A 57,671-nucleotide genomic window follows, 5' to 3' on the forward strand; every position below is an offset into this window, starting at 1 on the left:
CACCGCGTCGGGGCCGACCTCGGCGAACCTGGCTACACCCAGATCCGCCATTGCCGCAACAGCATCCGCGAAACGGACCGTGTCCCGGACCTGACCCACCCAGTACGCCGAGTCCGACATCTCCTCCGTGACGCGCGCACCGGTCACCGTCGACACCAACGCGATACTCGGGCGACCGAACGTCAAACCCTCGATCACCGAAGCGAACTCGGCCAGCATCGGCTCCATCAGAGCCGAATGGAACGCATGCGAAACCCGCAATCGGTGTGTGCGCCAACCACGCTCGGTGCACCTCGCGACTACCGCGAGCACATCGTCTTCGATACCGGACAGCACCACCGACGAAGGACCATTCACCGCCGCGATCGACACCCCATCGACACCGGCCAGCAGCGGCATCACGTCCGGCTCGGAAGCACCGACAGCGACCATCGCACCACCGGCAGGCAACGCCTGCATCAACCGACCACGCGCAGCCACCAACACACAGGCATCCGACAGCGACAACACACCCGCCACATGCGCGGCAGCGATCTCACCGATCGAATGCCCGGCCACGACATCGGCCCGTACGCCCCAGGATTCGAGCAGCCGGAACAACGCCACCTCGAACGCGAACAGACCCGCCTGCGCGAACACCGTCCGATCGACCAGCTCATCGTCCGCCAACGCATCGCTCAGCGAAACTGACTGTTCCAGCAGCGGATCCAACTCGGCGACAATCGCATCGAAATGCTCGGCGAACACCGGATACGCCGCACGCAACTCGGCGGCCATACCGGCCCACTGCGCACCCTGACCCGAGAACACCACACCCGTCGAACCCGCGACCACGCGACCGGTCACCACACCCGGCATCGTTTCGCCGCGACCGATCGCCTGGATTCCGGCCCGCAGGGCGTCGGACTCGGGCGAGAACGCCACAGCCCGATGCTCGAACAGGACCCGCGAGGTGGCGAGCGAGAAGCCGATATCGATCGGATCGTGGTCGCCGACATGCGAGGCCAGCCGCCGGGCCTGATCGGCCAGTGCCTCGCTGGTCCGCGCCGAGACCACCCACGGCAATACCCCACCCGCCGGAAGGGTTTTGACCACCGGAGCCGGGTCCGTCGCGGGCGCCTGTTCGACGATCAGGTGAGCGTTCGTGCCACTGAGGCCGAACGACGACACACCCGCACGACGCGGCCGATCCACCTCCGGCCACGCCACCGGTTCGGTCAGCAGCCGGATATCGCCTTCGGACCAATCGACTTTCGTGCTCGGTCGATCGACGTGCAGCGTCTTGGGCAGCATGCCGTGGCGCATCGCCATGATCATCTTGATGACACCGCCGACACCGGCAGCGGCTTGCGCGTGACCGATATTGGACTTCAACGATCCGAGCCACAACGGCCGATCCGCGGCACGATCTTGGCCATAGGTGGCCAGCAGGGCTTGGGCTTCGATCGGATCGCCCAAGGTCGTACCCGTGCCGTGGGCTTCCACCACGTCCACCTCGGTCGGTGCCACACCGGCATTGGCCAACGCCTGACGGATCACCCGCCGCTGCGACGGACCATTCGGCGCGGAGAAGCCATTCGACGCACCATCCTGATTCACCGCCGAACCAGCGATCACCGCAAGCACGTCATGACCATTGCGACGCGCATCGGACAACCGCTCCAACACCAACATCCCGGCACCCTCGGACCAGCCGACGCCATCGGCCGTGTCGGAGAAGGACTTACACCGGCCATCCGGCGACAAACCCCGCTGCCGACTGAACTCCACCAGCATCTCCGGGGTCGACATCACCGCCACACCACCGGCCAACGCCAGATCACACTCACCCGACCGCAGCGACTGCGCCGCCAGATGCATGGCCACCAGCGAGGACGAACACGCCGTATCGACCGACACCGCAGGACCTTCCAGGCCCAGCGTGTAGGCGATGCGACCGGAGACCAGACTGCCGGCGACGCTGTTGCCGGTACCGGCGCCCAGTGCGTAGTCGTGGTACATCACACCGGTGAACACACCGGTCGAACTGCCGCGCAGCACCGCCGGATCCACACCGGCCCGCTCCAGCGCCTCCCACGAGATCTCCAACAACATCCGCTGCTGCGGATCCATCACCAAGGCCTCGTTGGGACTGATCCCGAAGAAGTCCGCATCGAAATCGGCCGCGGAGTACAGGAATCCACCCTGCCGGGTGTAGGTCTTGCCCGCCTTGCCGGGTTCCGGATCGTAGATGCCCTCGATATCCCAGCCACGATCCGCGGGCAGCTCACCCGTGGTGTCCACGCCCTCGGCGACCAGAGTCCACAGATCTTCGGGCGAGGCGACGCCACCGGGGTAGCGACAGCTCATCGCCACCACCGCGATCGGATCGTCACCGGCCACCCTACTGGCGGTGACCGCGACATCCTGGCTCGTGCCGGAGAGTTGGGAATCGATGAACTCGGCGACGACCTGCGGGTTGGGGTAGTCGAAGACCAGCGTCGCCGGCAGTTGCAGACCCGTCGCGGCGTTCAGCTTGTTGCGGAACTCGACCGCACTCAACGAATCGAAACCGAGCTGCTGGAAAGCCTGCTGCGGCTCAACAGCATCCACCGACGCATGCCCCAGGGTTTCGGCGGCCACCGATCGGACCAGGTCGAGCAGAGCGCGCGCACGGTCGGTGTCCGACAAGCCGGCCAGCTTTCGGGCGAAAGCCTGACCCGCTGCACCTCGGTTGGCACGGCGCACTGGGACCGGCACGAGCGCGCGGACCAGGGCCGGGATCAGCTCGCCCCGCGTCCGGAGCACCGCCCGATCGACCCGCAGCGCCACCAACTGAGCCGTATCGGTCGCGATCGCGGCATCGAACAGCGCCAGACCCTCGGCCTCGGAAATCGGCGGGAAGCCCTGGCGGCGCAGCAGATCGAATTCGGCCTCGGACAGCTCGAAACCGAGCCCGGTCGATCGTGCCCACAGCCCGTAGTCGATGGCGGTCGCGGGCAATCCCAGGCTGTGACGATGCGCGGCAAGAGCATCGAGGAAGACGTTCGCCGCGGCGTAGTTCGCTTGACCAGCGGCCAGCACCAGCCCACCCGCGGACGACAGCAGCACGAACAACGACAGCGAGGCATCACGAGTCAACTCGTGCAGATGCCACGCCGCATCGACCTTGGGCCCGAACACATAATCGACCCGCTCAGCCGTAATCGACTCAACCAAACCGTTGTCCGCAGTTCCCGCCGCGTGCACCACACCCACCAGCGGATGCTCAACCGAAATACCATCCAACAACGCCGCCAGCGCAGACCGATCCGACACATCACACGCGACAACGCTCACCTGCGCGCCCAACTCGGTCAGCTCCGCAGCCAGCTCCGCAGCACCCGGAGCATCCGGTCCACGCCGAGACGTCAAAAGCACATGACGCACACCATGTTCGACCACCAGATGCCGAGCGATCACCGCACCCAGACCACCCGTACCACCGGTCACCAACACCGTGCCCGGCTCGGACAAACGAAGGTTCGAACCGGGCGCGTGACGACTCAAGCGCGGTACGAGCAGGGTCGCACCGCGCAGCGCAGCCTCGGGTTCCAGCGCAGCGGTCGCGGCCACAGCGGCGACAGCGAGCGCGTCACGATCCTCATCCTGATCCAGATCGAGCAGCTGGAATCGGCCCGGATGTTCGGCCTGCGCGGCACGCAGCAGACCCCACACCGGCGCCTGACCCAGATCCACCTGCTCCGAATCGGCAACCGCCACCGCACGCCTGGTCAGCACCACCAAACGCGAACCAGCGAAACGCGGTTCGGCCAGCCAGCCGCGCAGAGTGTCGAGCACAATGACCGCGATCCTCCGAGCGGCCGCCGGCGGAGCATCGTCGTGGCCGGGGATCTCCCACAGCACGATCTCCGGAACAACCGAATCCTCAGCCGGGTCCAACTCCGTGATCAGTGCCGCGAGATCACCATTCAGTACCGCCACCCGGCCCGGCTCGACGCTCGCCGGCGAAGGCGCGGCAGCGACCCATTCCACGCCGAAGAGGGCATCATCCACCCGGTCCGCCTGTAGGCGATCGGCCGACACCGGCCGAGAAACCAAGGCCCCCACCGACATCACCGGCCGACCCTGCTCGTCGGCCAGCTGGAGCGCGAACCGGGTGCCCTCGACCACGATGCGAACCCGCACCGCGCTCGCGCCGGCCGCGTGCAGCACCACCCGGTTCCAGCTGAACGGCAGCGCCGGGAAGCCCTCGACACCGCCACGCATACCGTGCACGATCCCGGCGTGCAGCGCCGCGTCGAACAGTGCCGGGTGGATGCCGAATCCCCTGCCGTCCTGTGGATCCGGCAGCGCGACCTCGGCGAACAACTCGTCACCGCGCCGCCACGCCGCCTGCAGCCCCTGGAAGAACGGGCCGTAGCCGTACCCGATATCGAGCAGCTCGTCGTAGGCACCATCGATGTCCAGCGGCTGTGCACCGGCCGGCGGCCACGCGGCGAGATCGAAATCGGCCACCACCTCATCCGGCGAGAGCACACCTTCGGCGTGCAGCAACCACGGCCCGTCGGCGGTCTGCCGCGAATGCACACTCAACCGCCTGCGACCGGCCTCGTCTGCCGCGGTCACCACGACCTGTACCGAGACACCGCCCTCGGCCGGCATGGTCAACGGAGCCTGTAGGACCAGCTCGTCCACCACGGCGCAACCGAGCACACCGCCGACGTAACTCGCCAGCTCGACGAATCCGGTGCCCGGCAGCAATACGGTACCGAGCACGCTGTGGTCGGCCAGCCACTCGACCGAGTCCACGGTCCACCGGCCGGTGAAACTCACACCGCCCGAATCCGGATGCGGCACCACCGCACCCAGCAGCGGATGCTCCACCAGATCCAGCCCGAATGAGCCGGCCCCGCCGAGTTCGGCCGCCAGCCACGACATGGCCAGCGCTTCCTTGGGATCCAGCCAGAAACGCTGATGTTGGAAGGCATAGGTCGGCAGGTCGATGCGCTGACCGCCGGCATGAAGACCGGCCCAGTCCACCGCGGCGCCGGCCACGAACAACCCCGCCACCCCGCCCAAGACCGCGGACGCATCGGCACGGTCACGACGCGCCAACGCCACCACGACGGCAGTCTCGTCATCGAGAGTTTGGGCGACCATGGGGCTCAGGACCGCGTCGGGGCCGACCTCGGCGAACCGGGACACACCCAGATCCGCCATCGCCGCAACAGCATCCGCGAACCGCACCGTGTCCCGGACCTGACCCACCCAATACGCCGGATCGGCCATCTCATCCGTGACGCGCGCACCGGTCACCGTCGACACCAACGGAATGCTCGGGCGGCCCAAGGCCAAACCCGCTATCGCCGAGCCGAACTCGGCCAGCATCGGCTCCATAAACGCCGAATGGAAAGCATGCGAAACCCGCAACCGGTGCGTGCGCCAACCACGCTCGGAGCACACCTCGACAACAGCGGCAACCGCGTCCTCGACACCGGACAACACCACCGACGAAGGACCATTCACCGCCGCGATCGACACCTCGCCGGACAGCAACGGCGTCACGTCCGCCTCCGAGGCTCCCACAGCGACCATCGCACCGCCGGCAGGCAACGCCTGCATCAACCGGCCACGCGCGGCCACCAGCACACACGCATCCTCTACGGACATCACCCCGGCCACATGCGCGGCGGCGATCTCACCGATCGAGTGCCCGGCCACCACATCCGTTCGTACGCCCCACGATTCGAGCAGCCGGAACAACGCCACCTCGAACGCGAACAACCCCGCCTGCGCGTACACAGTCCGATCTACCAGCTCATCGTCCGCCAACGCCGTGCTCAGCGAAACCGACTGCCCCAGCAGCGGATCCAGCTGCGCGACGATCGCGTCGAAAGCGGCGGCGAACACCGGATATGCCGCACGCAGTTCGGCGGCCATACCGGCCCACTGCGCACCCTGACCCGAGAACACCAGCCCCGTCGAACCCGGCACCACCCGGCCCGACACCACACCAGAAGTGGCTTCGGCGCGGCCCAACGCCCGCATACCCGCCAGCAGCCCATCACGATCCTCGGCCACAACGACCGCACGATGATCGAACACCGCACGCGTGGACGCCAACGAGAAACCGACATCCACCGGATCGTGTTCGCCCACATGCGATGCCAAACGGTCCGCCTGCGCGGCCAGCGCCTCGCTGCCGCGCGCCGAGACCACCCACGGCAGCAACCCACCCGCCGGCACGGTCTCGGGCACCGGAGCCTGGTCCACCGCCGGTTCGGCCACCGGGGCCTGTTCGATGATGACGTGCGCATTCGTGCCGCTGATACCGAACGACGACACACCCGCACGACGCGGCCGATCCACCTCCGGCCACGCCATCGGTTCGGTTAGCAACCGGACATGACCCTCGGACCAATCCACCTTCGTAGACGGCTGATCCACATGCAGGGTCTGCGGCAACAGCCCATGCCGCATCGCCATGACCATCTTGATCACACCACCCACACCAGCCGCCGCCTGAGCATGACCGATGTTGGACTTCAACGACCCGAGCCACAAAGGCCGATCCGCAGCACGCTCTTGCCCATAGGTGGCCAGCAACGCCTGGGCTTCGATCGGATCACCCAGCGTCGTGCCCGTGCCGTGAGCTTCCACCACATCGACATCGACCGGCGACACCCCCGCATTCGCCAACGCCTGACGAATCACCCGCCGCTGCGACGGACCATTCGGCGCGGTCAAACCATTCGACGCCCCATCCTGATTCACCGCCGAACCGGTCAACACCGCAAGTACCCGATGACCATTGCGCTGGGCGTCGGACAACCGCTCCAACACCAACATTCCTGCGCCCTCGGACCACCCGACACCATCGGCCGCATCCGCGAAGGACTTACACCGACCATCCGGCGACAAACCCCGCTGCCGACTGAATTCCACCAACGTCTCCGGAGTCGCCATCACCGCAACACCACCGGCCAACGCCAGATCACATTCACCCGACCGCAGCGAGGCCGCGGCCGAATGCATGGCAACCAACGACGACGAACACGCCGTATCCACCGTGACCGACGGCCCCTCCAGACCGAACACATACGAAACCCGCCCCGAGGCAATAGATCCCGTATTCGCGTTGGCCGGATAGTCGTGATACATCATGCCGACCCACACACCGGTCCGACTGCCCCGCAACGAACCCGGATCCACACCGGCCCGCTCGAACGCCTCCCACGAAGTCTCCAACAGCAGGAACTGCTGCGGATCCATCAACGCGGCCTCATTCGGGCTGATATTGAAGAACGCCGGATCGAACTCACCTGCGGCATGCAGAAAACCGCCCTCACGCGTATACGCGGAGTTCGGCGTCTCACCGGTCGGGTCGTAGAGCCGTTCGGTGTCCCAGCCGCGATTCGCCGGGAACTCCGAGGTCGCGTCGGTCCCCGCGGAAACCAGGTTCCACAGCTCCTCCGGCGAGCCAACCCCACCCGGATACCGGCATGCCATACCCACGATCGCAATCGGCTCACGAAGCGACGACTCGAGCTTGCGGTTGCGGGCACGCAACCGCTCGGTCTCCTTGAGCGAGACACGGAGGGCCTGAGCCAGCTTCTGAGTGTTGTCATCGGGCTTGGTCATCGATAGGTCCTTCAGTCTTCGGAGGAGTTGTTGTAGGCCAGGTCGATCAAGCCGTCGATATCGAGCTCGTCGATCGACTCATCCGTGACGGTCTGATCGCTGTCGTCCTGGCTGTCCTGCCCGTTCGCGAGCTTCATGAGGGCCTCCAGCAGGCCCGCGTCGCGCAGACGGGCGAGCGGGATCGTCTGGAGGGCGTTGCGAATGCTGTTCTCCGACAGCTCCGTTGCCGGTTCCGCGTCCCGATGGCCGCCGAACTGGCCGGCCAGATATTCGGCCAGCGCCTGCGGTGACGGATAGTCGAATACCGCGGTCGCCGGCAACCGCAGACCTGTCGCGGTCGCGAGAGCATTGCGGAATTCGACAGCGGAGATCGAATCGAAGCCCAGCTCGCTGAAGGGCCGGTCGGGTGCGATCACATTCGCATTCCGATGACCCAGAGTCGTCGCGACCTGACCACGCACGATCTCCAGCAGCACGTCGACGCGCTCGCTGTCCGGAGTGCTCGCCAACCGCGCCCGCAGCGCCGCCGACGCACCCGAGGCCGCCTTCCGGCGCTGCGGGACCAGCCCGGAAAGCAGTACGGGCACTGCGGATCCCGCGCCACGCATGGCATCGAGGTCCAAGCGGGCCAGTACGGGGGCCGCGGTGTCCAGCCCGGTCGCCGCATCGAACAGCGCCAGGCCCTGCTCCGGCGACAGCGGCAGCATGCCCGACCGGGACATCCGGCGTCGCTCGGTATCGCCGAGCTCCGCCGCCATACCGCCGTCCATACTCCACAGACCCCAGGCCAGCGAGGCGCCGGGGAGCCCGGTTGCCCTGCGGTGCGCCGCCAGTGCGTCCAGGCAGGCGTTGGCCGCGGCGTAGTTGCCCTGACCGGCATTGCCGAATGCACCTGCCGCCGAACTGAACACGACGAACGCCCGCAACGGCAGATCGGCGGTCAGCTCGTGCAGATGCAGGGCCGCATCGACCTTCGGCCCGAACACCGCATCCATGCGGGCCGGAGTCAGCGAAGCGATGGCACCGTCATCGAGCACACCGGCCATGTGGAACACACCGGTCAACGGGTGGTCGGCCGGCACGCCGGCCAGCACCCGGGCCAGCGCGGCACGATCGGCGACGTCACACGCGGCGAACTCGACCTCGGCACCGAGCTGGCGCAGCTGATCCCGCAGTTCGGTTGCACCCGGGGCGGATTCACCGCGCCGACTCAGCAACAACAGACGACGAACACCGCGCGTCGCCACCAGATGCCGGGCGAACAACCCACCGAGGAAGCCACTGGCACCGGTGATCAGAACCGTGTCGCCCGGATCGAAGGAGCCGGTCGCCGGAGTGTCGGTGGAGACGACCCGGCCGAGTCGGGCGACGTGCACCTGCCCACCGCGGACGGCCACCTGCGGCTCCTCGGCAGCCAGAATCCCGCCCAGCAGACCGTCTATGCCCGAATCGGTGTCGATCAGCACGATCCGGCCAGGATGCTCCGACTGTGCGGCCCGAACCAGGCCGCCCACAGCAGCACCCGCCAGATTCGAAATATCCTCCCCGGCCACCGATACCGCGCCACCGGTCCGAACCACCAGCGTCGACTCACCGAACCGAGGCTCGGCAATCCAGGACTGCAGTGCCTCCAGCACACCATGAGTAGCGGCACGAACGGTGGCGGGATCATTGCCCGCCGGGCAGTCCAGCAGCACTGCCGATGGGACCTGCTCGCCCACGTCACCGAGGTCCGCCCAGGCCACCATGGCGACGTCGCTCTCGGTCACCGTGATCGGTGCCCAGCTCACGTCGAACATGGCGGTACGAGAAATCGGCGTGCCCGAGGTGAGCTGTGCGGGATCGATCGGCCGAGACGCCAAATGCCGCACCGTCGCCACCGCAGCACCCATCGAATCCGCCAGATCCAACCCAACCCCACGCTCACCGATACGAGTCAGCCGAACCCGCAACGCATCGGCTCCCCCCGCATGCACCGTCACACCCGACCACTCGAACGGCAACGCCAGACCAGATTCCTCCGACGCCGAGTCATCGGCAAAACGCAACGCGTGCAAAGCCGCATCCAGCAACGCCGGATGCACACCGAACCGCCCAGCATCCCCTCGCGCCGCCTCAGGCAAAGCGACCTCGGCATACAGCCCATCAGATCCACGCCACACCGCACGCAACGCCTGGAAGACCGGACCGTAGTGATAACCCTGCGCATCGAGGGAGTCATAGACACCGTCGATATCCACCGCGACCGCGTCCGCGGGCGGCCACGACACCAGATCCACTGCGGCGCTATCACCTTCCGGCACGAGCCCGCCCTCGGCGTTCAACGTCCACGGCGTCTCGACACTGTCGTCGGGGCGGGAGAAGATCCGCACCCCGCGACGACCCGCCGCGTCCTCAGCATCGACGACGACGCGCACGGCGACCCCTGCCGAATCCGACAGCACCAGCGGCGCCCGCAGTACCAGCTCCTCCAGCGCCGTGCAGCCGAGCTGTTCTCCGGCGTGCAGGGCGAGTTCGACCAGACCGGTGCCGGGGAACAACACGGTGTCCATGACCGCATGGTCGGCCAGCCAGGGTTGCGTCTGTACCGACAATCGGCCGCTGAGCGCGATCGCGTCGGACTCCGGTTGCGACACCACGGCCGAGACCAGGGGGTGCCCGGTCGCCGCGAAACCCATCGACCTGGCGTCACCACCGGCGGCGGACCCGGCGGCCATCCAATAGCGCTGACGCTGGAAGGCATAGGTGGGCAGGTCGATTCGCCGAGCTCCGGTACCGGCGTACAGGCGGGCCCAATCGACGTGACCGCCGGTGACGAACAACCCGGCCGTCCCGGCCACCACAGCGGACGCGTCCGCTCGGCCCCGACGCGCCAGCGCCACCACCGTCGGAGCTGCGGTCGCCGCCAACTCCTCGACGATCTGGTTGACCATCGGGAAGAGCACGGCGTCCGGTCCGACCTCGGCAAACCGGGACACACCAAGACCCGTCATCGCGACGACCGCGTCGGCGAAACGCACAGTGTCACGGACCTGACCGACCCAGTACGCCGGATCCGACATCTCGTCGGCGACCCGCGCACCGGTCACCGTCGACACCAACGCGATACTCGGGCGACCGAACGTCAAACCCTCGATCACCGAAGCGAACTCGGCCAGCATCGGCTCCATCAACGCCGAATGGAACGCATGCGAAACCCGCAATCGGTGTGTGCGCCAACCACGCTCGGTGCACCTCGCGACTACCGCGAGCACATCGTCTTCGATACCGGACAGCACCACCGACGAAGGACCATTCACCGCCGCGATCGACACCCCATCGACACCGGCCAGCAGCGGCATCACGTCCGGCTCGGAAGCACCGACAGCGACCATCGCACCACCGGCAGGCAACGCCTGCATCAACCGACCACGCGCAGCCACCAACACACACGCATCCGACAGCGACAACACACCCGCCACATGCGCAGCAGCGACCTCACCGATCGAATGACCGGCCACCACATCCGTTCGTACGCCCCACGATTCGAGCAGCCGGAACAACGCCACCTCGAACGCGAACAGACCCGCTTGCGCGAAGACAGTCTGATCGACCGAATCCTCATCCGACAGCGCCATATCCAGAGAAATAGGCTGCCCCTGCAACGGATCCAACTGCGCGACAATCGCATCGAAATGCTCGGAGAACACCGGATACACGGCACGCAACTCGCCTGCCATACCAGCCCACTGCGCACCCTGACCCGAGAACACCACACCCGTCGAACCCGGCACGACACGGCCCGACACCACACCAGAAGTGGTTTCGGCCCGACTCAGCGCATGTGTTCCGGCCCGCAACGCGTCACTTTCGGTCGCGAACACCACGGCCCGGTGGTCGAACAGCATTCTCGAATCGACAAGTGAGAAGCCGACATCGATCGGGTCCGCATCGTCGTCGGTCACGTGCGCTGCCAGGCGGGTGGCCTGACCGGCGAGCGCGTCCGCACTGCGGGCGGAGAGCACCCAGGGCAGTACGCCGCCGGCCGGAGTGGTCTTGACCAGCGGAGCCGGGTCCGCCGCGGGCGCCTGTTCGACGATGAGGTGCGCGTTCGTGCCGCTGAGGCCGAACGAGGACACCGCCGCACGACGCGGCCGATCGACCTCCGGCCACGACACCGGCTCGGTCAGCAGTCGGACCTGCCCCTCGGACCAATCCACCTTCGTAGACGGCTGATCCACGTGCAGGGTCTGCGGCAGCAGCCCGTGCTGCATGGCCATGACCATCTTGATCACGCCACCCACACCCGCGGCCGCCTGAGCGTGACCGATGTTGGACTTCAACGACCCCAACCACAACGGCCGAGCGACATCCCGATCGCGGCCGTACGTGGCCATCAGCGCCTGCGCCTCGATCGGATCACCCAGCGTCGTACCGGTGCCGTGCGCCTCCACCGCATCGACGTCGACCGGCGAGACCCCGGCATTCGCGAGAGCCTGGCGGATCACCCGCCGCTGTGACGGGCCGTTCGGCGCGGCGAAACCGTTCGACGCACCATCCTGATTCACCGCCGAACCCGCGATCACCGCGAGCACCCGATGACCGTTGCGCCGGGCATCGGACAACCGCTCGAGCACCAGCACGCCCGCGCCCTCGGACCAGGCGACACCGTCGGCCGCGTCCGCGAAGGACTTGCAGCGACCGTCCGGAGACAACCCCCGCTGGCGACTGAACTCGAGGAACATGTCCGGCGCCGACATCACGGCCACGCCACCGGCCAAGGCCAGATCGCACTCGCCCGACCGCAGCGACTGCGCGGCCAGATGCAGGGCGACCAGCGACGACGAACACGCCGTATCCACCGACACCGCAGGACCTTCCAGGCCCAGCGTGTAGGCGATGCGACCGGAGACCAGACTGCCGCCGGCGTTGTTGCCGGTGCCGGCGCCCTGGGCGTAGTCGTGGTACATCACGCCGGTGAACACACCGGTCGAGCTGCCGCGCAGCACCGCCGGGTCGACACCGGCGCGTTCCAGCGCCTCCCAGGAAACCTCCAGCAGCACCCGCTGCTGCGGATCCATCACCGTCGCCTCGTTCGGGCTGATCCCGAAGAAGTCCGCGTCGAAATCGGCTGCGGAGTAAAGGAACCCACCATGGCGCGTGTAGGTCTTACCCGCCTTGCCGGGCTCAGGATCGTAGATACCGTCGATATCCCAGCCCCGATCGTCCGGCAGCTCTCCGGTGGTCTCCCCACCGGAGACGACCAGCCGCCACAGATCCTCCGGCGACGCGATTCCACCCGGGTAGCGGCAGCCCATCGCCACCACGGCGATCCGGTCGTCGCCGACGGCTGTGCCGGTGGTGATCTCGATGTCCTGACTCGTGCCGGTGAACTGGGAATCGATGAAGTCGGCGACGAGCTGCGGGTTGGGGTAATCGAAGATCAGCGTGGCCGGCAGTTGCAGACCGGTCGCGGTATTGAGTTTGTTGCGGAACTCGATGGCGCTCAACGAGTCGAACCCGAGCTGCTGGAAAGCCTGCTGGGGCTCAACGGCAGCGCCGGAGGCGTGCCCGAGCGTGTCCGCCGCAGTGGCCCGGACGAGCTCGAGCAGTGCGACGCCACGATCGGTGTCGGAGAGCCCGGCCAGCCGCTGCGCGAACGCCTGCCCGGCCGCGGTCCGAGTCGCCCGGCGTACGGGAGCGGGTGCGATCGCCCGCAGCAGGGCCGGGATCTGCTCGCCCCGGGTGCGCAGCACGGCCGCGTCGACGCGCAGCGCCACCACCTGGGCCGTCTCGGCGGCGATCGCCGCATCGAACAACGCCAGGCCTTCGGCCTCGGTCAACGGCGGGAAGCCCAGCCTCCGCATCCGATCGAAGTCGTCCTCGGACAGCTCGGCACCGAGGCCGGTCGACCGCGCCCACAGGCCGTAATCAATTGCGGTAGTGGGCAATCCGAGTTCGCGACGATGCGCCGCGAGGGCGTCGAGGAAGACGTTCGCCGCGGCGTAGTTGGCCTGGCCGGCGGCCAGTACCAGCCCACCCGCCGAGGACAGCAGTACGAACAGCGACAGCGCGGCGTCGCGGGTGAGCTCGTGCAGATGCCACGCGGCATCGGCCTTGGGCCCGAAGACATTCCCGAGCCGGTCCGGCGTCATCGACTCGATCAGACCGTTGTCCGCGATTCCGGCCGCATGCACAACGCCCACCAGCGGATGCTCGGCCGAGATGCCGTCCAGCAGTGCGGCTACCGCGTCCCGATCCGACACATCGCAGGCGGCGATCGCGACCTGCGCGCCGAGCTCGACGAGCTCATCGCGCAGCTCCGCGGCGCCGGGCGCGCCCAGACCCCGACGAGACGTCAGGAGCAGGTGGCGCACACCGTGTTCGGTCACCAGATGCCGGGCGATCACCGCACCCAGACCGCCGGTGCCACCGGTCACCAGCACGGTGCCCGGCTCAATCGGACGAGCGATCGCATCGGATGTGTGGCGGCCGAAGCGCGGCACCAGCACCTGCTGCCCACGCAGCGCGGACTCCGGTTCCGCGGCCATCGCCGCGGTCGCGACGGAGACCGGATCGTGGTCGCCGTCCAGGTCCAGGAGCTGGAATCGACCCGGGTGCTCCGCCTGCGCGGCGCGCACCAACCCCCAGACGGGCGCCTGGTCCAGCCGCACCGAATCGGAATCGGCAACGGCCACAGCGTGTCTGGTCGACACCACCAAACGGGAACCGGCGAAACGGGTTTCGGCCAGCCAACCCTGGACGGTGTCCAGGACCCGGGCCACCGTACGGCGTGCGGCCTGTGGCGGCGCACCGTCCTCGAATGGGCTCTGCAGCAGCACGATCTCGGGAACGACCGCGTCCGGGTTCGCATCCAGATCGGCTATCAGCGCCGCGAGGTCACCGTAGCCCCGTACCCCATCGGAATCTCGGCCCCAGCCGAGCGCGGCCAGCCGGCCGGGCTCCGCCGCCGCGGGCGGGGCAATAGTGCTCCATTCCACGCGGAACAGGGATTCCGCGGCGTGGTCGGCGGCCAGGCGATCGGCCGACACGGGTCGGGACACCAGCGCACCGACCGACAGCACCGGGTGCCCCTGGTCATCGGCCAGCTGCACGGCGAACCTGGTGCCGTCGACCGCGATTCGGACCCGCACCGCGGCGGCGCCGGCGGAGTGCAGCACCACGCGGTTCCAGGTGTAGGGCAGGGCCGGGAAATCACCGACACCATCCCGAAGACCGTGCACGATGCCGACGTGCAGCGCGGCGTCGAGCAACGCCGGATGAACGCCGAAGCCGTTGCCGTCCTGCGGATCCGGCAGCGTGACCTCGGCGAACAACTCGTCACCGCGCCGCCACGCCGCCTGCAAACCCTGGAAGAACGGGCCGTAGCCGTACCCGAGGTCGAACAACTCGTCGTAGACGCCCGCGAGGGGAGTCGGCTGCGCACCCGCCGGCGGCCACACGGCCAGATCGAAATCGGCCGCCGTCTCGCCCGGTGCGAGCACACCTTCGGCGTGCAGCAACCACGGCCCCTCGGCGGTCTGCCGCGAATGCACGGTCAGCCGGCGGCGACCGGCCTCGTCCGCGCCGGCCACCACGACCTGTACCACGACGCTGCCTTCCGCAGGCATCGTCAACGGAGTATGCAGGACGAGCTCATCCACCACCTCGCAGCCCAGGACGCCGCCGACGTAGCTCGCCAGCTCCACGAACCCGGTACCCGGTAGCAACACCACCCCGAGCACGCTGTGGTCGGCCAGCCACGCCACCGAGTCCACCGACCATCGGCCGGTGAAACTCACCTCGCCCGACTCCGGATGCGACACCATCGCACCGAGCAGCGGATGCTCCACCGCGTCCAGCCCGACCGAGCCGACCCCGCCCAGTTCGGCGCCCAGCCACGACTTCGCCAGCATCTGCCGGGGATCGAGCCAGAACCGCTCGTGCTGGAAGGCGTAGGTGGGCAGGTCGATTCGCCGGCCACCGGCATGCAGACCGGACCAGTCCACGTCGGCGCCGGAGACGAACAACCCGGCCACCCCAGCCAATACGGTGGGCGCATCGGCCCGACCCCGACGCGCCAAGGGCACGATCGCCGGAGTCGCGGTCAGCTGTCCCGAATCGGCGATCTGCGCGATCATCGGGGTCAGCACCGCGTCGGGGCCGACCTCGGCGAACCGGGACACACCAAGACCCGTCATCGCGACGACCGCGTCGGCGAAACGCACAGTGTCACGGACCTGACCGACCCAATACGCCGGATCCGACATCTCCTCCGTGACGCGCGCACCGGTCACCGTCGACACCAACGCGATACTCGGGCGACCGAACGTCAAACCCTCGATCACCGAAGCGAACTCGGCCAGCATCGGCTCCATCAGAGCCGAATGGAAAGCATGCGACACCCGCAATCGGTGCGTCCGCCACCCATGTTCCACGCAGATGTCGACAACGGTCTGTACCGCGTCCGCGACGCCGGACAGCACCACCGACGAAGGACCATTCACCGCCGCGATCGACACCCCATCGACACCGACCAGCAACGGCAGCACATCGGCCTCGGAAGCACGAACAGCGACCATCGCACCACCGGAAGGCAACGCCTGCATCAACCGGCCACGCGCAGCCACCAACACACACGCATCCTCGAGCGACAACACCCCGGCCACATGCGCGGCGGCGATCTCACCGATCGAGTGCCCGGCCACCACATCCGTTCGTACGCCCCACGATTCGAGCAGCCGGAACAACGCCACCTCGAACGCGAACAGACCCGCTTGCGCGAAGACAGTCTGATCGACCGAATCCTCGTCCGACAGCGCGATATCCAGAGCACCAGGCTGCCCCAGCAGCGGATCCAGCTGCGCGACAATCGCATTGAAGTGCTCGGCGAAAACCGGGTACACGGCACGCAACTCGGCCGCCATACCGGACCACTGCGCACCCTGACCGGAGAACACCAGCCCCGTCGTACCCGGCACCACCCGGCCGGTCACCACACCAGAAGTGGTTTCGGCGCGGCCCAGCGCCCGCATACCCGCCAGCAGCGAATCACGATCCTCGGCCAGAACAACCGCACGATGATCGAACACCGCACGCGTGGACGCCAACGAGAAACCGACATCCACCGGATCCAGGTCCTCATCGCCGACATGGGATGCCAGCCGCTCGGCCTGCGCGGCAAGAGCCTGTCCGCCGCGCGCCGAGACCACCCACGGCAGCAATCCGTCGGCCGGAGCGGCCGCCACCGGCTCCGGCCGCACAGCCGGGGCCTGTTCGATGATGACGTGCGCATTCGTGCCGCTGATACCGAACGACGACACACCCGCACGACGCGGCCGATCCACCTCCGGCCAGGCCACCGGCTCGGTCAGCAAGCGCACATCGCCCTCGGACCAATCCACCTTGGAACTGGGCGCATCGACGTGCAGCGTCTTCGGCAGCACGCCGTGGCGCATCGCCATGACCATCTTGATCACACCACCGACACCGGCAGCGGCCTGAGCATGACCGATATTGGACTTCAACGACCCCAACCACAACGGCCGATCCGCATCACGACCCTGCCCGTACGTAGCCAAAAGGGCTTGGGCTTCGATCGGATCACCCAACGTGGTACCGGTGCCATGGGCTTCCACCACATCCACCTCGGTCGCGGCGATCCCGGCATTGGCCAGCGCCTGCCCGATCACCCGCCGCTGCGAGGGACCGTTCGGCGCGGTCAAACCATTCGACGCGCCATCCTGATTCACCGCCGAACCGGTCAGCACCGCGAGCACCCGATGACCATTGCGCTGGGCGTCGGACAACCGCTCCAAAACCAGGATGCCGACACCTTCCGACCAGCCCACCCCATCGGCGGTGTCGGAGAACGACTTACACCGGCCGTCCGCCGACAACCCGCGCTGCCGGCTGAATTCCACGAACGTCTCCGGGGTGGCCATGACGGTCACACCACCGGCCAAGGCCATATCACATTCACCCGACCGCAGCGAGGCCGCGGCCGAATGCATGGCAACCAACGACGACGAACACGCCGTATCCACGGTGACCGACGGCCCCTCCAGACCGAACACATACGAAACCCGCCCCGAGGCAATAGATCCCGCGTTCGCGTTGGCCGGATAGTCGTGATACATCATGCCGACCCACACACCGGTCCGACTGCCCCGCAGCGCGCCGGGATCGACGCCGGCCCGCTCGAACGCCTCCCACGAGGTCTCCAACAGCAGGAATTGCTGCGGATCCATCAGCGCGGCTTCGTTCGGGCTGATATTGAAGAACGCGGGATCGAATTCACCTGCGGCATGCAGGAATCCACCCTCACGGGTGTATGTGCTGTTCGGCTTCTCCCCAGCCGCATCGTAGAGACGATCGACATCCCAACCACGATTCACGGGGAACTGCGAGGCGGCATCCGTCCCCGTCGCCACCAGATTCCACAGCTCCTCGGGAGAACCGACCCCACCCGGATACCGGCACGCCATACCCACGATCGCAATGGGCTCGTCGAGTTGACGGTCGCGGGTCTGCAGCGCTGCGCGAACAGCAGTCGCCGAGCCCTGGCGGTCGGCGAACTCGCCGGCCAGGTATTCGGCCAGCGCCTGCGGCGACGGATAGTCGAACACCAAACTCGCCGGCAACCGCAGACCCGTCACGGTCGCGAGGGCATTGCGGAATTCGACCGCGGAGATCGAATCGAAGCCCAGCTCGCTGAAGGCCCTGTCGGGTGCGATCGCATTCGCGTTCCGATGGCCCAGAATCGCCGCGACCTGACCGCGAACGGTTTCGACGAGCACACCCAGGCGCTCGCTGTCGGCAGCAGCGGCCAAACGCGACCGCAGCGCCGTTGCGCCGCCCGAGGCCGTCCGACGGCGAGCAGGAAGCAGGGCGGACAGCAGGGCCGTGGCAGACCCCGCCGTGCGGATGCCGTCCAGATCGAGACGGGCCAGCACGGGAGCGGCCGCGTCCATTCCGGAAGCGGCGTCGAACAGCGCCAGACCCTGTTCTTCCGTCAGCGGCAGCATGCCCGACCGAGACATCCGGCGCCGCTCGGTGTCGCCGAGCTCCGCGCCCATACCGCCGTCCGCGCCCCACAGCCCCCACGCGAGCGACTGCCCGCTGCGCCCGGATGCCTTGCGGTGCAACGCCACCGCGTCCAAACAGGCGTTGGCCGCGGCATAGTTGCCCTGCCCCGGATTGCCGAAGGTGCCGGCCGCCGAACTGAACAGCACGAACGCCCGCAACGGCAGATCGGCGGTCAGCTCGTGCAGGTGCAGGGCGGCATCGACCTTCGGCCGCAACACCGCGTCCATCCGCTCCGGGGTGAGTGCGGCGATCGCGCCGTCGTCGAGCACACCAGCCGTATGGAACACACCGGCGAGCGGACGGTCCGCGGGAATAGCGGCGAGCACGGCGGCCAGCGCGTCACGGTCGGCGACATCGCACGCGGCGAACTCGACCTCGGCACCGAGCCGCTGCAGCTGGTCCCGCAGTTCGGTTACGCCGGGGGCGGATGCACCGCGCCGACTCAGCAGCAGCAGACGGCGAACACCGCGCGTGGCCACCAGATGCCGAGCGAACAATCCACCGAGATAGCCGCTGGCACCGGTGATCAGAACCGTGTCATCCGGAGCGAAGGACGAGCCGGTGGCCGACGCGGGGGTCGCCCGGACAAGTCGCGCACCGAAGACCTGTCCGCCACGCACCGCAACCTGCGGTTCCTCGGCAGCCAGAATCCCGCCCAGCAGACCGTCGATGTCGGAATCGCTGTCCACCAACACGATCCGGCCACGACTCTCCGCCTCGGCCGTACGGACCAGACCGGCCACGGCAGCACCGGCCAGATTCGTAATATCCTCCCCGGCAACCGATACCGCACCGCTGGTCCGGACCACCAAGGCCGACTCGTCGAACCGCTCATCGACAAGCCACGACTGCAGCACCCGCAGCACACCGTGCGTCGCGGCCCGAACCGTATCCGGCTCATTACCCGCCGGACAGTCCAGTACCACCGCGGCGGGCACCTCGTCACCCAGATCCGCCCACGACACCGCATCGATTCCGGTGCCGGACACCGCGATCGGTGTCCACTCGACCTGGAATACGGCGTTGCGCGCAACGGACGCACCGGTGCTGAGCTGCCCGGGATCGATCGGCCGGGATGCCAGCTGCCGCACCGTCGCCACCGCGGCTCCGGTCGAATCCGCCAGATCCACCGCCACGGCACGATCACCCACCCGGGTCAACCGCACCCGCAGCGCACCGGCACCCGCCGCGTGCACCGTGACACCGGACCACTCGAACGGCAACTCCGGGCCGGCGCCCTCGGCGCGCGGGTGGCCGGCCAGTCGCAGCGCATGCAGCGCGGCATCGAGCAGCGCCGGATGCAGCCCAAAACCCTGGCCGTCCTGTGGATCCGGGAGGGCGACCTCGGCGAACACCTCCTCGTCGCGCTGCCACGCCGCCTGTAGGCCCTGGAAGACGGGGCCATACCCGTAACCGGCATCGAGCAGCTCGTCGTAGACACCATCGACGTTCAAAACCTGCGCGCCGGCCGGCGGCCACGCCGCGAGATCCACGACCGGCGCGGCCGTGCTCGGGGCTAGCGTGCCTTCGGCATTCAGCAGCCACGACGACGCCGCATCGGCGTCCCCGTCCGGGCTGGAGAATATCCGCACCCCGCGCCGGCCGGTCTCGTCCGCGGGATCGACCACGATGCGCACCGCGGCCCCATCGGACTCCGACAGCACCAGCGGGGCGCGCAGCACCAGATCGTCCAGGGTCGAGCAGCCGACCCGCTCGCCCGCGTACAGGGCCAGCTCGACGAATCCGGTGCCAGGGAACAACACGGTCCCCAGCACCAGGTGATCGGCCAACCACGGATGCGTCCGCACCGACAAGCGACCGGTCAGGATCATCGCGCCGGAGTCCGGCTGCGATACCACCACCGACACCAACGGATGCGGGGTCGCCACCAGACCCATGGCCCGGGCATCGCCGCCGCCGGCCGACCCCTCGGACATCCAGTACCGCCGACGCTGGAAAGCGTAGGTGGGCAGGTCGATTCGGCGGGCTCCGGTACCGGTGTACAGGCCCGCCCAGTCGAGGTCGGCGCCCGCGACGAACAACCTGGCCAGGCCGGTCGGCACCGCGGACACATCGGCCTGGTCCCGACGCGACAGCGCGGCCACTGTTGCGGCCACGCCATCCCCGGCATCCAGGGTCTGCGCGATCATCGGGGTCAGCACCGCGTCGGGGCCGACCTCGGCGAACCGAGACACTCCTTGATCGACCATCGCGGCAACCGCGTCGGCGAACCGCACGGTGTCGCGAACCTGACCCACCCAATACGCCGGATCGGCCATCTCATCGGTGATCCGGGCACCGGTCACCGTCGACACCAGCGCGATACTCGGGCGACCGAACGTCAAATCCTCGACCGCCGAAGCGAACTCGGCCAGCATCGGCTCCATCAGTGCCGAATGGAAGGCGTGCGACACCCGCAATCGGTGTGTGCGCCAACCCTGTTCGGCGCATCGTGCTGCGACGGCGAGCACATCGGCTTCGACACCGGAGAGCACCACTGACGACGGGCCGTTGACCGCCGCGATCGACACCGCACCGGCCACCAGCAGCGGCAGCACATCGAGCTCGGAGGCGCCCACGGCGACCATCGCCCCACCGGAAGGCAACGCCTGCATCAACCGACCACGCGCAGCCACCAACACACACGCATCCGACAGCGACAACACACCCGCCACATGCGCAGCAGCGACCTCACCGATCGAATGCCCGGCCACCACATCGGCCCGTACGCCCCAGGATTCGAGCAGCCGGAACAACGCCACCTCGAACGCGAACAACCCCGCCTGCGCGAACACCGTCCGATCAACCAGCTCATCGTCCGCCAACGCCACACTCAGCGAAACCGACTGCCCCAGCAGCGGATCCAACTCAGCGACAATCGCATCGAAATGCTCGGCGAACACCGGGTACACGGCACGCAACTCGCCCGCCATACCAGCCCACTGCGCACCCTGACCGGAGAACACCAGCCCCGTCGAACCCGGCACCACCCGGCCGGACACCACACCGGATGCAGGCGCACCCGCGGCCAGCGCCCGCACGCCCGCGAGCAGACCGTCACGGTCATCGGCCACGACGACCGCACGGTGCTCGAACACCGCCCGGGTGGACGCCAGGGAGAAGCCGACGTCGACCGGATCGTGTTCGCCCACATGCGATGCCAGGCGGGCAGCCTGAGCGGCGAGAGCCTCGCTACTGCGGGCCGAGATCACCCACGGCCGCGCCGCCGGTGCCGCGGCCGGCTCCGGAGCCGGGGCCACGACGGGCGCGGTCACCGGGGCCTGCTCCACGATGAGGTGGGCATTCGTACCGCTGATACCGAACGACGACACACCCGCACGACGCGGCCGATCCACCTCCGGCCAGGCCACCGGCTCGGTCAACAACCGAACATGACCCTCGGACCAATCCACCTTGGAACTGGGCGCATCGACGTGCAGCGTCCTCGGCAGCACGCCGTGGCGCATCGCCATGACCATCTTGATCACACCGCCGACACCGGCAGCGGCTTGCGCGTGACCGATATTGGACTTCAACGACCCCAACCACAACGGCCGATCCGCAGCACGCTCCTGGCCATACGTGGCAATCAGCGCCTGCGCCTCGATCGGATCGCCCAAGGTCGTACCCGTGCCGTGGGCTTCCACCACGTCCACCTCGGTCGCAGACACACCGGCATTGGCCAACGCCTGACGGATCACCCGCCGCTGCGACGGACCATTCGGCGCGGAGAAACCATTCGACGCACCATCCTGATTCACCGCCGAACCAGCGATCACCGCAAGCACGTCATGACCATTGCGGCGGGCGTCCGACAACCGCTCCAACACCAGCACACCGGCACCCTCGGACCAGCCGACGCCATCGGCCGTGTCGGAGAAGGACTTACACCGGCCATCCGGCGACAAACCCCGCTGCCGGCCGAACTCGAGGAACATGTCCGGCGTCCCCATCACCGCCACACCACCGGCCAGCGCCAGATCGCACTCACCGGACCGCAGCGACTGTGCGGCCAGATGCAGGGCGACCAGCGAGGACGAGCACGCGGTGTCCACGGTGACCGACGGTCCTTCCAGACCGAACACATATGACACCCGGCCCGAAACCAAGCTGCCCGCAGCGCCGCTGCCGGTACCGGTGCGCTGGGCGTAGTCGTGGTACATCAGGCCGGTGAAGACACCGGTCGAACTGCCGCGCAGCACCGCCGGATCCACACCGGCCCGCTCCAGCGCCTCCCACGAGATCTCCAGCAGCAACCGCTGCTGCGGATCCATCATCGTGGCTTCGTTGGGACTGATCCCGAAGAAATCCGCATCGAAATCGGCTGCGGAGTAGAGGAATCCGCCCTGCCGGGTGTAGGTCTTGCCCGCCTTGCCGGGTTCCGGATCGTAGATGCCCTCGATATCCCAGCCGCGGTCCGACGGCATCTCGCCGGTGGTGTCGGTGCCGGAAGTGACCAGGTCCCACAGGTCTTCGGGAGAAGCGACACCACCGGGGTAGCGACAGCTCATCGCCACCACCGCGATCGGGTCGTCGCCCGTGCGCACCCGGCTGATCACCGGCTTTTCGACCGCCGCGATGCCGGTGAGCTGCGAACCGATGAACTCGGCGACAACCTGCGCATTCGGGTAGTCGAAGATCAACGTCGCCGGCAGTTGCAGACCCGTCGCGGCGTTCAGCTTGTTGCGGAACTCGACCGCACTCAACGAATCGAAACCGAGCTGCTGGAAAGCCTGCTGCGGCTCAACAGCATCCACCGACGCATGCCCGAGAGTGGCAGCGGCCACCGATCGGACCAGGTCGAGCAGAGCGCGCGCACGGTCCGCGTCCGACAGCCCGGCCAGCTCGAGCGCAAAGGCCTGGCCCGCAGCGGTCCTGTTCTGCCGGCGGACCGGGGCCGGTGCCAAGGAACGGACCAGAGCGGGGATCTGCTCGCCGCGCGTCCGGAGCACCGCCGGATCGACCCGCAGCGCCACCAGCTGTGCGGTATCGGTCGCGATCGCGGCATCGAACAGCGCCAGACCGTCTGCTTCGGTCAGCGGGGGGAAGCCCTGGCGGCGCATTCGATCGAAGTCATCTTCGGACAGCTCGACACCGAGCCCCGACGATCGCGCCCACAATCCGTAATCCACTGCCGTCGCGGGCAATCCCAGACTTCGGCGGTGCGCCGCGAGCGCATCGAGGAAGACGTTCGCAGCTGCGTAGTTCGCTTGACCAGCGGCCAGCACCAGCCCACCCGCGGACGACAGCAGCACGAACAACGACAGCGAGGCATCACGAGTCAACTCGTGCAGATGCCACGCCGCATCGACCTTGGGCCCGAACACATAATCGACCCGCTCAGCCGTAATCGACTCGACCAAACCGTTGTCCGAGGTCCCCGCCGCGTGCACCACACCCACCAGCGGATGCTCAACCGAAATACCATCCAACAACGCCGCCAGCGCAGACCGATCCGACACATCACACGCGGCAATGCTCACCTGCGCGCCCAGTTCGGTCAGCTCCGCAGCCAGCTCCGCAGCACCCGGAGCATCCGGTCCACGCCGAGACGTCAAAAGCAGATGGCGCACACCATGTTCGACCACCAGATGCCGAGCGATCACCGCACCCAGACCACCCGTACCACCGGTCACCAACACGGTTCCCGGCTCGGACAACCGAACGATCGCGCCCGGCGCGTGCCGGCGCAACCGCGGCACATACGTGCTCATGCCCCGCAGCGCGGCCTCCGGCTCGGTCGCGACGGCGGCCGCCGCGGCGAGCGAATCACCGTCGGCGTCCAGATCGAGCAGCTGGAATCGGCCCGGATGTTCGGCCTGCGCGGCACGCAGCAGACCCCACACCGGCGCCTGACCCAGATCCACCTGCTCCGAATCGGCAACCGCCACCGCACGCCTGGTCAGCACCACCAAACGCGAACCAGCGAAACGCGGTTCGGCCAGCCAACGCTGGACGGTCTCCAGCACGTCCATCGCCACCCGGCGGGCGGCCTCCGGCGGCGCACCCTCGTGGGTTGGGCACTCGAGCAGCACGAGGTCGGGCACGACCGAGTCGGGGTTCGCGTCCAGATCGGCTATCAATGCCGCGAGATCACCGTCGCGCCCGCCGAGTACCGACACACGATCCGGCTCGACACTTGCCGTGGACGGCGCGGCAGCGACCCACTCGATGCCGAAGAGGGCATCCGATACGGAATCCGCGCTGAGTCGATCGGCCGACACCGGCCGAGAGATCAACGCGCCCACCGACAGTACGGGTTGCCCCTGCTCATCGGCCATCTGCACCGCGAACCGGTCGCCCTGCAGCACGATCCGCACCCGCACCGCGGCAGCACCGGTCGCATGCAGCACGACGCGGTTCCAGCTGAACGGCAGCGCCGGGAAACCCTCGAGGCCACCACGCATACCATGGACGATGGCGGCGTGCAGCGCCGCGTCGAACAGCGCGGGGTGGATCCCGAAGCCCTTGGCGTCCTTCGGATCTGGCAGTGCGACCTCGGCGAACACCTCGTCACCGCGCTGCCACGCGGCCCGCAGCCCCTGGAAGAAGGGGCCGTAGCCGTATCCGATGTCGAGCAGTTCGTCGTACGCGCCGTCGACGTCCAGCGGTTGCGCGCCGGCCGGTGGCCACGCGACCAGGTCGAAGTCGGCCATCCCGTCGCCGGGGACGAGCACGCCTTCGGCATGGAGCACCCATGGACCCGCGGCCGTCTGCCGCGAGTGCACGCTCAGTCGCCGGCGACCGGCCTCGTCCGGGGCGGCCACCACGACCTGCACGGCGACATCGCCATCGGCCGTCAGGGTCAACGGAGTATGCAGAACGAGCTCGTCGACCACCTCGCAGCCCAGCAGGCCACCGACGTGACCGGCCAGTTCGACGAATCCGGTGCCCGGAAGCAATACGGTGCCCAGCACGCTGTGGTCCGCCAGCCATTCCACCGAATCCAGCGACCACCGGCCGGTGAAGCTCACCGCTCCCGAATCCGGGTGCGGCACAACGGCCCCCAGCAGCGGATGCGCCGCCGCATCCAGCCCGACCGCGGTGACGCCGCCCAGTTCGGCACCGAGCCACGACTGGGCCAGCATCTGCTTCGCGTCGAGCCAGAACCGTTCGTGCTGGAAGGCATAGGTGGGCAGGTCGATGCGCCGCGCTGCGGAACCGTCGTAGATGGCGGCCCAGTCCGCCTCGGCACCGGCCACGAACAACCCGGCCACCGCACTGGTTGCGGTCACCGCGTCCGCGTGGTCGCGTCTGGTCACCGCAACCGCGGTGGCGTCGCTGAGAGTCTGGGCGACCATCGGGGTCAACACGGCATCGGGGCCGACCTCAGCGAACCTGGAGACACCCGAACCGGCCATCGTGGCAACGGCATCGGCGAACCGGACCGTGTCCCGAACCTGACCCACCCAATACGCCGGATCGGCCATCTCGTCGACGACCTGGGTACCGGTCACCGTCGACACCAACGCGATGGTGGGCCGGCCGAAGGTCAAACCGTCGATCGCCGCAGCGAACTCGGCGAGCATCGGCTCCATCAGAGCCGAATGGAACGCATGCGAAACCCGCAATCGGTGCGTCCGCCAACCACGCTCGGTGCACACCTCGACAACAGCGACGACCGCGTCCTCGACACCGGACAGCACCACCGACGAAGGACCATTCACCGCCGCGATCGACACCGCATCGACACCGGCCAGCAAGGGCAGCACATCGGCCTCGGACGCACCAACAGCGACCATCGCACCACCGGAAGGCAACGCCTGCATCAACCGACCACGCGCGGCCACCAATACACACGCATCCGACAGCGACAACACACCCGCCACATGCGCGGCGGCGATCTCACCGATCGAATGCCCGGCCACCACATCGGCCCGGACTCCCCAGGATTCGAGCAGCCCGTACAACGCCACCTCGAACGCGAACAGACCCGCCTGCGCGAACACCGTCCGATCGACCAGCTCATCGTCCGCCAACGCCGTGCTCAGCGAAACCGACTGTTCCAGCAGCGGATCCAACTCCGCGACAATCGCATCGAAGTGATCGGCGAACACCGGATAGGCAGTCCGCAGCCCGGCGGCCATACCGGCCCACTGCGCACCCTGACCCGAGAACACCACACCCGTCGAACCCGGCACCACGCGGCCGGACACCACACCGGGTGCCTGCGTGCCAGCGGCCAGCGCCCGCACGCCCGCGAGCAGACCGTCACGGTCATCGGCCACCACCACGGCCCGATGCTCGAAGACACTGCGCGTCGACGCCAGCGAGAAACCGATATCGATCGGATCATGGTCGACCACATGCGATGCCAGCCGCGCGGCCTGAGCGGCCAGCGCCTCGCCGCTGCGCGCCGACAGCATCCACGGCACCGCCGGGACGGTCCGGACCGCCGGGACCGACTCGACCGCCGATACCGGGGCCTGCTCGAGAATGAGATGTGCGTTGGTGCCGCTGATGCCGAACGAGGAGACACCCGCACGACGCGGCCGATCCACCTCCGGCCACGCCACCGGCTCGGTCAACAACCGAACATGACCCTCGGACCAATCCACCTTCGTAGACGGCTGATCCACATGCAGGGTCTGCGGCAACAGCCCATGCCGCATCGCCATGACCATCTTGATCACACCACCCACACCGGCAGCGGCCTGAGCATGACCGATGTTGGACTTCAACGACCCGAGCCACAAAGGCCGATCCGCAGCACGCTCTTGCCCATAGGTGGCCAGCAACGCCTGAGCCTCGATCGGATCACCCAGCGTCGTACCCGTGCCGTGGGCTTCCACCACATCGACATCGACCGGCGACACCCCGGCATTGGCCAAGGCCTGACGAATGACTCGCCGCTGCGAGGGACCATTCGGCGCGGTCAAACCATTCGACGCCCCATCCTGATTCACCGCCGAACCAGCGATCACCGCAAGCACGTCATGACCATTGCGACGCGCGTCCGACAACCGCTCCAACACCAGCACACCGGCACCCTCGGCCCAGGCGACGCCATCGGCCGTGTCGGAGAACGACTTACACCGGCCGTCCGGCGACAGCCCCCGCTGCCGGCTGAACTCCACGAAGGTCTCCGGAGTCGCCATCACGGTCACACCACCGGCCAAGGCCAGATCGCACTCACCCGACCGCAGCGACTGTGCCGCCAAATGCATTGTCACCAGCGACGACGAACACGCCGTATCCACCGTGACCGACGGCCCCTCCAGGCCGAACACGTACGAGATCCGGCCGGACGCAATGGATCCCGCGTTCGCGTTGACCGGATAGTCGTGGTACATCATGCCGGCGAAGACACCGGTCGCACTGCCGCGCAGCAGCGTGGGGTCGACGCCGGCCCGCTCGAACGCCTCCCACGAAGTCTCCAACAGCAGGAACTGCTGCGGATCCATCAACGCGGCCTCATTCGGGCTGATATTGAAGAACGCGGGATCGAATTCACCTGCGGCATGCAGGAATCCGCCCGAACGCGTGTACGTGGTGTGCGGTGTTTCCCCGGTCGGGTCGTACAGCCGCTCGGTATCCCAGCCGCGGTTCACCGGGAACTGCGACGTCGCGTCGGTCCCGGTCACGACCAGCTGCCACAGCTCCTCGGGCGATCGGACCCCGCCCGGGTACCGGCACGCCATGCCGACGATCGCGATCGGTTCGCCGTCGAAGGCTTTCGCGGCGGTGACCGCCACGTTGTGCCCGGTGCCGGTGAGCTCGTCGGTCAGGTGCGCGGCCAGCGCCTGCGGTGTGGGGTAGTCGAAGACGACCGCGGCCCCCAGCGACAGGCCGGTGGCGGTCTTGAGCCGGTTACGCAGCTCGACCGCACCCAGGGAATCGAAACCCAGGTCCTGGAAGGCACGATCGGGATCGATCGCGGACGCACTGTCGTGGCCGAGGACGGCCGCGATGTGGGTGCGGACGGTATCGAGCACCGCCTGCCGCTGCCGACCGGCGTCCAGACCCGAAAGCCGTTGCCGCAGACTCGACCCCACCGTCGAGAGCGCCGAGGACCGCCGCACAGCGGGTGCCAGTGCGCGCAGCAGCGGGGGCAGCAGCCCGGCCTCGGCCTGGGCGCGGATCGTGGCGGTGTCGACCATGGCGATCACCGCGTGCGCCGTGCCGCGTTCGAGCACCGCATCCCAACCGGCCAACGCCGGCTCGTCCGGGATCGCGGTGAATCCGGCCCGGCTCATCCGAGCCAGGTCGACCTCACCCAACTGCCCGGCCATACCGCCCGAGCGCGCCCACGGACCCCACGCCAGCGACTGACCGGCCAGTCCGCGGGCTCGCCGGTGGGCCACCAACCCGTCCAGGAAGGCGTTCGCGGCCGCGTAGTTGCCCTGCCCGGGACCGCCCACGGTGCCCGATATCGACGAAAACACCACGAACGCGGCGAGATCCAGGTCCGCGGTCGCCTGGTGCAGATGCCATGCGGCATCCACCTTCGGCGCCAGCACCGCATCCACCCGCTGGGTGTTCAAGGAGGCGATGACCCCGTCGTCGAGCACACCCGCGGCATGGATCACACCGGTCAACGGCCACTGCGCGGGGATGTCGGCCAGCAGCCCGGCCACCGCGTCGGCGTCGGTGACATCACACGCCACCACCCGCACCTGCGCACCCAATTGCTCCAGCTCGGCGCACAACTCCGCGCTGCCCTCGACCCGAGGACCACGGCGACTCACCAGCAGCAACGACCGCACGCCGTGCTCGGCCACCACGTGCCGGGCCACCACCGCACCCAAACCGCCTGTGCCACCGGTGATGAGCACCGTTCCCGCACCGAAGGGGTCGTCGGCGGCCGATGCGGACGCGACGGGCGCGGGTCGGGTGAGCCGCGCGGTGTGGGTGATGCCGGCACGCAGGACCACCTGGGGTTCGCCCACGGCCACGACAGTGGCCGCGACGGACGGGTCGACGGCGGTGTCGGTGTCCACCAGGACGATTCGTCCCGGATCCTCGGTCTGCGCGGTCCGCACCAAGCCCCACACCGCGGCGCCGGCGAGATCGGTGAGGTCCTCCCCGGCCAGTGCGACCGCACCGCGGGTGGCGACCAGCAGGGTGCTCGCGGCGAACCGGTCCTCGGACAGCCACGCCTGTACCACCTCGAGGACGCGTGCGACCTCGGCATGGGTAGCGGTCACCACGTCGGTGCCGGAGGCTTCGCCCCACCCGGCCCCGGTCTCGACCACCACGACCGGCGGCACGGCCGCTTCCGGATCCAGCCGGTCCCACGGGACCGAACCCGAATCCACTGCGGGCGAATCGGATTCGACCGGCGACCACACCACTTCCAGCAACGGGTCGGCCGCGCCGCTCGCACCCGCGGCGAGCTGCTCCAGTCGCATGGGCCGGGGCGTCACCGATCCGGACAACACCGGCTGACCCTGCTCGTCCGCCGCCCACAGCGACACCGACGATCCGGTGGTGGTCAATCGAACGCGCAGCACCGATGCCTCGGCCGCGTGCAGCGCGACCGACTCCCACGAGAAGGGCAGCACGACTTGCCCGGCCGCCACCGCGAACGGTGAATCCGACTGTCCCGCAGCATTATCGAGGACGCCGGCCAGCAGACCGGCCTGCAGTGCCCCGTCCAGCAGCGCCGGATGAATCCCGAATCCTTCGGCGCGCGCACCACTATCGGCGTCGATGGCGATCTCGGCGAATACCTCGGCGCCACGTCGCCACAACGCCCGCACACTCTGGAAGGCCGGACCGTATTCGTAGCCCCGTGCCGACAGGGCCGTGTACGCGGACGCGACATCGAGATCGGTCGCCGCGGCCGGCGGCCAGGTCTGCGATGCGGGCGCGGCCGTGTCGTCCGGGGTGGTCAGCTGCCCCCGCGCGTTCAGGACCCACTGACCGTCCGGGTCGTGCTCACTGCGCGAGTAGATCGAGATCGGCCGCTGCGCGAACTCCGGTCCGGGTCCGCCGACGACAACCTGGATCCGCACACCGCCCGAGGCGGGCAGCAGCAGCGGCGCCTGCAGCGTCAGGTCGTCGATCACCGGGTATCCGGCTTCGGCGCCGGCGCGCAAGGCCAGCTCGACGAAGCCGGTCCCCGGCAGCAGGACCGAACCGGCGACCGCGTGGTCGGCCAGCCACGGCTGCGTCGCCGCCGACAACCGGCCGGTCAACAGCACGTCGCCGGACTTGGCTTCCGATACGACCGCACCCAGCAGCGGATGCCCCATCGCGCCGAGCCCCACCGATTCGACACCGGCGGCGCCGAGCGCGGGTTCGAGCCAGAAGCGGCGGCGGTCGAAGGCATAGGTGGGCAGTTCCACCGGTGCCGGGTTCGGGTCCGCGAGCACCGCGTTCCAGCGCACCGGCACCGCGCGCACAGACAACCGCGCGACCGCGGCGAGGATCTCGGCGGGTTCGTCACGCTCGGGATGCAGCACCGCCACCGCGGTTGCCGCCTCGGGCAGGCACTCGGCCGTCATCGCCGACAGCACCGAGTCGGGACCGACTTCCACGAAGGTGTCCACACCGTCGGCCCAGGCCGCGGCCGCGGCGTCGGCGAATCGCACCGGCCGCCGCACCTGATCGACCCAGTACTGCGGCGAGCACCACAGGCCGGGATCCGCCACCGCCCCGGTGACGGTCGAGATCACCGGAATCCGGGGCGGATCGAAGCGCAGTGTCGCGACCACCTCGGCGAACTGCGCCAGCATCGGTTCCATCAACGAGGAATGGAAGGCATGGCTGACCCGCAAGCGTTTGACGCGTCGCCCGCGCTCGCGCAGCTGCTCGGCGAGCACGTCAACGACCTCCGCACGACCGGAGATCACCACTGCCGCAGGGCCGTTGACCGCGGCCACGTCCACCCCGTCGACACCGTCCAGCAGTGCGGTGATCTCCTGCTCACCGGCCTGCACCGCGAGCATCGCTGCGCCGGTCGGCAATTCCTGCATCAACCGGCCCCGCGCGGCGACCAACGTGCACGCATCGGCCAGGCTCAGCACGCCGGCGACATGCGCGGCGGCGATCTCACCGATCGAATGGCCGAACACCACATCCGCGGTGACACCCCATGATTCGAGCAGGCGATACAGCGCCACCTCGACCGCGAACAGCGCCGGCTGGGTCAACCGGGTCTGCTCCAATTCGGTTCCGGAGCTGATCGCATCGCGCAAGGAGAGCCCGAGCAGCGGATCCAGCCGCGCGCAGACCTGGTCGAACGCCTCGGCGAACACCGGGAACCGTTGATACAGCTGCTGACCCATGCCCACCCGCTGGGAGCCCTGTCCGGCGAACATGACACCGACCCGCGACGCCGTGCCCGATCCGACCGCGACATCGGGGCCCGGTTCGCCGGCCGCCACCGTGGCCAGTCGGCGCAGCAGCTCGGCCCGGTCGTCCCCGACGACCACGGCCCGATGCGCGAACAGCGTGCGAGTCGAGATCAGCGCATGCGCCACCGCGGACACCGACACCGCGGGATCGGCGGCGACGAACTCGTGCAACCGCGCGGCCTGCGCCCGCAGCGAGGCCTCCGACTTCGCCGACACCACCCACGGAACCGCAACCGCGACAGTGCTTCCCGAGCCGCCGGGGTTGGTGCCCGGCTCGGACTCGGCCGGTTCGCCGGCGGGTACGTGTTCGAGGATGACGTGCGCGTTGGTGCCGCTGATGCCGAAGGAGGACACCGCGGCCCGGCGGGGCCGGTCCGCCGCCTCGGGCCAATCCCGTTTCCGGGTCAGCAGTTCGATCGCGCCGGTGGACCAGTCCACCCGCGGGGTGGGCTCGTCGACGTGCAGGGTCGGTGGCATCACCCCGTGCCGCATCGCCATGATCATCTTGATCATGCCGCCGACACCCGCCGCGGCCACCGAGTGACCGATATTGGATTTCAGCGACCCGAGCCACAGTGGCCGCTGCGGATCACGGTCCTGTCCGTAGGTGGCGAGCAGGGCGTGCGCTTCGATCGGATCCCCCAGCACCGTGCCGGTGCCGTGCGCCTCCACCACATCCACGTCGTCGGTCGAGAGCCGCCCGTTGGCCAGCGCGGCGCGGATCACCCGCTGCTGCGAGGGACCGTTCGGCACGGTCAAGCCGTTGGACGCGCCGTCCTGATTGATCGCCGTTCCGCGGATCACCGCCCACACTCGATGCCCGTGTCGCTGCGCGTCGGACAGCCGCTCCAGCACCAGCATGCCCGCGCCCTCGGACCAGCCCGTGCCATCCGCCGACGCCGCGAACGACTTGCACCGGCCATCGGCCGCCAACCCCCGCTGCCGGGAGAACTCCACGAACATCCCGGGCGAGCCCATGACCGTCACGCCACCGGCCAACGCCATCGCGCACTCCCCCGAGCGCAGCGACTGGGCCGCCAGATGCACCGCCACCAGCGACGACGAGCACGCGGTGTCCACCGACACCGCGGGGCCCTCCAGTCCGAGCGCGTACGCGACCCGGCCCGACACCACGCTGCCGGTCGTACCGGTCAGCAGGTAGCCCCGCAGATCCACCGGACCCGCGTGCAGCAGATCGGCGTACTCCCCGTTCGACGCACCGGCGAAGACACCGGTATCGGATCCCCGCAACGTCGACGGGTCGATACCGGCTCGTTCCAGGGCTTCCCAGGAGGTTTCCAACAGGATCCGCTGCTGCGGGTCCATCGCCAGTGCCTCGCGCGGGCTGATCCCGAAGAACTCCGCGTCGAATTCCGCCGCGTCATAGAGGAACCCGCCCGAGCGCGTGTACGACTTCCCGCGCGCCTGCGGGTCCGGGTCGTAGAGCCCGTCCACATCCCAACCGCGGTCGGCAGGGAACTCACCGACCGCGTCGACGCCCTCCGACACCAGATTCCACAGATCCTCCGGAGAGGCCACCCCACCCGGGTAACGACACGCCACACCCACAACGGCAATGGGCTCGAATTTCTGATCCTCGACTTCCCGCAGCCGCCTGCGGGTTTGGCGCAGATCGACCGTCAGGCGCTTCAGGTAGTCAAGGTGCTTGTTGTCGTCGACCATCTAAGTTCCCAAAATCCTTCCGAACTCGAGCCAAGCTCGAGGAATTCAGTGCTCAGGCTTCAAGTTCGCTGTCGAGAATCGCGAAAAGCGCTGCTTCGTCGGCGTTTTCGACATCGTCGTCGCGATGGACACCAGCGGTGTCGATTCGAGCTGCCCAACTGGTCGCAATGGACTGCAACCGAGCCACGATCCGGGCCTTTTCCTCCTCGCCCCGATTTCCGGCCGCGAGGGCGGATTCCAAATCCTCGAATACCGCGTCGATCGAACGAACCGGCCTTTCCCCGGGCTCGTCGCAGAGTTGTTCGCGCAGATACTCGGCCAGCGCGGCGGGTGTGGGGTAGTCAAAAACCACGGTGGCCGCCAGCGCCAGGCCGGTATCGGCTTTGACCCGGTTGCGCAGCTCGACCGCACCCAGGGAATCGAATCCCAGGTCCTGGAAGGTGCTGCGGTCGGCATCGAGTGCGGACCCGGCGTCCCGGCCGAGCACGGCCGTCACGTGCGCACGAACGGTATCGAGCACGACCTGCCGCTGCCGATCGGCATCCAGGCCGGCAAGCCGTTGCCGCAGACCGGATATCACCATCGAGGTCGCCGCCGGACGGGTGGCCGCCGGTGGTGCCAGTTCCCGCAGCAGGGGCGGCAGCAGTCCGGCATCGGCCTGGGCGCGGATCGCGGTGGTGTCCACGCCGGCGATCACCGCGTGGCCCGGACCCGTTTCGAGCACCGAATCCCATGCGGCCAAGGCCTGCTCGTCCGACAACGCGGTGAATCCCGCGCGCGTCATCCGGGCCGCATCGGCATCGGTCAGGTGTCCGGCCATGCCGCTGGAGCGTGCCCACGGACCCCAGGCCACTGACCGACCGGCCAGCCCTCGTGCTCGCCGGTGGGCCACCAGACCGTCGACGAAGGCGTTCGCCGCCGCGTAGTTGGCCTGCCCGGGGCCGCCGACCGTGCCCGACAGCGACGAGAACACCACGAACGCGGCCAGATCCAGATCCGCGGTCGCCTCGTGCAGATACCAGGCGGCATCGGCCTTCGGCGCCAGCACCGCATCCACCCGGGACGCGGTCAACGCCGCGATGACCCCGTCGTCGAGGACGCCCGCGGCATGGATCACCCCGGTCAACGGCCACGGCTCGGACACCTCGGCCACCAAGCGGCGCACCGCGCCGGGATCGGTGACGTCACACGCCACTACCCGAACCTGCGCGCCCAGTTGCGCCAACTCGGCGGACAGGGCCGCGGCACCGTCGGCTTGCGGGCCACGGCGGCTGACCAGCAGCAACGACCGCACCCCGTGCTCGACGACCAGGTGCCGGGCGACCACCGCACCCAAACCACCGGTGCCACCGGTGATCAGCACCGTTCCGGTGCCGAAGGCGGACGCTTCGCCGCCGGTCGTAGGTGGCACCACGGTGGGCCGGCCGAGTCGAGCGGTGTGGGCGACACCGGCGCGCACCACCACCTGTGGTTCTGCCGCGGCCAACGCCGCGAGTCGCTCGTCGATACGAGTGTCGGTGTCGACCAGGTGGATTCGGCCCGGATCCTCCGACTGCGCGCTGCGCACCAAACCCCACACCGCGGCACCGGCGAAGTCCGTGACATCCTCACCGGGCAGGGCGACCGCGCCTCGGGTCGCGACCACCAGCCGGCTCGACGCGAACCGGTCCTGCCCCAGCCACGCCTGCACCACCTCGAGCACCCGGGCGACCTCGGCGTGGGTCGTGGTCACCACATCGGCGCCGGTGTGATCGGTCCAGCCGGACCCGGCCTCGACCACGACCAGCGGGGGCACCGGCGACTCCGGACCCAGCCGATCCCACCGGCCCACTGCCGAAACCGCGACCGGGGACTCGGATTCGGTCGGCGACCACACCAGTTCCAGCACCGCACCGGCCGCACCGCCCGCACCCGCCGCCGTTGCGGCCAGCTGTGCCACCGGCACCGGGCGGGTCGCCATCTCGCCCGACAGCACCGGTTGTCCGTGCCCATCGGTCATCGACACCGACACCGACGAACCGGTCGCGGTCAGCCGCACCCGCAGCATCGATGCCTCGGCCGCATACAGTGCCACCGACTGCCACTCGAACGGCAAGACGACCTGCCCCGGCGGGATCTCCTGCACGCCGGCCAGCAGTCCCGACTGCAGGGTCGCATCCAGCAGTGCCGGATGAATTCCGAATCCCGCACCTTGCACGCCGGTGTCCGCGTCGACGGCGATCTCGGCGAACACCTCTTCGCCGCGGCGCCACAGCGCCCGCACACCTCGGAAGGCCGGTCCCAGATCGTAACCGCGCGTCAGGAACTTCGTGTAGTCGATCTCGACAGCGGTCGCCGCAGCCGGCGGCCAGGCCTGCGGCTCGGGCATTGCCGTATCGTCTCGGCTGGTCAGCAGGCCATGCGCGTGTAGTTCCCACTGGCCGTCGTGGTCGTGCGCACCGCGCGAATAGATCGATAGCGACCGCTGCGCCGACTCCGGCTCGGGTCCGCCGACGACGACCTGAATCCGCACCCCGCCCGACGGGGGGAACACCAGCGGCGCCCGCAGCGTCAACTCCTCGATTACCGGGCACCCGGCTGCACGACCGGCACGCAACGCCAACTCCACGAACCCGGTCCCGGGCAGCAACATGGCCCCGCCGATGACGTGGTCGGCCAGCCAGGGCTGCGACAGCGCAGACAGCTGCCCGGTCAGGATGACACCGCCGTCCGCCATCGGCACGGCCGCGTCCAGCATGGGGTGTGCCACCACCCGAAGCCCCAGGGAATCGGCGCCGGCGCGACCCGGTGTGGTCTCGAGCCAGTAGCGGCGACGCTGGAAGGCGTAGGTGGGCAACGACACTCGCGAGACCGGGCGGCCGGCGAAGAACACCCGCCAGTCGACGTCGGCGCCGGCCGCGTGCGCCCGCGCCAGACCGGTCACGAACTGTTCGACCTCGCCGTGCCCGCGGCGGGCTGCGGCGATCACCGACGACTGCGATTCGATCTCCTCCGGCAGACTCTGCCGGGTCATGGCCGCCAGGACGGCGTCCGGACCGACTTCGAGGAATCGGCGCACTCCGGCGGCCGCCAGCGACTCGATCCCGGGGGCGAAGCGCACGGCCGAGCGCACCTGCCGGACCCAGTAGGCGGGATCGAGCACTTCGTCGCCGACGATCCGCCCGGACAGGTTCGACACCAGCGGCAGCTGTGGGCGGCGGTAGCCGACATCCCGTGCGACAGCGGTGAACTCGGCCAGCATCGGGTCCATCCGGTGGGAATGGAACGCGTGCGACACCCGCAGCCGCGAGGTCTTGCGCCCGCGGTCGGCGAACTGCTGCTCGATCGCCGCCACCGCGTCCTCGTCACCGGACACCACCACGGCCTGCGGCGCATTCACCGCAGCGAGGGACACCCGGTCGGCCTGGCCGGCGAGTGCCTCGGAGAGTTCCTGTTCGCTCGCCGCCACGGCCAGCATCGCACCCCCTTCGGGCAGCCGGCCCATCAGGCGGCCGCGCGCCGCGACGAGGCGACACGCGTCCGGCAGCGTCCAGACACCGGCGAGGTACGCGGCGGCCAGCTCGCCGATCGAATGCCCGATCAGGTAATCCGGTGTGACACCGAACGAATCCAGGAGCCGGCACAGCGCGACCTCGTAGGCGAACAGGGCGGGCTGGGTGAAACCCGTCCGATCCAGCAGGCCGGCGTCGTCCGGCCCGCCGCCGGTGAACATCACCTGCCGCAGCGAAACGCCCAGCAGTGGATCGAACTGTTCACACACCTCGTCCAGCGCCGCCGCGAATACCGGAAACGCTTCGTAGAGTTCACGTCCCATGCCGGCCCGCTGGGCGCCCTGCCCGGTGCACAGGAAGGCGGTCCGGCGCGACATCGCCTGTGCTGCCGCCACACCGGCGGCCGTGCACGCCGAGCCGTGCTCCGCGAGCGCCGCCAGGCCGGCCAGCAGCGTGTCGCGATCGCCGGCGACCACCGCGCCCCGCCAGTCCAGGCGGGCGCGAGTGGTGAGCAGTGAATAGCCGATATCGTCGACCGTCACGTCGGGGTGCTCGATCGCGAACTGCCGCAGCTCGGCCGCCTGCGCGCGCAGGCCGTCCTCGGTCTTCGCCGAGAGCAGCCAGGTGCAGACGTCCACCGCCAAGGCTTTCGCACCCTGATCAGGCGCCTCGTCCGCCCTCTCGACGGAAGCCTCTTCCGGAGCAGGGGCTTCCTCCAGAATCACGTGCGCGTTCGTGCCACTGGCGCCGAAGGAGGACACACCGGCGCGCCGGATCCGCTCCCCCGCGGGCCAGGGTTCCGCCGCGGTGACCAGCCGCACCGAGCCCGCCGACCAGTCCACATGCGGGGTCGGGGCATCGACATGCAGTGTCGCGGGCAGCATTTCGTGCCGCATCGACTGCACGATCTTGATCACGCCGCCGACACCGGCCGCGGCGGAGGTATGTCCGATATTCGACTTGAGCGAGCCGATACGCAGCGGATCTCCGGCGCGATCGCGACCGTAGGCGGCGATCAACGCCTGCGCCTCGATCGGGTCTCCGAGGGTGGTGCCGGTGCCGTGCGCTTCGACCACATCGACGTCGGCGGGCGTCAGACCGGCACTGGCGAGGGCCTGCGCGATCACCTTTTCCTGCGAAGGACCGTTCGGCGCGGTCAGTCGGTTGCTGGCGCCGTCCTGGTTGACCGCGCTGCCGCGGATGACCGCGAGGACGTGGTGGCCGTTGCGGCGTGCATCCGACAACCGCTCGACCGCGAGCATGCCGAGGCCCTCGGAGAATCCGGTCCCATTCGCCGCTGCCGCGAAAGCCTTGCACCGTGCGTCCGGGGACAGCGCATGCTGGCGGCCGAATGCGATCAGCAGGGTGGGGTCGGACATCACGGTGACGCCGCCGACCAGGGCGAGCGAGGTCTCGCGCTGACGCAACGCCTGGCACGCCAGGTGCAGGGCGACCAACGACGACGAGCACGCGGTGTCCACCGAGAGTGTCGGACCTTTGAACCCGAAGGTGAAGGCGACCCGACCGGACAGAACACTGGCCGAAACACCCAGGTAGGCATGGCCTTCCGACTCGGCGGTCAGGCCCGGCGACCCCACGCGGGGGCCGTAGTCCTGGTGGATCACGCCGGCGTACACACCGGTGTCGCTGCCGCGCAGCGTCACCGGATCGATGCCGGCGTCCTCCAATGCCTCCCAAGCCGCTTCCAGGAACAGGCGCTGCTGCGGATCCATCGCCTCGGCCGCGCGCGGGCCGATTCCGAAGAATCCCGCGTCGAAATCGCCTGCCGCGTGCAGGAATCCGCCTTCCCGGGTGTAGACGGTCCCCGGCGCATCCGGATCGGTGTCGAACAGGCGCTCGAGGTCCCAACCGCGGTCGGCCGGGAAAGGACCGACGGCGTCGGTGCCGGAAGCGACCAAATCCCACAGCTGCGCCGGAGTTTCGACACCGCCCGGATACCGACAGCTCATGCCGATGATCGCGATCGGTTCGCTGGCACGTTCTTCCAGGTGCTGGATGTGCTTCTTGGCGGCGCGGAGATCTCCGGTGAGCTTGCGTAGATACCGGCTGAGCCGTTCCTCGTTGCTGGCGTCGGGGTTGCTCATGCTGGGCCGAACTCCTCGTCGATCAGATCCAAAAGCTCACTGTCGGAGGTGAATTCGAGATCGTCGTATGCACCGTCCGACCACTTGTCCCCCAGATAGGCGCGCAGGCGCTCGTTGACGCCCCGCAATCCTGCGACGGTCTCGTCGTTGTCGCTGCCGCCGGCGATGATCTGCTCGAGCAGCGCCTCGAGCCGCGCGATGTCGTCGGGCACCGCCGACGTCGGTTGCGCTGGCGTCGTGACCACGGTCTGGGCCAGCAGGTAGTCGGCGACATCTCCCGCGGTCGGGTAGTCGAATACCAAGGTCGATGGCAGCGACAGCCCCGTCATCTTCGAGAGCCGGTTACGGAACTCGACTCCGCCCAGGGAATCGAAGCCGAGTTCGCTGAAGCCGCGATCGGGCCCGATGTCCTCGGCCGACCCGTAACCCAGCACCGCCGCAACGTGTTCGCGCACCAGATCCAGGACGACCCCGCGTCGCTTCGCCTCCGCCACACCGTGCAGACGCTCCCCGAGCGACAGTTCAGCACTCGATGCCGTGGCCGACCGGCCGCGTGCGCGGACGAACCCGCGCAGCACCGCCGGTACCGCACCGGTATGCGCTTCCAGGCGCAGTTTGTCGGTATCCAGCTGCAACAGCGCCGGCACCGGTTCGGCCGTGGTCAGCGATTCATCGAACAATCGCAGGCCGTCGGCGCGGTCCAGCGGGGCCAGGCCCAGTCGCTCCAACCGGGCCATGGCGGTGCGATCCAGCGCGCCGGTCATGCCGATGTCCTGCTGCCACGGCCCCCAGGCGAGCGACAGCGCCGGCAGTCCCGCGGCGCGGCGTTGCCTCGCGAGGGCGTCCAGGAAGCTGTTCGCGGCAGCGTAATTCGCTTGTCCGGCCGAACCGATCAGTCCGGCTATGGACGAGAACAGCACGAACGCGGACAGATTCATGTCCTGAGTGAGCTCGTGCAGATGCCACGCCGCATCGGCCTTGGGCGCGAATACCCGATCGACCTGGTCACCGGTGAGCGTGTGGAACGCGCTGTCGTCGAGCACGCCCGCGGTGTGGACGACACCGGTGAGCGGGTGCTCCGCGGGCAGGCCGGACAGCAGATCCCGAAGCGCGTCGCGGTCGGTGACATCGCAGGCGGCGATCCGCACCTCGGCGCCGGATCCCGACAGTTGCGCCGCGAGTTCTGTTGCGCCGTCGGCACGCTCGCCACGGCGGGATACCAGCAGGAGTCGTCGCACACCGTGCTCGGCGACCAGGTGGCGGGCCAGCAATGCGCCCAACCCACCGGTCCCGCCGGTGATCAGGACGGTCCCGGACCCGAACGACACTTGTTCGGCCGCGAGGGCGGTCAGCGCCTCCAGTCGCGGTACCAGGACGCGGTCGCCCCGCACTGCCACCTGCGACTCTCCGGTCGTGATCACGGCTCGGATCGAGTCTGCCGAAATGTGCTGCGCACCAGCGGATTCGTCGGTGTCGAGCAGCACGATCCGCCCCGGATACTCGGTCTGCGCGCTGCGTATCAGCCCCCATACCGCTGCCGATGCGGTGTCCGGCGTCTCATCGGGCAGGGCCGCCGCACGGCTGGTCAGCACAACCAGCTGCGACTGTGCGAATCGCTCGTCGGCCAGCCAGTCTCGCACCGTGCGCAAGGCGGCGTTCACCCGCTCCCGCGCGGATGGCCGCGAATCATCTTGCAGCGCAGCAGCTTCGGGCCACACGACGACGTCCGGAACGGTCGCAGCCGAAGCGAGTGCCGCCAGATCCGGATACCGCTCGTCGATTCCGGCCACTTGCGCGGCTCCGAGCACGGCCGCACTCCCGATCGGGGCGAGTCCGTCTGGCTTGTCCACCGTCGCCCAGCGCAACCCGTACCGTGCCGCACGTCCACCCGACAGCGTGGCGCGGAACTGCTGGACGTCGTAGGAGCGCATGACCGCTTCGTCGATGGTGACGACCGGAGTTCCGTCCTGGTCGACGGCCACGACGGTGATCGCCTCACCACTGCGCTGGATGGCCATCACCCGCAGTGTCGTGACCGTGGACGTGGTGTGGATTTGCGTTCCGCCCCAACGGAACAGGAGTTTGCCCTCGGCAGGGTTGCCCTTGTGGTCGGGCCAGATCAAACAGGCGATTCCCGCATGCATCACCATGTCGAACAGCGCCGGATGCAGCTGGAACCGTTCGGCCGGGAATTCCGGGTTCAGGGTGACCTCGGAGAATACCGTGTCACCGCTGCGCCAGGCGGCGTCGACGCCGATGAACGAGGCGCCGTATTCCAGTCCGGCGGCACGCGCCACCTGGGCCGGAATCCAGTCGGTATCCACCGGTTCGGCATCGACCGGCGGCCACGGCGCGTTCCGCAACATGTCCATGAGTCCGATATCGATCAGCTGTCGAGCGCTCAGCACGCCACTGGCGTTGCGCGTCCACTCGCCGTCGGCGGCCTCGCCGGTGACGCGGTAGTGGAACGTGAACGAGCGACGTCCCGCGGAATCCGGTTCCCGCACCAGCACTTGGAGTTCGACATCGCCATCCGCCGGCGGGAGGATCGGCGCCTCGAGGGTGAGCTCCTCCACGGCGGCGCATCCGATCCGCGGAGCCGCGACCAGCAGCATCTCCATGAGCGCGGCACTCGGGACGAGCACAACGCCGTAGGTGGTGTGGTCGGCGATCCATGGATGGGTGCGCAGCGAGAGCCGCCCAGTGAACAGCCACTCGTCGCGGTCGGCCACTCGCACCACGTCGGTGAGCAGCGGGTGGTCCGAGCCAGCATTCCGGGACTCCCCGAGGCTGGGTTCGAGCCAGTACCGCCGATGTTCGAAGGCATAGGTGGGCAGGGCGACTCGTGCCATCCGACCGGCGGTGAACAGCTGATTCCAGTCGAGTTCCACCCCGGCGGTGTGCGCGTGGCCGAGCATCGTCAGGAACTGCTCGACCTCGTCGTGATCCCGGCGGGCCGCCGCGGCGACGGCCGATCGAGCCTCGACCTCCGTGGGCAGCGTCTGTCGCGTCATCGCCGCCAACACCGCGTCGGGTCCGACTTCGAGGAACCGACGCACGCCCGACGCCGCCAGCGTCTCGACACCGGGCGCGAAACGCACCGCGGCGCGCACCTGTGACACCCAGTACCCCGGATCCAGGATCTCGTCGCCGGCGATCCGGCCGGAGACGTTGGACACCAACGGAATCCGCGGCGCGTTGAAGGTCACTGTCGCCGCCACGGTTTCGAACTCGGCCAGCATGGGCTCCATCCGATGGGAATGGAACGCATGCGACACCCGCAGTCGGCTCGTCTTGCGATCCGACTCGGTGAACTGCCGATCGATCTCGTCAATGGCGTCCTCATCACCCGAGACCACCACGGCCGCAGGCGCATTCACCGCCGCTACCGACACCCGATCACCGAATCCGGCTATCGCCGCATCGATTTCGGTCTCGGACGCGGCGACCGCGAGCATCGCGCCGCCCGCGGGCAGCGCCTCCATCAGCCGTCCTCGTGCCGCGACCAGCTCGCAGGCGTCTTCCAGTGACCACACACCGGCCACATACGCCGCGGCCAGTTCACCGATCGAGTGCCCGATCACCATGTCCGGGACGAGTCCGAACGACTCCAGCAGCCGATACAGCGCCACTTCGAACGCGAACAGCGCGGGCTGGGTCAGTCGGGTCCGATCCAGCATCCCGGTCTCCGCTGACCCTTTCGAGCGACCTGACAAGCAGTCGCAAGCGGTAACTCCCTGATCGTCGATCAGGTGCCCGGTGAACATCGCCTGCTTCAGGGAACATCCGAGCAGGGGATCGAACCGGGCGCACACCTCGTCCAGCGCCGCGGCGAATACGGGGAAGGCCTCGGAGAGGCCGGCGCCCATGCCGACCCGCTGCGCACCCTGACCGGTGAACAGGAAGGCGGTCTTCCCGGAGCCCGCCGTGCCGGAAACCACTCCGGCCGAGGCGGAACCGGCGGCCAGCTTCGCCAACCGCGCCAGCAGTTCGTCGCGATCACCGCCGAGGACCGCTGCCCGCCATTCGTGCTGCGCACGTGTCGTCACGAGCGAATACGCCACATCCGCCGGATCGGCGTCGGGGTGGTCGATCAGCCACGTCCGCAGTTTCGCCGCCTGTGCCCGCAGAGCGGTCTCGCTTTTCGCCGACACCAGCCATGGCGCCACCGTCTGTGGGCGGTCGGTGGCCGGTGGCGAGGCGACCGGCGGTAGGGCGGGCGCTTCCTCGATGATCAGGTGGGCGTTGGTGCCGCTGACCCCGAACGAAGACACACCGGCCCGGCGAGCCGGTCCTCCGGTGCGCCATGGTTCCGGCTGGGTCAGCAGGCGCACCTCGCCCGCGGACCAATCCACATGCGGGGACGGCGTTTCCGCGTGCAAGGTCGGGGGCAGGGTCTCGTGCCGCAGCGCCTGCACCATCTTGATCACGCCACCGACACCGGCGGCCGCGACGGTGTGACCGATATTCGATTTGATCGATCCAATGCGCAGCGGCTCCCGATCGCCGCGATCCTGCCCGTAGGCGGCGATCAACGCGTTGGCTTCGATGGGATCCCCGAGCGGAGTGCCGGTTCCGTGGGCTTCCACCGCATCCACATCGGCGGGTGTGAGCCCGGCATTCGCGAGGGCCTGCGCGATCACTCGCTCCTGCGAGGGGCCGTTCGGCGCGGTCAGGCCATTGCTCGCACCGTCCTGATTCACCGCGCTGCCCCGAACGACGGCCAGGATGTCGTGGCCCAGCCGCTGCGCGTCCGACAGCCGCTCCAGGACCAGTACGCCCACGCCCTCGGCGAAGGCCACACCGTCGGCCGCGGCGGAGAACGCCTTGCATCGGCCATCCGGCGACAGTCCGCGCTGCCGCGCGAAATCCACGGAGAGATAAGGGGTTGCGGCCACGGTGACGCCGCCGGCCAAGGCCAGCGACGTCTCGCCCTGACGCAATGCCTGACACGCCAGATGCATTGCCACCAGTGAGGACGAGCATGCGGTATCGATCGTGACCGCTGGCCCCTCGAGGCCGAACACGTAGGCCACGCGGCCGGATACGACACTGTGGGTGGTGCCGGTCAGCCGGAATCCTTCCAGGTCGCCGGTGACGCGATCGACGTACCCGGAGGAGCACGCGCCCGCGAACACACCGGTGTCGCTGCCGCGCAACGTGACCGGGTCGATGCCGGATTCCTCCAATGCCTCCCACGATGCTTCCAGCAGCAACCGCTGCTGCGGGTCCATCGCCAGGGCCTCGCGCGGGCTGATTCCGAAGAATCCGGCGTCGAAATCACCTGCGTCGTCGAGGAATCCGCCGCCGCGGCTGTAGACCGTGCCGGGCTTGTCCGGATCCGGATCGATCAGCTGCCCGAGATCCCAGCCGCGATCGTCCGGGAATGCGGTGGTGGCATCGGTACCCGACCGCACCAGTTCCCACAACTGCTCCGGGGTTCGGACGCCGCCGGGGAACCGGCAGCTCATGCCGACGATCGCGATGGGCTCGTCCACGCGCGCACGGCGCGACACCCGTGTCGTCTTGGCCCCGGAATCGGTTCCCTCGATCTTGGCGTGCAAGAGGGTGGCGACCGCCGCGGCGGTGGGATGGTCGAAGACCAGGGTGGACGGCAGCTGGACGCCAGTGGCCTTCGACAGCCGGTTGCGGAATTCGACACCGCCGAGCGAGTCGAATCCCAGTGCGTCGAAACGCTCTCCGGGACTGATGTCTTCGGCGGAACCGTGCCCCAGCACGGCCGCGGCGTGCTCCCGGACCAGATCGAGCACCACCTCGGCGCGTTTGGCTTCCGGTACCCCGCTCAGTCGGGTGCCGAGCGAACTCGACGCGGCCGCGGTCCGGTCCGCGGTGCGGGGCAGGAAACCGCGTAGCACGGCCGGCACCGCACCGTCGCGCGCTTCGCGCCGCAGCTCCGCGGGGTCGAACCCGATCGCCGCCAGGTGCGCTGCGGCGCGGCCGGTGGCCGCATCGAACAGCCTGAGACCTTCGTCGTTCCCGAGTGGTTGGAGACCGAGCCTTTCCAAGCGGGCGAGGGCGCTGCGGTCCAAACCACTGGTCATGCCGCCGGCGGAGTTCCAGGGGCCCCAGGCCAGCGATATCGCGGACAGTCCTGCGGCGCGGCGGCGGTGCGCCAGCGCGTCCAGGAATGCGTTGGCTGCCGCGTAGTTACCCTGTCCCGCCGTACCGATCGTCGCCGCGATGGACGAGAACAGCACGAAGGCCGACAGGTCACGGTCGCGGGTGAGCTCGTGCAGGTGCCAGGCGGCTTCGGCCTTCGAGTCGAATACTCGCCGCAGCTGCTCGGTGGTGAGGCCCGCGAGGGTGCCGTCATCGAGGACGCCCGCCGCATGGACGACGCCGGTCAGCGGATGATCGGCCTCAATCGAATCCAGCAGCGAACGCAGGGCTTCCCGATCACTCACATCGCAGGCCGCGACCCGCGCAGCGGCTCCGGACGCGGCCAGCTCGGACACCAATTCCATTGCACCATCGGCAGTTTCGCCGCGCCTGGAGACCAGCAGCAGACTGCGGACGCCGTGAGCGGCCACCAGGTGCCTGGCGACGCGTGCGCCGAGGCCGCCGGTGCCGCCGGTGATCAGGACGGTGCCGGCGCCGAATGCCAGCGATGCGGGGCGGTGGTCGGGCGACGGGTGGGCCTGTCCGGGCTCGGCCTCGTGCTGTCGCGCTCTCGCCAGCCTGGGCACGAGCACTGCTCCGGCGCGCAGCGCGGCCTGTGGTTCGCCCGCCGCGAGCACCGCACCGACCAGCGCCGAATCATCCATGGGCGCAGCGGCCGACGGGTCGGCGTCGAGGAGGATGAACCGGCCCGGATATTCGGATTGGGCGCTGCGCATCAGGCCCCAGACGGCGGCCGCGGCGAGGTCCGGTGTCTCGCCCGGCAGTGCGGCGCCGTTCGCGGTCACCACGACCAGCCGCGTGTCGGCCAGACGTTCTTCCGCCAGCCATGCCTGTAGCGTCGCCAGCACGGTTTCCAGGTGGCCGCGAACGACTTCCGGATCGTCGGCTGGGTCACTGACCTCCGGTTGCCAGCGCACGACATCCGGAATCACTTGTGCCGCAGCGAGTTCCGCAGGGCTCGGCGAGTGAGTATCGATTCCGGCGATCGACGCCGAACCGAGGACGGCCATCCGGTCCGCGGACAGGCTCGATGTCGCCGCCGGCGCCTGCGTCCACTGGATCTCGTAGAGGTCGGCGTCATCCCCGGCGAGGGTGGCGCGCATCTGTTTCACGTCATACGGCCGCATGACGACCGCATCGACGGAGATCACGGGCCGTCCCGAATCGTCAACGGTCGCAACGGAGACCGTCTCCGGCCCGCTCGCCACGGCGATGACCCGCAACGTCGTCGCCTTGACCAGCGGCTGATGCAGTCGCGCCCCGCCCCAGCGGAACAGTAACCGGCCGGTATTCGGATCGCTGTCCTGCTCGTGCCAGGCGAGCCCGGCCAGCCCGGCGTGCATCACCAGGTCGAGCAGAGCGGGATGCAGGTCGAACCGCTCCGGTTCGGGCGCGGCAGTGGTGTCCAGGGTGATCTCGGAGAAGACGGTCCCACCGCGCTGCCATGCGGCGTCGACACCGATGAACGCGGGACCGTATTCGAGTCCGGATCCCTTCGCGATCCGCTCGGGAATCCATGAGGGGTCGATGGTTTCGGCATCGGCCGGCGGCCATGCCTGCGCGCGCAGCCGGTCCAGCAGAGCGTCATTGCCGTCCCAGGAAGGAGCCAGCACACCGCTGGCGTTGCGCACCCATTCCCCCGCTCGGCGGCCCGTCTTGCGGAAGTAGAAGCCGAACTGCCGTCGCCCGGTCGGATCCGGCTCCTGCACCGATACCTGGAGTTCGACCTCGTCGTCCTCCGACGGCAGGATCGGAGCCTCGAGGGTCAGCTCCTCCACGACGCCGCAACCGATCCTGCCGCCCGCGACGAGCAGGAACTCGACGAGGGTCGCGCTCGGCAGCACCACGGTGCCGTAGGTCATATGGTCGGCGACCCACGGGTCGGTCGGCAGCGAGAACCGGCCGGTGAAAACGAACTCGTCCTTACCGGCCACCGGCACCACACCGGTGAGCAACGGGTGGCCGAGGGTGCCGCCGGCGGCTTCGGCACGCGGCGGCAACCAGAATCGCTGATGCTGGAAGGCGTAGGTGGGCAGGGGAACTCGTCGGATCGCCGGGCGACCGAACAGTGGCGTCCAATCCACGCTCACACCGGAGGTGTGAGCGTGCGCCAGCATCGTCAAGAACTGGTGGCGCTCATCGTGATCCCGACGCGCGGCCGCGGCCACCACCGACTCCGCGCCCTCCGACAGGGTCTGCCGGGTCATCGCCGCCAGTACCGCGTCGGGGCCCACTTCCAGGAATCGACGCACACCCGAGGCGATCAACGTCTCGATGCCGGGCGCGAATCGCACCGCGGCCCGCACCTGCCGAACCCAGTAGGCGGGTTCGAGCACCTCGTCCCCGGCAAGCTGACCGGACACGTTCGACACCACCGGCAGGCGTAGCCGGTTGTACGTCAATGCCTTTGCGACAGACTCGAATTCGGCCAGCATCGGCTCCATCCGATGCGAGTGGAAGGCGTGGCTGACCCGCAGCCGCGACGTCTTCCGGCCACGCTCGGCGAAGAGCGCCTCGATCTCGGCGACCGCGTCCTCGTCACCCGAAATCACCAGGGCCTCGGGCGCGTTGACCGCGGCGACCGACACACTGTCGGGATACCGAGCGACGACATCGTTCACTTCGGTTTCGGACGCTCCGATGGCCAGCATCGCGCCGCCCTCGGGCAACGCACCCATCAGACGGCCGCGCGCCGCCACCAACCGGCACGCATCCGCGAGCGACCACAGGCCCGCGAGGTAGGCGGCCGCGACTTCGCCGATCGAATGGCCGATCAACACGTTCGGGGTGACGCCGAAGGATTCCAGCAAGCGATACAGCGCCACCTCGAAGGCGAACAACGCCGGCTGGGTGAACTCCGTCCGATCCAGCACCGTGGCATCGGTACCGCCGCTGAACATGAGTTGCTTCAGCGAGTACCCCAGCAACGGATCGAACTGGGCGCACACCGAATCCAACGCGTCCGCGAAGACCGGGAACGCCTCGTACAAGCCGGCGCCCATACCGATCCGCTGTGCACCCTGACCGGTGAACATGAACGCGGTTGTCCCCGAACCGATGACACCTGCGATGACACCGGCGCCGGTCCCTGATTCGGCGAGATTCGCCAACCGCTCTAGCAACTCGTCCCGATCGCGACCGAGGATCACACCGCGCGAATCGAGCTGCGCCCGCGAGGTCGCCAGCGAGTAGGCCGCATCCGCGACATCGATCTCCGGCCGCTCCGACAACCACGCCCGCAGCCGGGCGGCCTGCGCGCGCAGACCTGCCTCGCCCTTGCCCGACACCAGCAACGGTGTGACCGGCGTATTCGACTGTCGCTCGGCATCGTCTTCGATACCGCCGTCGGCAGCCGACACCGGTGCGGCAGGTGCTTCTTCGAGGATCACATGCGCATTGGTGCCGCTGATCCCGAACGACGACACACCCGCCCGCCGGACCCGATCGCCCGCGGTCCATGGTTCGGTCTCGGTCAGCAGACGCACCGCGCCCGCGGCCCAATCCACATGCGGCGTCGGCGTTTCGGCGTGCAGCGTGCGCGGCAGCCGCTCGTGCCGCATCGACTGCACCATCTTGATCACACCGGCCACACCGGCGGCGGCCACGGCATGGCCGATATTCGATTTCAAGGAACCGATCCGCAGCGGCGCCCGATCGCCGCGATCCTGTCCGTAGGCGGCGATCAACGCCTGCGCTTCGATCGGATCACCGAGAGCCGTGCCGGTCCCGTGCGCCTCCACAGCGTCCACATCGACCGCCGAGATCCCCGCATTGGCGAGAGCCTGCGCGATCACCCGCTCCTGCGATGGACCGTTCGGCGCGGTCAAACCGTTGCTCGCGCCGTCTTGGTTCACCGCACTGCCGCGAACAACGGCCAGGATGTTGTGGCCGAGCCGCTGGGCGTCCGAAAGTCGTTCGAGCACGAGCACACCCGAACCCTCCGACCACGCCACACCGTCGGCGGCGGCGGAGAACGCCTTGCAGCGACCGTCCGGCGACAGGCCGCGCTGGCGGGAGAAGTCCACGTACAGAGTCGGGCTGGCCGCGACGGTAACACCGCCGGCGAGCACCAGTGAGCTGTCACCCTGGCGCAGCGCCTGACATGCCAGGTGCAATGCCACCAGCGACGACGAGCACGCCGTATCCACCGTCACCGCCGGACCCTCCAGGCCGAACGCGTACGCGACGCGGCCCGAGATGACGCTGTGCGACGTGCCGGTCAGCCGGAATCCCTCCAGATCACCGGTCACCCGCCGCGAGTAGCCCGAGGAGCAGGCGCCGGCGAAGACGCCGGTGTCGCTGCCCCGCAACGACATCGGGTCGATACCCGCGTCTTCCAGTGCTTCCCATGCTGTTTCGAGCAGCAGCCGCTGCTGGGGATCCATCGCCAACGCTTCGCGGGGGCTGATACCGAAGAAGCTCGGATCGAAATCGCCTGCACCGCTGAGGAATCCACCGTGACGCGTGTAGACCTTCCCCGGCTTGTCGGGGTCCGGGTCGAACAGCCGGTCCAGATCCCAGCCACGGTCGGTGGGGAATTCGCCGATCGCGTCCCGGCCCGCCGCCACCAGGTCCCACAGGTCCTCGGGGGAGCGCACACCGCCGGGGAACCGGGCGCTCATGCCCACGATCGCGATCGGTTCGTCCGACATCGGGGATGGTCGGCCGGCGGAGCTTGCGGAGCCGGCGGGGCGGGTGAGCTCAGCGCGCCGCGCTGCCCGCCGCGGCCCGCCGTCGGTCCGGGCAACCTGCGCCCGGAGCAGCGCCGCGATCGCACCCGGGGTCGGATGGTCGAAGATGAGTGTCTTCGGCAGCGGCACACCGGTGGCCCGGATCAGTCGGTTCCGCAGCTCCACCCCGCTGACGGAGTCGAAGCCGAACTCGGTGAACGGCAGGTCGGGCTGGATCGATCGGGCCGACTCGTGGCCCAGTACGGCGGCGGCGTGCTCACGAACGATGTCGAGAACCACTGTGTCGCGCTGATATTCGGGGGTGGCCAGCAGCGTGCGCGCCAGCGGGCTGTCGTCCTGCGCTGCGGCCTGTTCGCCGCCCTCGGAAATCTGATCGTCGGAAATCTGATCGTCGGTGACCGCAACGACACGCGTGAAGCCACTGGAACCGACCGGCACACCGGCCCAGAAGTTACGGCGCTGGAACGCATAGGGCGGCAGCTCGACCCGCGCCCCACCGGAGACCAGCGCGCGCGGATCCACCTGCACACCGGCGCAGTGGGCCTGTGCCAGCGATGCCATGAACCGTTCCGGGCCGCCTTCACCACGCCGCAGCGATCCGACAACAGCTACGTCCTCGGCCGCACCGGCCGCCTCGGCATTGGCGCCGATGCTCATCGTGACCACCGGATGCGGACTTACCTCGATGAATCCGGTGACACCGTCCCCGATCAGCGCCGTAACAGCTTCGGCGAAGCGCACGGGCTCACGCAGGGACCGATACCAGTACTGCGCGTCCAGCGTCGCTGTATCGACGAAATCGGCGGTCACGGTGGAAAAGAACGGAATCGGCACCGAGCGCGGCTGCACCGGAGCCAGCTCGCTCAGCAGCCGATCACGCACCAGTTCGGTCACTTTCGAATGTCCCGGCCAGGTGGCAGGGACCAGGCGCGCCCAGACCCCGGCCGCGGCACAGCTGGCCACGAACTCCTCGAGGGCCGCACCCTCGCCGGATACCACGGTCTGTGTCGGGCTGTTGATCGCGGCCACCGACAACCGATCACCGAACGGCGCCAACCGCTGCCGCACGGCATCGGCCGACAACCCGACCGCGGCCATACCGCCCTTGTCGGCGAGCACCTGCGCCCCGGCCAGGGAACGCAGGGCAATAATGCGGGCGCCGTCCTGCACCGACAGCGCTCCGATGGTCACGGCCGCGGCAACCTCGCCCTGGGAATGACCGATAACAACGCTGGGTTCCACCCCGCGCGCACGCCACAGCCGAGCCAGCGACACCATGACCGCGAACAGCACCGGCTGCACCACGTCGACGCGAGCCAGCGGGGGCGCGTCTGCGTCGCGGCGCAGCACCGCCGTCAGCGACCAGTCCAGGTACGGCGCAAGTGCCGCTTCACATTCCGCGATCGACTCCGCGAACACCCCACCCGATTCCAACAGCCCGAGCGCCATGCCCTCCCACTGGCCGCCCTGGCCCGGGAAGACGAACGCGACCCGCCGCTGCTCGGCCCGCTCGGTCGTCGGTTCGATCGCCACGGCGGGCGCGGTCGGGTCGGCCAGAGCTGCCAAGCCGGCCAGCAACTCCGCTCGATCCCGTCCGACGACGCTGCCGCGCCACTCCATCTGGGCTCGGGTGGTCAGCAGCGAGTGCGCCACATCGACCGCGTCCAGCTCCGGGTGGCGCAGCAGCCACTCCCGCAGCCGGGCCGCCTGCGCACCCACGCCGCCCTCGCTGCGGGCCGACACCACCCACGGCACCGCACCGTTCTCGCCGGCTGCCGTGGTGGCGGCGGACGCGACGGCGGGCGCCTCCTCCACGATCACATGGGCATTGGATCCGCCCATGCCGAACGACGAAATGCCTGCCCTGCGCACATCGGCCACCGGCCAGTGCTCGGTGCCCGTCACCACCCGCAAACCCAATTCCTCGAGCGGAATTCGGGGATTCGGTGTCTCGTAGTTCAGGCTGGCCACCAGTTCCCGGCGGTTCAGGCACAGCACGGTCTTGATCAGGCCCGCGATGCCGGAGGCGCCTTCCAGATGCCCGATATTCGTCTTGACCGATCCGACGGCCAGCGGCGCGTCCTGCGCCCGGTTCCCGCCGTAGGTTTCGCCGAGCGCGGCGGCCTCCACCGGATCGCCGGCGGGTGTTCCGGTGCCGTGCAATTCGACGTACTGCACCGACGGCGCGTCGACACCCGCCGCGGTCAGGGCGGAGCGGATCGCCGCCGCCTGCGCATCCCGGCTCGGGGCGCTCAGCACTCGGCGTTCGTTGCCGGTATTGACCGCGCTGCCGCGGATCACCGCATGAATCCGGTCGCCGTCGGCCACCGCCTGCGCCAGCGGCTTCAGCACCACGATGCCGCCGCCCTCGCCGCGCACGATTCCGTCGGCCCGCGCATCGAAGGTGTGGCAGGCGCCGAGCGTCGACAGCGCGCCGAACTGCTCGATCCGCTCACTGCTCGTCGGCGACAGAATCAGGTTCAGGCCGCCGGCCAGAGCCACCTCGCTCTCGCCGCTGCGCAGACTCTCACATGCCAGATGCACCGCGACCAGCGACGATGCCTGGGCGCTGTCGACCAGGATGCTCGGGCCGCTGAAACCGAAGTAGTTCGAGACGCGGTTGGCGATGATGCCGCGTCCGACACCCCAAAGCGAGTGGCGGCTGATACCCGGGCCGCCCTGTGAGGCCACGATTTCGGCGAAATCGCTTCCGGAGCTGCCGAGGAACACACCACACCGCCGGGCATCGCGTGCCGTGGCGGCCAGGCCCGCGTCCTCGAGCGCCTCCCAGCTCAATTCCAGGGCCAGCAGCTGTTGCGGATCGATTGCCCGCGCCTCATTCGGCGAGACCCCGAAGAAGTTCGCGTCGAATTCCCCTACGGTGTCGACGAATCCGGCCCGCTCGGTAATGCTCTCCCGTCCCTGGGGAGCCGCGCCGATCGCGGCGCGCCCCGCCCTGAGCAGCTGCCAGAAACTGTCGAGATCTGCCGCCCCCGGCATTCTGCAGGACATGCCGACGATAGCGACGGCAAACGCCGATCCGGTCACCTCTGAACATCCTTCCCAAGGCAGGTTGGGGACCCGCCGTAAGCCTCTGACGAGTGTGTTTGTTGTCCGCCGCAAAGGAATCAGATGATTCCTGCTCCGGACATAACGGATTTCGACGCAATCGGGCTCAGCGACGAGCCTTGAATGGTGCGGAGCGTCTTCCGCAGGGTGGGGGCCGAGGAGATGGTGCGGACCAGGCCCAGATCGGACCTAGCTGTGCCGCAGGACTCAGTAGAGCAAAAATTCAGCGAACGGCGCTGAAGACCGAAGGACTATCTGGACATGCCAGCGGATTGCGGCGCGCGTACGAGGGGCTGGCGCCCGAAACGCAGGCCGCGAGTTGCGCGTATGGCACCTACGTTACGCGCGACATGGATCGTCACAATGACCCCTCAGGTTTTCGAACAGCGAAACACGAATCATCGTACTGAGCAGTAACATCGCACTGAACAGTAATTTGATGATCTTGACCTTGTCAACCGTTCAGTACCCCCCCGACGGTCACCCGGCCGAGGACGCGCCGCGGGCTCGATCGAGGCGGTGATCACCAGTCGGCTCCGACGTGATTGTGCAGGTAAAACATTGGTCTCCTCATGGCGTCGCTGCATCAGAAATAGCAGACCACCTCCGAGCAAACCTCCCAACAGTGGGAAGGTGAAACAATTCAATTTCTGATAGTTGCGCTGATGGCGGCACAGTGTCCGAGCAATAACGAAAAACGGCCCGGAACACTATGTTCCGGGCCGTTTCCCTAGTAGCGGGGACAGGATTTGAACCTGCGACCTCTGGGTTATGAGCCCAGCGAGCTACCGAACTGCTCCACCCCGCGGCGGTAGGAGCAACGCTACAGCATGGCTGCGGTTGTTACCTAAACGGCTGGTGGGGCGGCATAACAGGCCCGTAGGCGGGTACCGCCGGACCGCGCCGCCGCGACCGATGACCGGCCGAGCAGCGCCGACCATGGGCGATTCTCAACATCCACTTGCGGAAGGCGATTCAGCGCTCGGCCAGATCCGCGATTCGGCTGCGGTGGCGGTCCTGCAGTTCGCGCGAACGGCGCAAATAGTCGAGGACAGTGCGCAATTCGGTTGCGCTGTAGCGGGCCACCTCCCTCGCGCCTTCCTCGGCGATCGGACCATAGATCCGCATCACCTTGGCCATCGCATTGTCAGTGATGCGAATGATGACCTTGCGCCGATCACCCGGTTCCGGATGGCGCACGACATAGTCGAGTTTCGCGAGACGGTCCAGCATGGTGGTGACGCTGCCGCTGGTCAGACCCAATTCGGCGGCGAGGGCGCCGGGGGTGGATTCGCCGTGCCAGAGGACCTCCAGGCAGCGCAGGTCGGTGCGGTTGACGCCGAGATTGGTTGCGGCCGCTTGGTCGACCGCGTCGACCGCAGCCTGTAGCGCCTGCGCCTCGCGACCTACTTGGGCACGCAGTTCTGCCAGCTCACCGGACTCGTCAGACTTTTCTCTTGACATTCAAGCCTCTTGATCGTCAAACTATTGATGTCTTGATAATCAAGATACAGCAGAGCCAAGAGAGAGACACATCATGAAAAAGGCACTGATCATCGGGGGCGGGATCGCCGGACCGGTCACCGCGATGGCATTGCAGCAGGCGGGCCTGGAGCCCGTCGTATGCGAGGCCTACGAGGAGGCGGCGGCCGGGCAGATCGGCGCATACCTGACGGTCGCGGTGAACGGACTGTCGGCACTGGCCCTGCTGGACGCACATCATGTGGTGACCGAGATCGGGCATCCGACCGCCACGCTGTCGTTCTCGACCAGCGCGGACAAGCACATCACCGATCTGCCGATCGGCGGCACACTGCCCGACGGAACCGTCACACACAGCATCAAGCGCCGCGATATGTATCGGGCGCTCAATGGCGAGGCGACACGGCGTGGGGTGCGATTCGAGTACGGCAAGCGGCTGGTGGATGCCATCACGACCGCCGACGGCGTCCGCGCGACCTTCGCCGACGGCACAGCGATCGAGGCCGACGTACTGATCGGTGCCGATGGAATCCGCTCCCGCACAAGGGAAATCATCGATCCGACCGCACCGAAGGCGCATTTCCTCGGCATCTACGGGCTCGGCGGGTTCGTCACCGATCCGACACTGCACCGGGAGCTCGGGTTGCGTCCCGGCGTGTACAGCATGATCTTCGGGAAGCAGGCGTTCTTCGGCTACTTCGTCGCCCCGGACGGCGAGATCTGGTGGTTCGCCAATATGCCTCGGACGCAGGAGCTTTCACAGCAGGACTCGGCCAGCACGGCGCACTGGCGGGCGCGGCTCGTCGAGTTGCTGTCTGCGGATCGCGGCCCGGCGGCCCGGATCGTCGCCGCCACCCCCGATGACACCTTCGTCCCCGCCTTCAACCAGTACGACATGCCGACGGTAGCCAAGTGGCACAACGACAAGATGGTCATCGTCGGCGATGCCGCGCATGCGGTGGCGTCCTCGTCCGGCCAGGGCGTGTCGATGGCGGTGGAAGATGCGGTGACGCTGGCGATCTGCCTGCGCGATATTCCGGATACCGCCGCGGCCTTGGCCGCCTTCGAGCAGCGCCGCCGGGAACGGGTCGAGAAGGTGGTCGCCTACGGCGCGGAAACCAGCGGCGATAAGGCCTCCAGCGGACTCGGCCGCCTGCTGGTCCGGCTGCTCACACCATATTTCCTGAAGAAGGCGGCCAAAGCCGGTGTGGCCCCGCTGAACTGGATGTTCGACTACCGGATCGACTGGACGGCACAGTCGGTCAGCCGGTGACCGACAGATCCCGTTGGCGCACGGCCGAATGCGGCGTCGGCTCCAGGGTCTTGTGCAGGCTGGTGCGCATGGTGGTGGCCGAATCGAGCAGATAGTTCTGCCGCACCTTCCACGGATGCCGGTCACCCTGCCGGGGGAACTCGCCGATCGAGCGCTGGATGTATCCGGAGGCCAGATCGAGCAGCGGGCGCTCGTCGAGTTTGCCGTCCGGCTTCGGCACCACGGCTGCGTAGCGGTTGCGATCCAGGTGATTGATGACCTTGCAGACCAGCCGCGAGGTGAGGTCGGCGCGTAGCGTCCAGGACGCATTGGTGTAGCCGATGCATACCGCGAAATTGGGTACGCCGGTGAGCATCGCACCCTGCCAGACGAATTGCTCCGAGAGGTCGACGGGCCGCCCGTCGACCTGCGGGGCGATACCGCCGAAGGCCAGCAACTGCAGGCCGGTCGCGGTGACCACGATGTCCGCCGCCAGGATTCGGCCGGACTTCAACCGAATCCCTTCGGGCACAAAGGTTTCGATGTGATCGGTGACGACCTCGGCCTTCCCCTTCTTCATCGCCTTGAAGAAGTCGGCGTCGGGCACCGCGCACAGCCGCTGATCCCACGGGTCGTAGTCCGGCGTGAAGTGTTCGGCAACGGCGTTGCGGTCCTTGAGGATTCGCGTCGTCAAGCCGGTGAGCAGCTTGCGTGCGGCCTCGGGACGGCGGCGGCAATACTGGTAGAAGCCGATGCTGAACAGGATGTTCTTGGTGCGGATCACGCGGTGCGCCAACTTCGGCGGCAGCAGTTCGCGGATCTTATCGGCCTGCTTGTCCCGGCCGGGTACGGCGCTGATCCAGGTCGGCGAGCGCTGCAGCATGGTCACCAACTCGGCCTGATCGGCCATGGCGGGCACCAGCGTGACGGCTGTCGCGCCGCTGCCGATGACCGCGACACGCTTGCCGGTGTAGTCGAGATCCTCGGGCCAGAACTGCGGATGCACGACCTGCCCGGAGTAGGAATCGATGCCGGGAAATTCCGGGGAGTGGCCCTGGTCGTAGTTGTAGTACCCGGCGCAGGCATAGAGGAAATTGCAGGTCAGCGTGCGGCGCGCGGTCTCACCCGCGGCGTCGCGCTGCTCAAGGGTGAGAGTCCAGCGCGCCGATTCGGTGGACCAGTCGGCGCCGACCACCTTGGTGGCGTACCGGATGTGCCGATCGATGCCGAACTCCGCGGCCGTGTCCTTGACGTAGCGCAGGATCGACGGACCGTCGGCGATCGACTTCGCGTCCCGCCACGGCTTGAACGGGTAGCCGAGGGTGAACATATCCGAATCCGAGCGAATCCCGGGGTAGCGGAACAGATCCCACGTTCCGCCCAGCGACTCGCGCGCCTCCAGCACGGCGTAGGTCTTGCCCGGGCATTCGGTCTGCAGCCGATACGCGGCGCCGATGCCGGACAGCCCGGCGCCGACGATCACGACATCGAGGTGGTCCGGAAGCTCCATTACTCCAGTCTGCGAGGGCACTGGACCGGATTCTTGACTTTGCGCGACAAGTATTTGATCCTGAGCGACATGTCGGTGATTCGGTCCGCGGGGCTGCGCGGATTTCGCGCGACGGTGGCCGAGCTCGGCGGTAATGCGGAGGGCTTCGCCACCGCCGTCGGGCTGCCGATCGCCGCCCTCGACGCCGACGATCTGCTGGTACCGGATCAGGCGGTCGCCGCGGCACTGGAGCTGGCCGCGCAGCGGCTCGACTGTC

The 57,671-nt window shown here is 68.4% G+C and carries 8 protein-coding genes and 1 tRNA gene (1 of these 9 running past the window's edge); 2 read left to right on the top strand and 7 right to left on the bottom strand.

What is annotated here, in order from left to right:
* The 6 genes from ACHQ4I_RS06895 to ACHQ4I_RS06920 all read right to left on the bottom strand — a co-directional run.
* Nucleotides 1-7,638 (bottom strand): SDR family NAD(P)-dependent oxidoreductase (locus ACHQ4I_RS06895; protein WP_476445385.1); only part of this gene is annotated, 7,638 nt, incomplete at its 3' end.
* Nucleotides 7,635-33,674 (bottom strand): SDR family NAD(P)-dependent oxidoreductase, encoded by a 26,040-nt coding sequence (locus tag ACHQ4I_RS06900; RefSeq protein WP_420770849.1) that lies wholly within the window; start codon nt 33,672-33,674, stop codon nt 7,635-7,637. The genes ACHQ4I_RS06900 and ACHQ4I_RS06895, both read right to left, overlap by 4 nt.
* Before the next feature lie 52 nt (nt 33,675-33,726).
* On the bottom strand, nt 33,727-39,270 hold the full coding sequence (locus ACHQ4I_RS06905; protein WP_420770850.1) for a type I polyketide synthase: 5,544 nt from the start codon (nt 39,268-39,270) through the stop codon (nt 33,727-33,729).
* A complete protein-coding gene (locus tag ACHQ4I_RS06910; RefSeq protein ID WP_420770851.1) occupies nt 39,267-53,150 on the bottom strand; it encodes a type I polyketide synthase in 13,884 nt (4,627 codons plus the stop codon). The genes ACHQ4I_RS06905 and ACHQ4I_RS06910 overlap by 4 nt, the downstream gene beginning before the upstream one ends.
* A 755-nt stretch (nt 53,151-53,905) precedes the next feature.
* Nucleotides 53,906-53,979 (bottom strand) — tRNA-Met (locus tag ACHQ4I_RS06915).
* A 167-nt stretch (nt 53,980-54,146) separates the two neighbouring features.
* Nucleotides 54,147-54,635 (bottom strand): MarR family winged helix-turn-helix transcriptional regulator, encoded by a 489-nt coding sequence (locus ACHQ4I_RS06920; RefSeq protein WP_420770852.1) that lies wholly within the window; start codon nt 54,633-54,635, stop codon nt 54,147-54,149.
* A 73-nt stretch (nt 54,636-54,708) separates the two neighbouring features.
* Here ACHQ4I_RS06920 and ACHQ4I_RS06925 point away from each other — a divergent pair, with 73 nt between their 5' ends.
* Entirely contained in the window at nt 54,709-55,926 is a 1,218-nt protein-coding gene (locus tag ACHQ4I_RS06925) for an FAD-dependent oxidoreductase (protein WP_420770853.1), read from the top strand.
* On the opposite strand, the gene ACHQ4I_RS06930 is transcribed toward ACHQ4I_RS06925, so the two are convergent.
* On the bottom strand, nt 55,916-57,415 hold the full coding sequence (locus ACHQ4I_RS06930) for a flavin-containing monooxygenase (protein WP_420770854.1): 1,500 nt from the start codon (nt 57,413-57,415) through the stop codon (nt 55,916-55,918). The two genes, ACHQ4I_RS06925 and ACHQ4I_RS06930, sit on opposite strands and share 11 nt — an antisense overlap.
* Before the next feature lie 69 nt (nt 57,416-57,484).
* On the opposite strand from ACHQ4I_RS06930, the gene ACHQ4I_RS06935 reads away from it, so the two are divergent.
* Nucleotides 57,485-57,671: the start of an AraC family transcriptional regulator gene (locus tag ACHQ4I_RS06935; RefSeq protein ID WP_420770855.1), read on the top strand. The gene runs 836 nt beyond the window's last position; only the first 187 of its 1,023 coding nucleotides appear in the window; it begins with the start codon at nt 57,485-57,487; its stop codon lies beyond the right edge, outside the window.

It is taken from the genome of Nocardia nepalensis, from assembly GCF_048910785.1.
GTDB lineage: Bacteria > Actinomycetota > Actinomycetes > Mycobacteriales > Mycobacteriaceae > Nocardia > Nocardia nepalensis.

What these genes read in the sequence shown, in the direction of transcription:
- ACHQ4I_RS06930 (WP_420770854.1), bottom strand. Translation starts at nt 57,415, where the DNA reads ATGGAGCTTCCGGACCACCTCGATGTCGTGATCGTCGGCGCCGGGCTG.
- ACHQ4I_RS06925 (WP_420770853.1), top strand. Translation starts at nt 54,709, where the DNA reads ATGAAAAAGGCACTGATCATCGGGGGCGGGATCGCCGGACCGGTCACC.
- ACHQ4I_RS06920 (WP_420770852.1), bottom strand. Translation starts at nt 54,635, where the DNA reads ATGTCAAGAGAAAAGTCTGACGAGTCCGGTGAGCTGGCAGAACTGCGT.
- ACHQ4I_RS06905 (WP_420770850.1), bottom strand. Translation starts at nt 39,270, where the DNA reads ATGAGCAACCCCGACGCCAGCAACGAGGAACGGCTCAGCCGGTATCTA.
- ACHQ4I_RS06900 (WP_420770849.1), bottom strand. Translation starts at nt 33,674, where the DNA reads ATGGTCGACGACAACAAGCACCTTGACTACCTGAAGCGCCTGACGGTC.